We start from the raw sequence: 44193 nt of genomic DNA, 5'->3' as shown, positions 1-44193 counted from the left end.
GATATTGCTGTTTACGCTGCTTGATTGAATTAAAAATGGATAAAGTCGAGCTAAGTATCTGCGTTGTTTAACCGTCCAGAAATAAATTTCTAGACTGCATAGCTAAAACCCTTGCTCAAGTTACAACTGTAGGTTAGACACAGCCTACAATATAAGCACATGGGTTTGAGCGAATGAGAAGCTGTGCCCAGACAAATTACAAATATACTTATTCATCCACCTCAGAACTCCGTTCATCCACCTCGGAACTCCGTTCATCCACCTCAGAACTCCGTTAATCCACCTCAGAACTCCGTTAATCCACCTCAGAACTCCGTTAATCCACCTCAGAACTCCGTTCATCCACCTCAGAACTCCGTTCATCCACCTCAGAACTCCGTTCATCCACCTCAGATACTCGTTCATCCGCCTTAAAGACTGGTTTTGTTAAAGTAGGCCATCGGTGCTTTAGCCTCTGGCGTAACACACCCTACAAAAATTGTTAGCAATGATGCAGTTAAAGCTTTGCTGTCAGCTTAGTGCTGGAAAATGAAACTTGTACGATCGTTGTTAAAGTTCCTCTTTCGCAATATTATGAGCGAATTACAGACCCAATTAGCAACTGATACCTGGATAACAGCAACTTGGGATGAATATATCCAAATAATTGAAAATCCTGCCTACGAAAAAGCCAAGGGCTACTACCACAACGGACAGATGAGGATTGAAATCTACGCAATCGGGAATGACCATGCCAGCGACCATGCAATTATTCTCTTTACTGTTAACTTATTTGCGAGCATTAAAGGCATTGCTCTAAATGCCAAGGATAATTGTACATATCGGAAAACAGGCTTTAAGGAAGCTCAACCTGATGTGTCTTACTATATTGGTGAAAATGCCGATGTCATTCCCTACGGCACTTCTATCATCAATTTAGATATATATTCACCACCAGATTTAGTTATTGAAGTGGCTAATACCTCACTTGCTGACGATCGAGGTGAAAAACGACTTTTATACGAAGATTTAGGAGTGAAAGAATACTGGATTTTAAATGTCCAGAATGCCCAAGTTATGGCTTTTGCTATTGAAAACCAAGGTAGTAGGCGGATTACAGAATCTCAGGTATTACCAGGATTAGCAATTTCTTTATTAAACGATGCATTAGGGCGAACTCGTCAAATAAATCAAATTCAAGTTGGTGCTTGGTTATTAACCCAATTTCAGCAATAATTACAAACTGCTTTGCGGTAGGGAATGGGGAGTAGGGAAAAAACAAAGGATACAAAGCAATTAAAGCGCGATCGCACTATAGCAATCCTATCTAATTTGTGAGAATTGCCAGCCGTAGATTTCCACCTTCTCAAAAAAGTCGGGGATCTTGTTTCTCACGAATAGTTCAGAATTGCACTAATATGCTGTGGCTAAAGTCACCCTTTCAGGTGAAGACATACAGAAATACGAATGCCTAGTATGAAGTAAGATTAAGCAACTGTGAAGCTAATTATGCGTCTAGTTGTTAGTTAACTCATAAAAATTTAATTCTAAAGCTTTAACAACTCCGTACTCTCCACTTGTCCTCTAACTAAAAAATATTCTTATACAGCAAGATTTACAGGCTTCTATAATATGGCTACGCACATAGAAATTCCAGTTATTGGCAAAGTTAAGTATCCATCGCGCTGGCTGATTGGGCTGATAGCGGGGAGTGCTTTGGTTGTGGGTACTATAACAACTTACACTTTAGTAAACCAAGGGACAAACAAAGAAGATATTGCTCAACTAACTGTGCCAGTAGCAGCCCAAAACGTGACGTTGCGGATTACAGCTAGTGGCAAAGTCGTGCCAGTTCAGAGCGTAAATATTAGTCCGAAGAATCCGGGAGTGCTATCGCAATTATACGTGGAACAAGGCGATCGCATTCAACAAGGGCAAATTCTCGCCCGCATGGATAGCGCTGGTATTGAGGCTCAAAGGAGCCAGTACCGTGCTAACTTAGCCCAAAGCCAAGCACAGCTAGCCCAAGCCCTTGCTGGTAGTCGTCCTCAAGAAATCGCTCAAGCGAGGGCCCGATTAGCACAAGCTCAAGCCCAATTAGCTGCGGCTAAGGCTGGTAATCGTCCCCAAGAGATTGCTCAATCTCAATCCCAAGTTGATGCAGCTCAAGCAAGGGTGAATTACACCAGCGAACAGGTAAAGCGTTATCAATACCTATACGAACAGGGAGCAGAGAATAAACAATTACTCGATCAAGCCATCAGCGATGACAAAAGTGCTAGAGCCAATTTAGAAGAAGCTAAAAAACGATTCTCGTTAGTCCAAACTGGCACTCGCAGTGAAGAAATCGACCAACGCCAAGCCGCTGTTAACGAAGCACGGGCAGCATTGGTACTGTTAGAAGATGGAACTCGTTCTGAAGAAATTGTCCAGCGTCAAGCCGCTGTAGCATCTGCTGAGGCTCAGTTAAAGGGTGTACAAGTGCAGTTGGAAGATACTATTATTCGCGCTCCTCTGTCAGGAATTGTTACCCAAAAGTATGCCGAACCAGGTGCGTTTGTCACACCCACTACCTCTGCTTCTACTAGTGCATCGGCAACTTCTAGTTCAATTGTTGCTGTAGCACGCGGTTTAGAAATATTAGCTCAAGTTCCCGAAGCCGATCTTGGCAGAATCAAACAGGGACAGCAGGTGGAAATTGTCGCTGATGCCTATCCCGACCAAGTTTTTAAAGGTCATGTACGTCTGATTGCTCCCGAAGCAGTGGTGGAACAAGGTGTGACATCCTTCCAGGTGCGGGTTGCTATCGATACTGGCATAGATAAACTGCGTTCTGGCTTAAATGTGGATCTAACTTTTTTAGGCGATCGCGTTAATAATGCCTTGGTATTACCAACGGTGTCAATTGTCACCGAAAAGGGGAAAACTGGCGTACTCGTACCCGATGCAAAGAATAAACCCCAGTTCCGCGAAGTTACAGTCGGGGCACAAATTCAAGACCAAACTCAGATTTTAGGGGGAGTTAAAGCAGGCGATCGCATTTTTGTTAACCCACCCAAAGATTACAAAATTGAGAAGGCAAAAGAACAGAATAATTCGTAATTCGTAATTCGTAATTCGTAATTCGTAATTATATAAGATATGAATTTCCTTGAAAGCATGAATATGGCGGGGAAAACTCTGCTATCGAATAAACTGCGTAGCGCCCTGACTATGTTGGGTATAGTTATTGGCAACGCTTCGGTGATTGCGATGATTGGCATTGGTGAAGGTGGGCAAAAATACGTTAATAAACAGCTGGAGTCACTAGGGCCAAATGTGCTATTTGTACTGCCAGGTAATCGAGAAACTCAGCGAATCTCCTTTGAAGTGCCAAAAACTCTGGTGTTGCAAGATGCGGATGCGATCGCTTCTCAAGTACCAACAGTAGTAGGAGTTGCACCAGAGTTAAACAGAAGACAGGTAATTACATACCGCAACAGAAATACCGATGTCAACATCATTGGCACAACTCCCTCCTTTTTATCAGTGCGGGATTTTGAAACTGCTAAAGGCAGGTTTTTCTCTGAGATAGACATCAAGCGAAGTAACCAAGTCGTTGTGCTGGGTGGAGATTTGGCAGAAAAACTATTCGGTAATAGTAACGCTGTAGGACAGCAATTGCGAGTTGGAAATACCAGCTTTCAAGTGATTGGGACGTTAACAGCAAAAGGTTCCAGCGTGGGAGCAGATTATGATGATGCTGCCTTAATCCCAATCACCACATCAGCAAACCGACTTGTGGGCAAAAATTCTCCTTATGGTATTGCCTTAGATTATCTCGTTGCTGCCGCTCGTGATTCCGATAGCGTGGATGCAGCAGAATTTCAAATTACTAATTTGCTGCGTCTAAGACACAAAATTAATGGTGAAGATGACTTTACTCTTCGCACCCAGAAAGATGCTTTGCAAACTGTCGGTCAAATTACAGGTGCATTGACAATTATGCTAGCTGCGATCGCCGGCATATCCTTGTTTGTTGGTGGCATTGGCATTATGAATATTATGCTCGTCTCCGTCACCGAACGCACCCAAGAAATCGGATTGCGAAAAGCGATCGGGGCAACTGAGCAAGATATTTTGCTACAGTTCATCATTGAGGCAGTGATTGTTTCCGCGGCTGGGGGCTTAGTTGGGACTGCGGTTGGTATCAGTGGCATCCTATTAGTGGGAGCCTTGACTCCTTTGGAAGCGAGTCTTTCTCCTGTAGCGATTACTATGGCTGTTGGTGTCTCTGGAGGTATTGGTTTATTCTTTGGCGTTGTTCCTGCACGTCGCGCTGCTAAACTCGACCCAATTGTGGCTTTGAGAAGTGCCTAGTAGTCTGCCAACCCAAAAATGTGCTTGTGAGGACTACCTCACAAGATTGGATAATTTATTTGTTGGAGTTCCCTAACCAACTTTTCCTCCGACTTTTGCAACCCGATCGCATAAAATTGCCGACTTCAGCCGACTGACAAACGATAGTGCGATCGCTTAGGCTATTGGGCATAGAGATAAAAATTTAAGTATAAAAATATGCTTAATACCCTCAGCCCAATTGCAGAAGATTTAGCAGGTCAAAGCTATCTCAGTCCTCATTACTTGCGAACACAGCAGCGCATTCGTTCCCTCATAGACAAATATATTGCAGTCGAAAAACTACACGAGCGTCTGCAAGATTTACCGATACAGTTTGCCAATCCCCAACCGCGTCCCTGGAAACACATCGACTGGCAGACAATTAACCGCAATCAAATTATCGGCTTAGACGCAGAGGTATTTTTATCTATATTGATCGGTGCGATGGATACAGAAGCACCCATTCGCGGTTATACCCAAACCAGTCGGCAGTATTTGGAAAAATTGCATCCTCAGATGGCTCGGTTTGTTGGTGGAACTGTCGGTAAAGATGGCGAATTGCTAGAACTTGGTTTGTGGGAAAAGGAAGAACGTCAGCACACACCCGCATTAATCAAAGTCTACACCCAATTAACAGGCGAGAAAATTACCCCAAAACTTCGTACTGTTAGAAGCTATCTCCCTACAGATGATCCTCACGAAGACTTATATCGCCACGGTTTACACCGCATTGCCACAGAATACGGTGCAACTTGTCTTTATATTTGGTTGATGGCTCACACCACAGGCGCACTCCAAGATGTTCTAGAGGAACTAGCGCAGGATGAAATCAACCACATGACCAAATTCTGGGGGTTTGGAGTCTGGGCTTTCCCTGATACTGGGTTGATGCGAATTGGACGCACCCTGATTAAAACGCGATCGCTAAACTATCAGCGTAACAACCTCATGCGTACTCTTCGCCGGATGATGGGTACACTCAACTGGAATGCTTGGTCATTAACCAACAAAATAACTCTCCTATTTACCTTCACCTACACAATGCATCGCTTGTGGAGTTGGAACAACACCCTCACACCAGAGTACTTACAAAATTTATTTGAAACTACTCATTAGTAAAAACAAAAGACAAATGACAAAAGACAAAGGACAAGTGACAAATGACAAATAACAAATCAAAATTACCCATAGATTTAAATCCCCAAAAAATCCCCCAACATATCGCCGTCATCATGGATGGTAACGGCCGATGGGCAACCAGTCGAGGATTACCGCGCATTGCTGGACATCGCCAAGGAGCAAGAACGCTCAAAGAACTATTGCGTTGCTGCAAAGATTGGGGAATCAAAGCGTTGACAGCCTACGCTTTCTCCACAGAAAATTGGCAGCGTCCTGTTGAAGAAGTGGATTTTCTAATGCATTTGTTTGAGCGATTACTACGCCGCGAGTTGGCTCAGATGCATCAAGAAGGAGTACGTATCTCGTTTATTGGAGATTTATCGGCTTTACCCAAGTCTCTACAAATGGAAATGGAACGTTCAATGACAGAGACATTGAACAATCAAGCAATCCACTTTACTATTGCAGTCAATTACGGTAGCCGCAACGAAATTACCAGAGTTTGTCGTCAAGTAGCTCAACTCGTGCAACAGGGCGAACTTAGCGCCCAAGAAGTGAATGAAAGTCTTGTAGAACAACATCTCTACACAGCAGACACTCCAGAACCCGATTTGCTGATTCGTACCAGTGGTGAGATGCGATTGAGTAATTTCCTCTTGTGGCAAATGGCGTATACAGAGATGTATTTCACCGATATTCTTTGGCCAGATTTTAATCGAGAAGCATTTCATCAAGCTTTGTTGAGCTATCAAAATCGCGATCGCCGTTTTGGTCAAGTCAAAGCTTCATTATCAGCTTAGTGTACCAAACACCAGACATCACCAGAAGAAGGCAGGAGGCAGAGGGCAATATTCCTTCTGCCTTCTGCCTTTGTTGATAAAGTAAAAGCACCCACATTACCACGATGGTATATGAGCGCTCACAAATAAAACATTATCGAGGATAATCTATCTGCTATGACAGACCGAAGTAACTATAAGAATAGCAGGCACTGGGTAAATAAACTGCAAGGGTAGTTACAAATGTTTTGTTAAAAATATTACTTACCGTAAATGTGATGCTTGATTTAGGCAAAATCCAATCGATTGCGGAATCCTATTCTCCCCAAGAACTCTTCGCTGGCTTGGTTTGGCAGCGTCGGTTCAATGAGTTTGATGGCAAAGAAGTGATTACTGACCTTTCCAACCACAGAAATTTATGGTCAAGCTTTCTATTCACAAAACCAATCTTTGCACCAGATGAAAACGGTTTAAGCTTTGGTGGTATGGTCGATACCCTACTTGCAATGGCAAACTATCGTCCCATGCCTGAAACCAGCATCATTCATTTCGTTGCCTATCCTGCCGATACACTGTACATTCTGACAGAGAACCAAGATACAAAAGTGTCTGAGCTTCTAGACTTGGGCAAAAAATGGCGAGCTGATTCAGTAGAGGTAAGTGATGGCACGAATGAAGATTATGGTTTCCGCCTGAAGCGCCGACTGAGAACTAGATTGGAAGGGGCGTTATGGGGTGAGGATGTTCACCAAGATTGTGATGCGGTGGTTGTTGCCTATTGGTGGGATTGAATACTTGAAATATCTCAATCAGAGAAATCGTGAACTACAATATGCTGTTTTCTTGCTGAATCTTAGCCTACACCCAAATTTAGCAGCGATCGCAGCCTCTTGATTTTTTTGAGTCAATTATTCTTTATTAGGTATTGAGCCGAAATCCTCGGCTCAATACCTATATTCATATATCACAAAATCAGACTTATGGAAATTATTCTTTTGTCAATATAGCAATTATTTTTTATATTTGAACAGAGAAAATTTATAAGGCTTATGAATCAAGCATTTTACGCAATGCGTTGTTCAAAAATCATTTGGGATTGCTATCGTAATTATAGAAACTATCAATATGATGTTTTGTTAATTCTTTCCGAAAATAGTATTTACTAGAATTTAATACCTGCGATATAAGCTGACGTTTTGATAAGTTAATTCAGAAAAAATCCTGATATCCAAAATTTAAAGTTGACAAGACTCTCTTGCTAAATCTACTTTAAATTTACTTATCAATCCATTTTAAAATCGCAATGAATTTTTCCACTATTTTATAGGTGTTGGGAGTCATGATGGCAAAATATCTACTAGCTTTTGCTAGTGGGATGGGATTTTTATGTTTAATTGTCGGGTTATCACCTGTGCAAGCCCTTCCTAGTTTAAAAATTGCAGATAAAAACGTAGCTGTTAATCAAAATGACGGCAGCTATGAAAATAATTATTCTCATCAAAGCGATTTAGCAAATAATATCTCCAGTAAATTGCTGATAGCTAATGAGAGCCAAAAAAACTTACCCTCAGTCAATGAACAGCAAAAAATTCAAGATTTAGGAATAGATTCTGCTGTTAACTTATGGCAGCCAATCACACCACAACCTGCAAGTTCATCTCCAACCTCATACAAACTTGCACAAGTAACATCCGTATCACAATTGTCTGATGTACAGCCGAATGATTGGGCTTTTCAGGCACTCCAATCTTTAGTCGAGCGCTATGGTTGTATTGCAGGTTATCCCAATCAAACCTATCGCGGTAATCGGGCGATGACTCGCTATGAATTTGCTGCTGGCTTAAATGCTTGTTTAGAGCGAATAAATGAACTGATTGCGACTGCAACTGGTGATTTGGTCAAAAAAGAAGATTTAGCCACATTGCAGAAACTACAAGAACAATTTGCGGCGGAATTGGCAACATTGCGGGGTCGAGTAGATGCTGTAGAAGCTCGCACAGCAGAACTAGAAGCAAATCAGTTTTCTACTACGACCAAACTCAATGGTGAGGTAATTATTGCTGGTGTTGGTGCTAGCGGTGGCGCTCCTAATGATAGTGATCCGAACATCATCTTAGTCAATAGAGTACGGTTAAATCTCACCACTAGCTTTACTGGTAAAGATTCATTAATTACTGGATTGCAAGCCTATAATTTTTTGGGTGGAGCCACTGGAGAGGGTAGCCTGCAACAAGGTTTAGGATTAGCTTCGCCACTTTTGAGTGCAAGTAGCGCTCGTACCAGTTTTGAGCCGCAATTTCCGGGGATAAATGTCAATACTTTGTCGGGCGTTGGCGCAAACAGCGTTCAGGTTTACAAATTGCTGTATGTCTTTCCCGTGGCTAATAAATTAACCTTGTTTGCGGGAACTGCGGCAGAGACATCAGATGCTTTCCCAACAATTACGCCTTTTTATGGTGAAGGACAAGAGTCAATATCTCGTTTTGGCAACTTGAATCCTGTACTACGGGTTTCTGGTGGAACTTCGGGTACTGGTTTAGCATCGGCGGCGGGATTTATTTTTAACATTTCGCCAAATTTTGATTTAAGAGCTTTATACGGCAGTGTAAATGCCAATTTACCGGAAAAATCTGCGGCTGAAGCAGTACCAGGAGTTTCTACTACACCTTTGGGAGCAGGTTTATTTAGTGGTAGTAGTATTATTGCCACACAGTTAACCTTCAAGCCAAGTCCTGCTTTTGATATTGGTTTAAACTATGCCCACAGTTATCACGAAATCAATATTTTGGCTACAGGATTAGTTAGTAGTGATATCGGTGCTTTATCAGGAGTTGCAGTTGGAACACCGCTCACACTCAACTCTGTTGGCGGTACGGTAACATGGCGATTGTCTCCCAAGATAGCCTTATCTGGCTACGGTGCAGCAATATTTGTTGATGCTGCTTCAAATAGCGTGGATGCTTCCACCACCTTTACAAGTTGGATGGCGGGAATTCACTTTAAAGATTTATTCAAGTCAGGAAACACAGCCGGGATTCTTTTTGGTCAGCCGCTTTTCCGTAGCGATACTGGTGGTTCTGCTCAACTTACTCCCACAGGCGAGAATCGGGCGACTCCTTACCATTTGGAAGCCTATTACCGCCTTCAAGTTAGCGATAATATCAGCATTACCCCTGGTGCGTTTGTTCTATTTAACCCAGAAGGTAACAGCAATAATGAGACTACGACTGTAGGCGTACTTCGGACTACTTTTACATTTTAAGAGATTGAGATTAAGCAGTCAAAATCCCCTAAGAAATTGGGGGATTTTGAGATTGGATAACAAAATTCACAGTAGACCTCTTGCAGCATAAATCAACAATAAAGAACCTCACCCCGATGCTTTGGCTATCCATTAGTCACATCTTTAAAAAAAGTGTTGAAGATAAAATAATGACTAATAAATACGTAGAAATTCGGTGGATGTTTATTGAATAATATTGTTTGGTTTTTGACAAAAATATAGTCCCATTGCCCAAAATTTGTTGTGCAAAACTAATCTGATGTCTACGTTGGTGACTGACTTGTACTGAGCGCAGTCGAAGTAGCTTACCGAATGGGCGAAGTACAGGCTACATTAAAAATAAACTGTGTAGGTGTAACTCATCGTCGATATCGCCCCACAGATAACCTAATTATTTCTTTTACCTGATTTAGCAGTTTGATTTGAAAGGTGGTGCTTTTGTATAACCCGCTCAATCTGGCAAGTCACCCCATCTATTCTATTTTTAACCTTATCAAAATCAATATTCGCCCAAATATAGGCTTTGTCAGGTCTTTGTTGCTTTCTACTCATATATGGTCTTACTTGTCAATATACTTTGTTATATCTATACAATATAGTCTTCTCAATTTCTAAACTACTTTCTCTAGACATATAAGTAAATATGCTTAACATTTACTTAAGGTTTTATCGCAATCCGATTTTATTTTTGAAACCTACTTACGCGATCCTCAAAGTACAGCGTAAGCGCCAGAGGCAGAGAGTAGGGAATCAGCCTTAGTTATACAGAGTTTTTTCACGCAATCAAATAGGAATCTTATGGCTTTTAGAAGTTCAACCAAACAGTGATTTGATTAATATGGACGGAGATTATTCTCTATCTATTGAAAGAGACGCGATATTTCGCGCCTCTAAGAACTTAAATCAAAATTCTAAGTGTAAGCTTAAATCTTTGTTTGTAGATATTGCACCAATTGCGGTGCTTGCATCACTCCCTCTATCCGCTCCACAGGCTGACCCTGCTTAAACAGTACTAAGGTTGGAAGAGAAGCAATTTTATACTCAGTAGCCAAATCTGTGTATTTTTCCGTGTCGATTTTGACAATCCTTAAGCGATCCTTAAGTTGGGCATTGACTTGCTCTAAAATTGGCACCATCATCTGACAAGGGCCGCACCAGTCAGCATAAAAATCTACTAATACAGGTACATCAGAAGCAGACAGCATATCTTCAAAACTGTTAAATTGCTTTTTCGTTGCCATGTGACACACACCGATTTTCAATTGTTTGTTTCAATAGTAGTTCTTATAAAATAAAATCGGTATAGGTTCATGGGTTTTTGTTAGTAAAAGATTAGATTAGTTAATATTAGAATGATTCGCAGCCAAAAATCTTAAATAATTATAATAAAATCCGTATATTATGTTAGGTTGTGCATCTGTGTTAAATATGTATTTCAACCTATCACGATCGACCAAATCATTATAGAGCCTTTCACAAGAGTGATGTCTACGAAGGCTGTAGATGCAACACTTTCTAGTCTATCTAGTCAGGCAAATATATTAGTTATAGTTATTCATCTATTTACAGAGAAGTAACTATAGATATTTAATCAGAGTAAAACGTTAATTATTGTTATTCGAGTTATATAGGAATCTTATTTGATTTGTGAGAATTGCAAATCGCAGCTTCTCGATAACTTTTATGAAGGTGAGGATCTTGTTTTAGCGCGTCTGATTCAGCATAGCTATATCTAGCTAAATACGACGTATAGCAATCCTATTTGATTCCTGATTACTCGTAAAGATCGGGGACTGGGGACTGGGAAGATAGAAATAAAGGTGTACTGAGTTTTTTCAGAAATCAAATATGAGTCCTATATAACTTTATCTATTAGCTATCTAACTTGCAGCATGACAGCAAGATTATCACCCCGCAAGAGTTAGATATTATCCAGACAATATTCAGATGTTCCCGAAATCGCCATAAGATAATTAGCGCGGTATTTCTAAGATTGAGGAACATTAAATGACGCTATTACAAGATAAAGTCGCAATTGTCACAGGTGCATCAAGAGGAATTGGCCGAGCGATCGCAATTGAATTAGCTTCACAAGGAGCGATCGCAGTTGTTAATTATGCCAGTTCTAGTGCTGCGGCTGAAGCAGTTGTAACAGAAATTACAGCAGCAGGAGGTCAGGCGATCGCTATCCAAGCTGACGTTTCTAAAAGCGATCAAGTAGATACACTCGTTAACACCGTCATAGAAAAGTTTAAGCGTGTGGATATTTTGGTCAACAATGCAGGAATTACCCGCGACACACTGCTTTTGCGTTTGAAGCCAGAAGATTGGCAAGCTGTGATAGACCTAAATCTCACTGGTGTTTTCTTATGTACACGCGCCGCCAGTAAAATTATGCTGAAGCAGCGATCGGGGCGGATTATCAACATTACCTCTGTGGCTGGGCAAATGGGCAACCCAGGTCAGTCAAACTACAGCGCCGCCAAAGCAGGTGTAATCGGTTTCACCAAAAGCGTTGCCAAAGAACTCGCTACTCGTGGCATTACCGTTAACGCCGTCGCTCCTGGATTCATCACCACCGACATGACCAGCGATCTCAACAACCCCGAAGATATTCTGAAATACATTCCACTCGGTCGCTTCGGTCAACCCGAAGAAGTCGCAGGAATGGTGCGCTTCCTCGCCGCCGATCCCGCCGCCGCCTACATCACTGGACAAGTCTTTAACGTCGATGGCGGTATGGTAATGGCCTAAATAGTTGAAGGGTAGCGATTTTTCGTAGTTGGCGCTAAAGCGCCAACTACGAACTTATTAAATAAAATTTGACAGATTAGTTATGAAAACAGACTCTATTTTTTATCGTTTATTTCAAACTTTTCCCAGTGCTTTTTTTGAATTAATTAATCTGCAACCATCAGAAGCAAATGCATATAATTTCGCTTCAGTAGAATTAAAGCAAACAGCATTTCGCATTGATGGGGTCTTTCTTCCTGTTGCTGACACTAATCATCAGCCGATTTATTTTGTAGAGGTTCAATTTCAAAAAGATAATGAATTTTATGCTCGTTTATTTTCAGAAATATTTCTGTATTTACGACTTTACGCACCTACTTCAGATTGGCGATCGGTAGTTATATTCCCTCGCCGCAGCCTTGAACCAACACAAGTCCAACCGTATCGAGTCTTACTCGAAAGCCAACTTGTAACGAGGCTATATTTAAACGAGCTTGGAGAAGTAACTGAATATTCCTTAGGAGTTGGTATTATCAAATTAGTAGTTGTAAATAAAAAACAAACTCCCATATTAGTCAAAAGTTTGATTACAAAGACACGTTCGGAACTGAGCGATAAAGCACTTCAAAAAAAAGTGATAGATTTAATAGAAACAATTGTAGTTTACAAACTACCGCGTATCAGTCGTCAGGAGTTGGTAAAAATGTTTGGACTCGGTGATTTTGATATCAAAACGACTAGACTTTATGAGGAACTCAAGCAGGAAACAACTCTAGAGCTAGTCATGCGCCAGTTACGACGACGCATTGGTAATTTGAATCCGCAATTGTCAGAGCGCATCAGCCAGTTATCTATCGAACAGCTTGAAAATCTAGCCGAGGCACTGTTGGATTTTTCCACAGAAGGAGATTTAGTTGTTTGGCTGCAAGACAATTTAACTCAAGCTTGAATTTTTGGTGAATTGAATAAACATAGTAGGGCTAGCACTGCAATGCCGACCCTACAAGCAACTAAGGCTGTTGGCGTATCCTTTGCCAGACTGTAAAGCCCAAAAGTAGGATAATACTACTGGCGGTTGTCAGCATCACAGCCAAACTCATACCTTGTATTCTCATCGCTAGCAAGTTGAAAACTAAGGTAATTGACCAAAGGGTAAACGCAGCATGGCGCTGGGAGAGTCCCCAAGCAAGTAAGCGGTGGTGCAGGTGGTCTTTGCCAGGAGTACTCAGAGGGTTATTTCCTGCTAGTAGCCGCCGCACAAATACTTGAGTGGTATCTAGCACCGGTAATAATAGAAATAAAACCGTGGGAATTAGCGCATAAATTGTGTTTTGTTGCAGTTTCCCTAAAATACTAGTTGCTGCCAACACATAACCAAAAAAGTATGCTCCGGCATCACCCATAATAATTCGTGATGGATGGAAATTATGGCGCAAAAATCCTAGTGCAGCACCTCCCAAAGCTGCGAGGACTAAGATTGCCGCAGCACGATTGTTAAATTGAGCTGCAACGCCCAATAAACTCATAGCGGTTATAAAGCTAATTCCTCCTGCCAAGCCATCCATACCATCCATCAAATTGATGGCGTTGGTAATCCCTACTACCCATAGTACTGTTAGCAACATGGACAGAAGTGAATCGATGGGAGTGCCAAACAGGACTTTGACACTGATACCATTAGCTACCAGCAAAAGTGCCGTGACAATTTGCGCCCACAATCGCACAGAGGGCGGTAAGCCAAACTGATCGTCAATAAAGCCCACCAGGACTAATATCGAACCCCCCAACAGAATAGTGAGCACCTGAGCCAATACGTTTTGGAGTTCGATCGGTCGTAAAAGGCTAGCTAATACCAGCGCGGCAATCACGCCCGCGTAGATAGCCAGCCCCCCGGCATTGGGTAAAGGTTCTCGGTTGAGTCGCCGTGCGTTGGGTTGGTCAGCCCAACCTACCCGCAAGGCGAATTTGCGTACTGTCGGAATTAAACGCCAAGTTACAAGCCAAGCCAAGAGGAACGTAAATACTACTGCCAACCAGCCGGTGCCGCTAGGGTCGGCAATACCAAGGGACTTAAGGGAGTTGTCTAGATTCATCTCCCAATTCAAGCATTACTGCCAGTATCTAATATGAGCATCACCTGTATATTAATCAATTTTTTTATTTCCATTTGTAACTTGAGCCGCTTGAGAGATTAGCACTCTGGCGCTGTGAGTGCTAAATTGTCTAATGGAAGCGCTGGAGAAATCAAACATGGCGAAAATTATTGCATTTGACGAGGAATCGCGGCGATCTCTAGAAAGGGGTGTTAACGCCCTTGCCGATGCCGTAAAAATCACCTTGGGGCCCAAAGGTCGCAATGTCCTTTTAGAGAAAAAATTTGGCGCACCTCAAATTGTCAACGATGGTATCACTGTTGCCAAGGAAATTGAATTAGAAGATCCTTTGGAAAATACTGGTGCAAGACTCATCCAGGAAGTGGCCTCAAAAACTAAAGATGTCGCTGGAGATGGGACAACCACCGCCACAGTTTTAGCACAAGCCTTAATTAGAGAAGGTTTGAAGAACGTTGCGGCAGGTAGTAACCCTGTGAGCTTGAGACGCGGGATCGACAAAACTATTGAGGCATTGGTAGAAGAAATTGCCAAAATAGCCAAGCCAGTAGAAGGAAGTGCGATCGCTCAAGTTGCCACTGTTTCTGCTGGTAACGATGAAGAAGTTGGTCAAATGTTAGCTCAAGCAATGGAAAAAGTCACCAAAGATGGTGTAATTACCGTTGAAGAATCTAAATCCCTGACAACTGAACTAGAAGTAGTTGAGGGGATGCAGATTGACAGGGGTTATATTTCTCCCTACTTCGTCACCAACAACGAACGGCAAATCGTCGAATTTGAAAACGCCCGAATCTTGGTGACAGATAAAAAAATCAGCAGCATCCAAGATTTAGTGCCAATTTTAGAAAAAGTTGCCCGTTCTGGTCAGCCTTTGCTAATTATCGCTGAAGATGTCGAAGGTGATGCTTTGGCAACTTTGGTGGTGAACAAAGCGCGCGGTGTACTAGCCGTAGCTGGAATTAAAGCGCCTGGGTTTGGCGATCGCCGCAAAGCTTTGTTAGAAGATATTGCGATTCTCACCGATGGACAGTTGATTTCTGAAGAAATCGGTTTAAGCTTGGATACGGCTGCTTTAGAAGCGTTGGGAACTGCCCGCAAAATCACCATTGACAAAGAAAACACCACAATTGTTGCTGGTAGTGTCACCAAGCCAGAGGTACAAAAGCGGATTGGTCAAATTCGCAGACAGTTAGAAGAAACTGATTCTGAGTACGATCGCGAAAAACTGCAAGAACGCATCGCCAAGCTCGCTGGCGGCGTGGCAGTGATTAAAGTGGGTGCGGCAACCGAAACCGAACTCAAAGACCGTAAGCTGCGGATTGAGGATGCGCTCAACGCTACTAAAGCTGCTGTGGAAGAAGGTATTGTTCCTGGTGGTGGAACAACCTTAATTCACTTAGCTAAGGCAGTACAAGCGATTAAAAACACCCTAGAAAATGACGAAGAAAGAATTGGGGCTGATATTGTCGAACGAGCGCTAGAAGCCCCCTTGCGCCAAATAGCAGACAACGCTGGTGCTGAAGGTTCTGTAATTGTCTCGAAAGTCCGGGATAGCGACTTCAACATTGGTTACAACGCCGCTACTGGCGAATTTGAAGACTTGATTGCTGCTGGTATTATCGACCCTGCCAAAGTTGTGCGTTCAGCCTTGCAAAACGCTGGTTCCATTGCTGGTTTGGTCTTAACCACCGAAGCGATCGTTGTTGAAAAGCCAGAGAAGAAATCCGCTGCTCCTGCCCCTGATATGGGCGGTATGGGCGGTATGGGCGGTATGGGCGGTATGGGTGGCATGGGCGGCATGGGTATGTTCTAATTTCTGCTGACCCAGATAAATATTTTTTAAACAGTTTGTCTTGCCAAGGCAAACTGTTTTTTGTAGCATTGCTGATTCAAAGGCAATATGTTATACCAATTCGTAATTCGTCAGATAAAATCTGGGTGATGACCTCTTTATATTAATTTTTGCAAAATAACGTCTAAGTTATGTAAGTTATTTTTATGTCCTTTGTTATTTACTAATGAAAAATGACAAATGACCAATGAGCAATGACAAATGACTATTAGGTAATATTGCATGGCACGAAAATTACGTCGCCTTCCTAAAATACTCACCAAGCTATATGAAGACGAGTTCCATCACCAACCAGGGACTATACCTGGAACCATTTTTATTGATGCAGATGCTCCACCACCAATAATTTTTTTGATTGACTATAACCAAACCAATTTCATTCGCGAACAAATAGAAACTCCAGAGGAGTGTGTCTCTTATCTGGAATCGGAATCGGTTTCTTGGGTAGATGTACAAGGTTTAGGTAGTCAAGATATATTACAACGATTGGGTAACATTTTTAAGTTACATCCTCTAGTTTTAGAAGATGTAGTTAATGTACCGGAGCGTCCTAAAACAGAGGATTATGAAGATCAATTACTTTTCATTGCCCGGATGGTAGTACCAAAGGAAAGAACATGTGGTTTTTATAGCGAACAAGTGAGTTTGATATTAGGAAAAAATTATCTACTGACAGTACAAGAGGAACCAGAACATGATTGCTTTGAAGCGGTGCGATCGCGAATTGAAAAAAACAAAGGTATCATCCGTAAACAGGGAGCAGATTATTTAGCTTATGCTTTATTAGATGCAATTATTGATGGCTTTTTCCCAGTGCTAGAGCTTTATGGCGAACGAATCGAAGAATTAGAGGAGGAAGTAATAGTTAAACCTACTCCCCAAACACTGCAAAATATTTATCAAATTAGACGAGAATTACTGCAACTACGTCGTGCTATCTGGCCCCAGCGGGATGCAATTAATTCCTTAATTCGAGATGCTCCCGATTTGATTTCTGAAGAAGTGCGAATCTACCTGCGAGATTGTTATGACCATACAGTGCAAGTGATGGATATGGTAGAAACTTACCGAGAACTATCATCTGGATTAATGGATGTGTACCTTTCGGCAGTAAGTAATAAAATGAATGAAATCATGAAGGTGCTAACGATAGTTTCAACGATCTTTATTCCCCTGACTTTTGTGGCCGGAATATATGGTATGAATTTCAATACTGAGAAATCACCATATAATATGCCTGAATTGAATTGGTATTGGGGCTATCCACTTTGCTGGGCATTGATGTTAGCGATCGCATTTAGTTTGCTATTCTTTTTTTGGCGAAGAGGGTGGCTGCAAAATTCTGTAGAAATCAAGCGCAATTAAAAATTGTAGATTAGCGATGAGTCAAATATATATTCATTAGCACCGGGAGTTAAGATTTTTGAGTTATGAGGAGTAGCGACCAAAATTTAGTAGTTTTGACGATTTATATTATCGGTGTCTCTTATGTTTTCAACCGCATGATTGAATCCATCGATGACCAAGTAAAATTTGAGTTTAAAAAAGGAACCGTTGACGAACAACTCAAAGAACAAAATCTCGACGATAAAATTGGAATTTCCTTTAAACTCAAATCTTCATACCCAATTGACGATTTGAAAGATTTAGGAATTAGCATTGAAAATAAATCAGATAATGTTGCCGTATACGTTGACTGGGACAATAGTTCTTTAGTTGTTGAACATAGTAAGCAATCGCGCCGCGTAATTCGGAAATCACCAGACTTAACCCGCGACTTAGCAGTACCCCAAAGTCCTAGCCTGATTGCTCCCAAGAAAACACTTTCTGAAACAGTGACAGCAGAAGATGTTTTCCAGCGCGATCAAGTAGCTGGAACCTATTTAGCAAAAAAACCATTAATTGATATCAATGGGCTACAAAAAGGGCAAAAAAAGTTGTACAACGATTTTATTAACAGAAAAAAAGAGTTGGATTTTTCTCTGCAATTAGTGTTGAGGATATCTGAAGTGCGTCTAGGTCTAGCTCCAGGTCGTGATTTTCCTCCCATTAGCATTATCAATTGTCCTTTCACAGTCAGGAAACTACCTTGGACTTACGCTCTACCCTGGAATAAAAAAAAGTAATAACCTGTCAACCCCTTGTGTTAACCGGGTACACTGGATTTAAGGAGAGAGTAGGCGCAGGCGGTTGCAGATCGGTCATAGTTACTGGTTTGAGGAAAGTCCGGACTCCCGAAAGACCAAACTTGCTGGATAACGTCCAGTGCGAGCGATCGTGAGGATAGTGCCACAGAAAGATACCGCCAAAAAAGTTAGGAATTAGAAGTTAGGAGTTAGGAGTTAGGAATTATTAATTATTAACTCTTAACTCTTAACTCATAACTCCTAACTAAATTTGGTAAGGGTGCAAAGGTGCGGTAAGAGCGCACCAGCAGTATCGAGAGGTGCTGGCTCGGTAAACCCCGGTTGGGAGCAAGGCGATAGGAACTACGGTTGGTCTTTTACCAGTTCCGCTCAATGAGAGCCGCTTGAGGCGTTTGGTAACAAACGTCCCAGATAGATAACTGCCCTCGCAAGAGAACAGAACCCGGCTTATGTCCTGCTCTCTCCCCTTTAATGGAGTATGAACCTTTCACGGTTTGTACTCTATTATTTTTTGTACGGGTTTTGTGCGTAAGCGTACCCTTTGGGATCTTGCTACGCGTAGCGTCTCGTAGAGAAGCTCGTCGTAGACATCGCTAATTCATCATCTAAAGCATTTAAAGCATTCCCAATATCTCTAATGCTGTATCCAAATGCCATTTAACCCGATAGAGTCCAAACAGTTTCTCTTGACTGTAACGTGCAGGGTACTCTAACTTCCTTCCCTCCATCGTCACCTTGAGCAATGCTGACTGCTCTGGTGTCGGTGTTCCCATAGCTTCTAGTGTCGCTTCTAGCGCTTCTACTTGAGAAAGCATAGGAGGCTTCAATCCTTTATTTTCTGACACTTGCTTGCAGGCTATAACAGGGAAGGTCAGGAGTGCATTAATGTAGGATGCCTTATCGGCAGGGTTTCCTATTGCTTGGATGCCGTACTGTATCAGACATAAATCGCGTAACGCTCTCAAGCTTTTAACTTCTAATTCTGTGCGCGTAAACATAAAATAGAGTTACCTCTTGTAAAAGTGGAAATCGGTGGTGAACTAGTTTGCAAGACACGAACACCACCGAATTAAACTCTATTCCGTTGTTAACATCGACTTCAAGCTATATTTACGTTTCTATATAAATGGCTAAAGCTAAGGGTAAACCTGAAAATTTTGGAAACCAACCAAGCAAGGAATTAACAGAACAATTGAATTTTCGTGTCACCAAGGAAATGAAGCAAGAAGTCAAAGCTAAAGACGATCCTCCTGAATTTTGCCGTCAAGCTATCCAAGAGAAGCTAGATAGAGAGAAGTAACAAAAAGTTGTTAGAGTAATAGTCCAAGAACTTTAGGAATATAAATTAAATATAGATAGCTAGTTACCTTCCCCTGCTCCCCCTGCCCCCTTCCCCTTATCATGTAATGCCCCTTGCCTATCCACGCCGTCAACGGCAACTTGAAAGTTTAGTCCAAAAATTTGGTTTATCGCTAGAAGCACCTATAAAGTGGGAACTGCTGGATTTAGCGCTAACTCATCCCACTGTCTCTGATTCGGCAAATTATGAACAGCTAGAGTTTGTTGGCGATGCAGTGGTGCGGCTGGTGTCGGCTGTTGTGTTATGGGAAAATTATCCTGATTGTCCAGTAGGGGATTTTGCAGCAATTCGTTCGGTATTGGTAAGCGATCGCATTCTCGCCCAATTGGCCAGAGTTTATGGTTTGGAGTTATACTTACTAGTCGCTGGCAGTGCTACCGCCGATAAAGTTGGTCTAGAGTCACGACTGGCAGATGCTTTTGAAGCAGTTTTGGGTGCGCTTTACTTAAGTACTCAAAATCTGGAATTGATTCGCTCTTGGCTAGATCCTCACTTCCACCAACTAGCCACAGAGATTCGCCTCGATCCTGCCAGACTTAATTACAAAGCTGCTCTCCAAGAATGGACTCAGGCGCAATTTAAAGTTTTACCAGAGTATCGGGTTGTGGAAATCACTCAACCGCATCGCAATCAAGAACGTTTCCTGGCTGAAGTGTGGCTGCACGGAAACAAACTAGGAGTTGGTAAGGGGCGATCGATCAAAACCGCCGAACAAGCCGCAGCTAAAGTAGCTTTTTTAGCAATACCTAAACCGCAAATACCCTGAGCTAAAAAGAAGGGTGATTAGTCGATAATCAGTTGATTGTCAGTGGTAATTTGTCCCTCGTCCTTTGTATACAAATAACTAATGACAAATGACAAATGACAAATGACTAATAACTAATGACAAATAAAATTAATATTGCTGTTATCGGAGTTGGGCGTTGGGGAGTGCATCTGCTACGGAATTTCTTAGCACATCCTCAAGTAAATGTAGTTGCTGTAGTAGACCCTCATCCAGAACGATTAGCGGCGGTTAAACAGCAGTTTAATTTAGAAAAAAATGTATTATTAACAACCCAATGGCAGGATTTAAAGACAGTGCCAGGGTTGACAGGAGTGGCGATCGCCACTCCAGCTACTACCCACTATGCTTTAATTAAAGACGCTCTCCAACAGGGATACCATGTTTTGGCAGAAAAACCCCTAACTCTCAACCTAGCAGAATGTCGGGAACTTTGCCAGTTGGCAGAGCAGCATCATTTAATACTAACGGTTGACCATACTTATTTATTTCACCCAGCAGTTGAGCGAGGAAAAACTGTAGTACAAGCGGGTAAATTAGGTGATTTACGCTATGGCTACGCCACCCGCACGCATTTAGGGCCTGTCCGGCAAGATGTTGATGCACTGTGGGACTTAGCTATTCACGATATTGCTATCTTTAACGCTTGGCTGGGTCAAATTCCTGTGCAAGTACAAGCAACGGGTACAGTGTGGCTACAGGGAGCAGGGGAGCCGGAAAGCAGGGAAGCAGAGGGAAAGAAAGATACAAATTCTCCTCTGCCTCAAGGTTTGGCTGATTTAGTATGGGTAACACTGACATACCCAGATGGCTTTCAAGCTTATATTCATTTGTGCTGGCTGAATCCTGATAAACAGCGACGGCTGGGGATTGTAGGTAGCCTTGGTAGCTTGATTTTTGATGAAATGTCAATATCATCACCCCTAACCCTGCTACATGGTGAGTTTGAACAGCAAGGCAATCAATTTATTCCAGTAAATCAAAGGCAGGTGGTGCTGGAATTAGAAACAGGCGAACCATTGGGGCGGGTTTGCTCCTCCTTTGTTGTCTCTATTCTCAACAATACTCCCTCAGAGATTTCGTCTGGCTGGGTAGGCACACAGTTAGTAGAAATTCTTGCTGCACTAACAGTATCTCTTGAGCAAGGCGGCAAACCTGTTTTTCTTAACAACTGCTCTCAACTGTAATTTTCCGTTAAATAAAACTTATCCAAAGTTTTCCAAATTAGACCTTTATACTACAATCCACGAAGCTCTGAGATTCATCAACGGAGTTCAAAGACTCATTCACGAGTATCAAAGACTCATTCACGAGTATCAAAGACTCGTCCACGAGTATTAAAGACTCGTCCACGAGTATCAAAGACTCATTCACGAGTATTAAAGACTCGTCGGCGAGTATCAAAGACTCGTCGGCGAGTATTAAAGACTCGTCTGCGAGTATTAAAGACTCGTCCGCGAGTATCAAAGACTCATTAATGCAGTTCAAAGGCTCATTAATGGAATTCAAAAGCTCGTTCATGAGTATGTCTCAAAGATTCATCAGGTTTTTGGCGAGTTTTTCGTGAGTCTTGATAAAATCTGAGAACGTATTAGCATGATTATGCACAACCGTATATTTACTATTTTATTTTTAACTCTATCTCTGGCTATCACACCCCAGCTTGTAGTTGCTCAAAACAATATAGAACAGCTATTTCAACAAGGCGACGCTGCCGAAACAGTGGGTAATAATTCCCAAGCAGAGACAATTTGGCGTCAAGTTTTGCAACTTGAACCCAATAATGGCAAAGCTTATAACAATTTAGGAAATGCTTTACGGCGACAGGGGAAACTAGAGGAAGCATTAGCAGCTCACCAGAAAGCATTACAACTCAATCCTAATGACGCCGAAGCTTACGTTGGTATAGGGAATGTGCTAAATGCTCAAGGGAAATCAGAGGAGGCATTAGCATCTCATCATAAAGCCTTGCAACTTAACCCTAACTTAGCAACTGCCTACAATGGTCTCGGCAATGCCCTGAGTGAGCAGAAGAAATTAGATGCAGCAGTTGCCGCCTACGAAAAAGCAATTCAACTCAACCCTAACTTTGCTTATGCTTACATCAATCTCGGCATTGCCCTGAGTGAGCAGAAGAAATTAGATGCAGCAGTTGCCGCCTACCAAAAAGCAATTCAACTCAACCCTAACTATGCTTATGCTTACATCAATCTCGGCATTGCCCTGTATTATCAGAAGAAATTAGATGCAGCAGTTGCCGCCTACCAAAAAGCAATTCAACTCAACCCTAACTATGCTTATGCTTACATCAATCTCGGCAATGCCTTTTATTATCAGAAGAAATTAGATGCAGCAGTTGCCGCCTACCAAAAAGCAATTAAACTCGACCCTAACTATGCTTATGCTTACTACAATCTCGGCATTGCCCTGTATTATCAGAAGAAATTAGATGCAGCAGTTGCCGCCTACCAAAAAGCAATTCAACTCAACCCTAACTATGCTTATGCTTACATCAATCTCGGCAATGCCTTTTATTATCAGAAGAAATTAGATGCAGCAGTTGCCGCTTACCAAAAAGCAATTCAACTCAACCCTAACTATGCTTATGCTTACATCAATCTCGGCAATGCCTTTTATTATCAGAAGAAATTAGATGCAGCAGTTGCCGCCTACCAAAAAGCAATTAAACTCGACCCTAACTATGCTTATGCTTACTACAATCTCGGCATTGCCCTGTATTATCAGAAGAAATTAGATGCAGCAGTTGCCGCCTACCAAAAAGCAATTCAACTCAACCCTAACTATGCTTATGCTTACTACAATCTCGGCATTGCCCTGTATTATCAGAAGAAATTAGATGCAGCAGTTGCCGTCTACCAAAAAGCCCTAACATTACCAGACGATAATTTTGGAATCCTAACCAGCGCTCATACTGTTGCTCACAATGGCTTAGGTTTAATGTTCCTACTGCAAGGGAAACTAAAAGAAGCCATTGACCAGTTTGACAAAGCAGAAAAAATTGATCCCAAGTTTGTCTATACCAGTAATAACAATATAGAAGCAAGACGGTTATTGAGGGAGCAAGAGAATAAATTAGGTAGTGTAGAAGACGATCGCCAATGGTTGCCTAAAGATGATCCAACTGTACCTGTTAAGCGTTCTGTGGTACGCATTACTGCCGAGTTTTCTATCAGGGAACGCCAGGGAACAGAGATTGGCACTGGCGTAGTCATTCACCGAGAAGGCAACCGCACATTAATCCTCACTAATCGTCATGTTATTTTTGATGGCTATGAACAGGGTAAAAATATTCAGGTTGAATTTTTCAGTTCACCGCCGTCAAACCGAGTGCGAATGCGGCGAGATGCCAAGCTGTTCAAAATGACTACAGACGAACAAATCGATTTAGCTGTGTTGGAAGTTACCGATAATCTGCCAGAAGATATCCAACCCTTACCCATCTCCTCAACTGCCATCACCCCGAAAATGCCCATTCGGGTTATTGGTCATTCTGCTCAAAGAGGTGAAGATAAATCTTGGTCTATGGAATCAGGACAAATCAGCTATCAAAACCAGCAATTAGAAATATCTCAAGCTGTACTCAAACCCGGTTATTCTGGCAGTCCTGTAATTGATTTGCAAAATCAACTTTTAGGTATTGTCTTCGCCCAAAAAAAAGGTGAAGGCCGAGATTTGGCTTATCCGATGTCTGAAATTCAAAAACAACTGTCTACCTGGAAAATGAAATAGACGCGATTCATCGCGTCTCTACAAGTGATTCATCACTTTTCTGTTTCTTTAACTTTGAATAAACTATGAATTATAAAATTATTCTTGCCAGCCTATTAATCCTCAGCATCAGCCATCTTCCTGCTGCTGCTTCTTGCCCAGAAGGAAACCCCAAATCTACCGATTATATCCACCGTAAACCACCCAATCGCTGCGAAGGTATCAAAGAAGAAGAATTAAGCGGCAATAGCTTGAACCTGATTTCTATTGCTACCCGAAACTTAACCAGTTTTGACAAAACCCTTACGGTGCAAATTCCCCGCATCAATGGAGGTAAAAATCCTCAAGTAATAGTGAAATCTTTGGGAGATAATTATCATTATCAAATGGATGACTTGTTATTGTCTAATAATGGTTCACGTTTCAGCTTTAGCTGGGATACTTACGTTCTCAGGCAAGCAAAAATCCCAGTTAACAGCCTTCGCGCTGTGGCATTCTATAATCTTGGTTCCCAGCCTGTGTATGTTCCAGTTATTCTAGGGCAAACTTCGGGTAAGTATGAATTTGTCTTTTATTCCCAAGACAGAGTGAGATTTACCAACTTTGAAATCCTCTCCAAAGGTCAACCAGCAATCTATAGCACTTCCCGCCCCAACCCGAAAAAGGGTGAAACTATTTTTACCTGGGATGGTCGCAATGCCCTATCTGGGCGCTATGAACTGCACTACGTTGCTTTTATTGATCGAAGAGATGAACCTAGCGATCGCATCGAAAGGCGAATTGTTTTTGAACATAACCCAAATTGGTTGAAATAAATTATGGCATCTCGGCAAAAAGCCAAACAAAATTTTTCCAACTTCATCAATATTCACCAATGGTTGAATTTTCTGAAAAGAAATTTAACTGCTTTATTTGTAGTCAGTGCTTCCGGGCTAAAGCGCTTACTACGAACAATTTCAAATCATCAAAATTCATTTTTGGTGCTGCTGGTACTTTTATTTTTTACTTTCCTCACCTTTGCCGCTATTGTACCAGGCACTCATATATTTGAAGGTAATATCATTGCTCAAGAAATGAGTTTTGTCTATAACGGAGAAGAATCAAAACTCTTTCTTCAAGATATTTGCGGCATCAATAAACTAGAAAATCAAGGCAGACAAACCCTAACTTTCACAGGAAATTTTCAAAGTGAAACTTGGCCAGAAATTAATAAATTAAACTCTTTAAAAATCCAACTTAAAGACGGCGAGAGTAGATGGATTATGGCGTCGGCTAATCCTCAAGATACCAGTGAAATCAGCCTTGATGAACTACGGTTACAACCAAATACAAAAGTAACTGGATTAAGCTATGACTTTTATCGTAATCAACTGGCTTTTTCTCTGCAACCTAACTCTAATTTTAACCAAAAAATCAACCCAAATATGTTAGACCTAGATTTAGGTGAACAACCAATCAAAGTTATACTAGAAGGTTACGAATTACTAGATTTTAAATTACCAAATCAGCCAGACATCCAAGTACCATTAGAGTTTATTGTCAACCCAAATAATAAAAAAATTAACTTAGAGATAATGCAAAAAACTAGTATTGATATTACTGTAGCTAAAACTCCCAAATATGAATCAGAACAATGGTTTAGAGGAAAGATAAAAACCGAAAATCTACAATTTATAGATGTAGATAGAACTGGTAAAGATGTCAGAGATGATTTAAAAGTTTCTACTATTGTGGAAGGTAAAATCCGCATGGCAGAACAGGAACGAGATATTAAACAAAATCAGTTTCTCATGGGAGAAAACCCTAAGATTCCTCTAAATATTCAAGAAATACGCCATCTGCAAATTGTCCCCAAAAAAGGCATAGAAGCCCGGTTTTATGGAGAAACTAAAGAGATTCAAATCGGTTTAGATCCAGATTTTCCAGTTTCGAGAATACAGGGTAGCTGGTTAGATGGTGTTTTACCTCGTGATGCAATTATTGCGCTGTTCTCTTTTGGCGCTGCTACGGTTGCTAATCTTTTATCTTGGTTATTTAGTAACGCTTCTAAATCAGCGTCAAAACCATAGCGATCGAGTTGATGAATAATTCAAGGTGAAGCGATCGCCAAAAATAGAATTTTGCGGTAATTCATTAGGTGTGTGCTACATCTGAATAAATCGACTTTTGACTAAATTACGTCTTGAAAGTCCCATTTGCACAAACTCCTCCTTTTGGAAGACTTACCAAGATAGTTTGTAAGGGCGAAAGACGAATCTCGCAAGTCTCATTTCCAAATAGCAACTGAGACTTTGGAAGCTTTTCTTTGTCTAGCTCTACTTTTACAGATTTGTTGATCCCCAAAGAGGAACTTCCCCCAGACTCCTGTAGACTGGGATAGCGGCTTGCTTTTACTGGCTCATTCCCAGAGGAGAATCCAAGATCCCCGACATTTGCTTCTTTATTTGGAATAGCTAACAGCGAGATATCAATCAAAGGTAAGGTAATTTTCAATGTCGTACCTTGATGAAGTCCCGCACTCTCAAGAGTAATGCTACCTCCCATGAGTTCGATTAAGTTTCGTGAAATCGCTAGTCCCAGTCCAGTACCTTCAAACTGGCGTGTTGTAGTGCCATTCACCATTACAAAGGGGCGAAATAATTTGTGCTGTTGAGTCGGATCGATACCTATACCTGTATCTTTCACAGCTACTATCACCTGAGATTTACCATTAATAGATTGGATTTCTGTTGCAATGGTGATGCTCCCGGTGTCGGTGAACTTGGTGGCGTTGCCGATAACATTAATCAGCACTTGCTTCAGTTTTCCCGCGTCTGCCTTAATTGGGATCGCTTTGGAAGTTAACTCACATTTCAATTGCAAGCCCTTTTGCTGGACATTAACTGATTGTAAATTAATTACCTCTAACAATAGTTGTCGGAGGTCAATTGGTGTGGAAACAACTGAAAGCTTACCTGCTTCAATTTTAGAAATGTCAAGTAAATCATTAATAATACCTAACAAGTGAATCGTTGTTTCATCGGCACGTTTGAGAAACTCCATTTCTTCTTCCCGGTCATCACATAAACCTTCTTCAACCAGGCGAATACAGTTAATAATAATATTTAATGGGTTTCTCAATTCATGGGAAGTCGTAGCCAAAAACTGGCTTTTAATTTGGTTAGCGCTTTTTGCTTCTTTCCAAGCTATTTCTAATTCTTCCGATCCCGCTTTCAACCGTTCTACCATTTGGTCTAATGCTTGAGCCAGTTGATTGAATTCCCGAATTTGAAAATTGTGCGGAACTGGTTGTGCGGCATGGTGGGAGTGAATATTGAGAGCATAGTCTCGTAATTCTTCTACCGGACGTGCCAAGTAAGGAGCTAAATATAAGGATGCTAACAAACTTGCGCCAATCAAACCAACTGTCAAAACGATCAGAATTAATTTGATTTCCTCTAAACCAAAAAGCGCATTATCGACGCTAGTAACAGCTAAAACTATCCATTTTTGCTGCTGCTGTTGAGTGAGTGGATTTGGAATTGCTGTATAACCAGCGACTAATTCTTTTCCTTCGGTAAAAGATAAATTTATCGAATCGTTTTGTCCCGTAATTGCATTTTTAATTATGCTTTTGATTTGGGAAGCATGAGGGTGCTGATTGATGTTAGTTCCCACCCAATCTGTCAATGGGTGTGCCAAAATTGTGCCATCTTCAGCAATCACTACCATAGCGCCCGTGAGCGATCCCGGCGGATTTTTGGTTTGTTGGGATAATGCAGATTGAATACTTAAGCTGTAAACTGAATTTTTTCGGCTATCAAAGACTGGTGCAGATAAAACTAGTTGCAGTTGCTGATTTTGTGTGTTTCTTTTTCCAGTCATTCCTGCTTTTGGCGGTAAGATTGCTTTGACATCAATTCCCTCACTAGGGAAAGGTAATCTCAATTCGCCAATTTCTCGATCCTCACAGCTACTGGCAATTATTTTGTGGCTTTGGAGATTTGTTAATTGGATGCACTCAATACTAGCTGGAAGTTGTTGCCTTAACTGTGTGAGAATTTCTTGCTCTTGTATAGGCGAATCCGATGGAATCACCGTTGTTTTGCTTACACTCTGCAAATTAGCTTTTAAGATTGCGATCGCATCACCAATTCTCTCCCCTTTACTGATGGCGCTTTCTGTTAAATTTTGCCGTGCAGTTCTCAATATACTAGTACGTGCCTTATTCAAGGCAACAATTTCCCCTACTAGTAAAACTGGGACAAACAGCAACAATATTCTCGTTACTAAAATTCGACGGAAGGAAGATTGGCGGGAATTAGTCATCAAGTGTCTCACTTTGCACCTGCAATCTACAACACCAAAGATATGCAATTAAACTAGCTAGATGAGACATTTTATTAAATTATCAGAATTTTATTTTCAATGTTTAAAAATAACAAATTGCTATAATTCAAAAAGAAACGTGGTATACCAAAACTCGTATATGCTAGATGTAGAAGCGATTTGTGTTGCATATCAATACAGTGGTGAAATATCAAACAGTAGCTTGCAGGTATGGTTTTTTGAAAATCTACATACGACTAAAGTAAATATTAAAACTATCAAATCAATTTAATGTTGCAACATCGTCCTCATACTACAGTTGTTTTAGCAATGAGTGCAGATGGCAAGATAGCAGATTTTAAGCGATCGCCTGCTCGGTTTGGCTCAAGGGTTGATAAAGTGCACTTAGAAAAACAAATTGCTGCCTCTGATGCCGTTTTGTTCGGTGCTAGGACTCTGGATGCTTATGGAACAACACTTACTGTAACCGATCCAACTCTAGTGCAACTCCGGGCGCAAGGAGGGAAGCCTCAGCAACCAGTTCATATAGTGATTACAAACTCTGCAAAGCTTAATCCGGAAATTCACTTTTTTAAGCAACCAGTTAGACGCTGGCTACTCACCACAACAGCAGGGGAATTTTCGTGGAAAGAACGCTTACAGACGCTTCACTCAACTCTGGGAATCAAAGTACAGGAGTACCCTCCAGAATTTGAGAAAATTCTGGTTTTTGAAACACCAACGCGAGAAATTGACATTATCGCAGCTTTGAAGTATCTAGCCACTCTACATATAACACGCTTGGCGATCTTGGGTGGAGGTGAATTAGTCGCTTCTTTGGTGGAATTAGACTTAATTGATGAATTATGGCTAACTGTCTGTCCGCTGATTTTAGGTGGTAATACTGCACCCACACCCGTTGAAGGGAAAGGATTTTTACCTGATTTGGCTCCTAAGTTACAACTCATAGAAGTTCATACAGTTGAGCAAGAGGTGTTTTTGCACTATCGCCTGCAACGACCAGCAGATTAGATTACGCTAAGTTAAGTTATTTATTGGGCATTGGGCAATTCAATTTTGGATTTTGGATTTTAGATTTTGGATTAAATTTCAATCTAAAATCCAAAATCTAAAATCTAAAATTCTTACTCCCCCGCTCCTTACTCCCTACTCCCTACTCCTCTAAGATGGTGGAACAACTTAAGCCTCGCTATTCTGTCGTTTGGACGAACAAAATTGCTGAAGTACCTCAAAATGCCTGGAATGCTTTGGCAATGCCACTCAAAACGCCATTTTTAGAATGGGAGTGGCTGAACAATCTCGAAACTTCCCAAAGTGTTACGGCTAAAACTGGTTGGTTGCCAAATCACCTGACACTGTGGCGAGATAGAACACTGATTGCTGCTGCGCCACTTTATCTTAAAGGACATAGCTCTGGTGAATTTATTTTCGATCACCAATGGGCAGAGTTAGCCGATCGCATCGGAGTCCAATATTACCCAAAATTGCTGGGAATGACACCATTTACCCCAGCAGAAGGTTATCGCTTCTTAATCGCCCCAGGAGAAGATGAAGATGAAATCACAGCGCTGATGGTGCATGAAATTGACACTTTTTGCTCCAAAAATCGGATTTCTGGGTGTCATTTTCTCTACGTCGATCCCCAATGGCGTCCGATGTTAGAACGGCATGGCTTTACAACTTGGCTGCACCACAGCTATATCTGGGAAAATACTGGTTTTAAAACTTTTGATGATTACTTGAAGGTGTTTAACGCCAATCAGCGCCGCAATATCAAGCGGGAACGCAAAGCTGTGGAGAAAGCAGGTTTACGATTGCAACCGTTGAGTGGCGATGAAATTCCTCAGTCTTTGTTTCCTTTGATGCACCAATTCTATGCTGATACGTGTGATAAGTTTGGCTGGTGGGGTAGCAAGTATCTCACACGGAGGTTTTTTGAGCAGCTACACACCGATTATCGTCATCGAGTCTTGTTTGTTGCCGCATATAGCGAAGAAGATAATTCTCATCCTTTAGGAATGTCTTTTTGTTTATTTAAAGATGACAAACTCTATGGACGCTATTGGGGGAGTTTTCAAGAAATAGATTGCTTACATTTTGATGCTTGCTATTATGCGCCGATTGAGTGGGCGATCGCTAACAATATCCAAATTTTTGACCCTGGCGCGGGTGGGCGTCACAAAAAACGGCGCGGTTTCCCCGCTATGCCCAATCACAGTCTGCATCGCTTTTACAATAATCGTTTAGGAAAAATTTTACTTCCCTATATTAAGGAAGTGAATCAACTCGAACAGCAGCAGATTGAGGCAATTAATGCAGAGTTGCCATTTAGTGAGAAAAATACTTGAGAAAAAGGAATCAAAAATATCTGAAAGATATCAAGAAGACTAAGGAAGATAGGAATTACACTTGATATAGAGTGTAAAAACCCTGAAAAAAGAAAATTTCTTTTTATAATGCTTATGGATTTAATAGTTGAAGATTTAGCCGCAATTGATGATAAACTTTCCCAGCGTCATATTGACCTCGATCCTGGTGGATATTTCATTATTTACTTAGATCGAGACGCAGGGTTAATTTATGGCAAGCATTTTACAAATGTGATTGACGATCGCGGTTTAGCAGTCGATCCCGAAACGGGAAAGGTAATTCCAGCGCGAGAAAAGGTAGAACGAACTCATACAACAGTTTTTAGCGCCAGAACGGCGAAAGAACTTTGCGTGAAGATTTTTGAAGAAACTCAGCCCCCTCCTGTAACTCAATTAGATCATGCAGCTTATCTAGGTAGAGAATTTGTCCGGGCTGAGGTAGCTTTAGTTACAGGGCGAGAGTATGTTCAAGATTAAAGTTAGGAGTGAGGAGTTAAAAGTTAAAAGTTAGAAACTCCTAACTCCTAACTCCTAACTCCCCACTCTACAATTACCCATTAGAAGAGGGCTGATTTATCTGATAGATATAGTAAGTTGCCATTGGGATAACGGTGGCAGCAATTAACAATCCTACTACCCAAGCAGTAGCGTTACCTTGATTGGTTTCTTCTGCTTTCTTGTAAGTGCCTTCAACCTGCACATTGTCAGTTATTTGGGGTGGGCCTGGATCGGTTTTACCAGAGAGAACGGCGACAAGGCGATCGCTGGCATCGAGAAATGCCTGGTTGTATTTGTCACCATTGCGTAACGGCACACTTACTGTTTCAGTAGCTACACTCTCGGCAATAGAGTCAGTAAGCAAAGGCTTGACTTGATCCCCAGTAATGATAGCAGTACCATTGGTAACTGTATCAATAACCAATAAAGTTTGATTGGCTTGGGCTGCTTTTGTTGGAAACCATTTTTCAAACAGTTCTTTAGTAAAGCTTTCTGGTGTTTCGCCATAGTCGAGTCGGCGAACAGTAACAATTCTGACTTCCTTATCTGTTTGCTTTGCCAAATCTTTAAAAGCGCTGCTAATCTTGCCTTCATTCAGACGGCTGATGACTTCACCTTGATCCAAAACCCAAGTGTCATTCCCTGCTGTCAGGCTGGGTATTTGATACACACCTGTGGCTAAAGCAGGTGTGGTAAACAGCGAGGCTGCGAAAATAACCGTCACCAAAGGTAGAATTAGCCGGATGAGGTGTTTTTGACTGCTAAAAACTTGTTTGAGGAGCTGTTTCATCGTGTGATCCCTAAGACAGACTTGCACCAAAAATACTACAGAACCACTGCAAAAATCACCTCGTTCCCGATTTTCTTCAGTGTAAAATTTCTGATATTCTCAGCAAATATGTATATTGTACGGGATTTTTGATTACACAAACTTCTGAGGGCGGTTGCAAGCATTCACCTGACGCTAAACCTCTTACTAGTCACAAGAAATACCGCCCATTTTGGGAATTAACCCAAATACTGAGGGCGGAATTTGCAAACCATCTAGAAATCATATCGCATGATTTATATTTTGGTTCAGCAACGCCATATTTTTTCATATCTGCGAGTAGCTTTAGATATCTGAGTGAAAAAGAATGTCAACACGTTATCCTGCTAGCTCTCTACAAGAGTTGTAGACAATGCATATTTAGTTTCTAGAGATGTCTATGTGATAGTTTATATCTGCATTTTTCTGATATTTTAGCTAAATCAATATCATATATACATGACTATACTTTTAACTAACGACGATGGCATTGATGCCCCTGGTATCCAAGCGCTGCTCAAAGCTGTAAACGGCAAAAATTCTATTATCGCCGCTCCTGCCGATCATCAGTCTGGCTGTGGACATCAAGTTACTACTACTCGTGCTATCAACCTCCAGCGACGTTCTGAGACTGAGTATGCGATCGCAGGGACTCCCGCTGATTGTGTGAGAATTGCATTAACACAAATTTACGCAGATGTCAACTTTGTACTTTCAGGTATCAACGCTGGGGGAAACTTGGGAGTCGATGCCTATATTTCTGGCACAGTGGCCGCCGTGCGAGAAGCCGCGATGCACGGTATTCCCGGAGTTGCCATTTCCCACTATCGCAAAGCCAAGCAGAATTTTGATTGGGATTTAGCTGCCAAATTCACAGCTGAAGTTTTAGCGGATTTACTCAAGCGTCCCCTAGAACCAGGAAGCTTCTGGAATGTGAATCTGCCGCATCTGCAACCAGGAGAACCACATCCTGAGATGGTATTTTGCCAAGCCTGTACCAAACCTTTGCCCGTGAACTATCGAATTGAAGGCGATAATTTTTATTATGTAGGAGAATATAGCAAACGCGATCGCACTCCTGGCAGCGATGTAGATGTATGTTTTTCCGGTAATATCGCCGTCACTCAGTTAAGAGTTTGATATCAGCCATCAGTTAATAGTTAACTGTTACCAACTTTTAGTGGGTATTGAGGAGAGCTTGTATAGGGCTATTAATTAATCTTATGGGTATGTGGTGCGATCGCGATCGAAATTTTCAAGGATTTGAAATCTGGTAAAGTTTCAGTGGTACTAAACACTAATTTCAAAAAAAGGAGAAATTTATGCAGTTTCTCAAACTTGTTCTTGTCGCTCTCGTATTGATGGTGAATCTGTTAATTGCTCAACCCTCTTGGGCAGGTAAGGATTTCACTAAGGGGGCTGACTATGCTGAGGTAACTCAGGCACTCAATCAACTTCTAACTCTCAAGAATACACCTGAGCAAGCTGGCTATACACCAGAGCAATTCCAGCAGCGACTAGCACAATTGCAATCTCAGAAAAATGTCATAGAAACAGCTAGAAAGCGGGCGCAGTGCCGCAATGAAACTGGAAAGACTTTGGCAGTCTATGCCAATAAACCAAAAAAAATTCCAACCCAACTCTACTTCCTGGGCGCAGGAACAATCACCGATGATGATTGGGATTGCGATGGTATGTACTTACCCGCAGGTTCTCAAGTGGTTTTAGGCCCAAACGCTCAACCACAACAACTGACCCAACCTATCGCCGTTAAGTTTGTCGATGGCACACAGTCTCTTGCTAGAACCAATCCAGCTACTGGTGCAATTGAATTGAATGTTGAACCTGCCAAAGTATTCAAGGCGGGTGAGAGTAGCTGGTTGCTCCCCACTTTTTCCCAAGCGGATATCGATACGCAAATTCCCACCCCACAACTCATTGACTAAAGAAATGGCATAATTTTAACTGCGATCGCATTTCAGATATACTCTCGAATTTTTCCCTGATTACTTCCGAAGGTGAATACAAAGTATCCTTCAGCGCAGAAAACTTTCTTTGACGAAATTTCCCACCCCTACCATCTTCGATGGTGCCTCCATCCGTGGAACCCTCCTCCAAATCCGAAGTGGAACCCTCTTCCAAATCCGAAGTTGATGCCATAAGTAGGATAGGGCGACACATAGATGGGATAAGGGTTGTAGATGTAAACAGGAGAAGGCGCTACGGTGTAACCATCATCATCACAAATCTGAGTGGTATGTTGCACAATTGTTCTAGGTACAACATTCTCTTGCCCAGCATAAGGTAGATTCAAATAACCATCCTGAAAACCACGAGCGAATTCACCTCCCACAGTCCGAGGTTTATAAGCTTCTCTGTTCCGAGCGCTTTGTTGTCCTTCTCGAAAACCATTTGTATAAGCATTGGGGTGGTTAGCCGCCGAGTTGAGTACCCTATTATCAATAACAGGACGACAGTAAACAACCCTATCAGCTTTAGCGGCTTGGGGAAAAAATAAAGACGTTGAGCCAGCGATTAAGCTAAATATTGCAGCAACAACTATTTTCTTCACAGCTTTTAACCTCATTTATGCTTAATGCTTTAAGCCTGTTAACTTTAATTATAAAACCTGAATTATCAGGTGAGATGAGCCAAAAATCATAAATCCTTTGTCAACATCCTTGCCTTTAGATTAGGGGATTCTAGTCTAAAGTTTTAGGAATACCACGGCGCAATAGTTTATTTATTCTCCCGTGAGTTCCTGTACAATGACCACACCCCAATCGCAATAATATTTTCTGTGATTGTCGTGCTTGCGGTTATGAGTGGATGAATTCAGCATTTGATGTTACTTGTATTCAATGCAGTTGCAAAGATGTAGAGAGTATTTCATCTTAATGGTTTCCCGATGACTAAATCGAAATGCTGATTGAATAGTGCGATGGTGAGGCGAGTAGAGCTTGGATGTTGTTTTGGAAATATAAGCGATCGCCTGACTGCATATCTCCTTTAACAGCAGATTAGGTAGTTGATTATTGATATTAAAAATTCTTATTCTGGTTTACCGAACTAATAAATTAGAGTAAACCGTAATCTTTTTTTAGGTCTAATTAAGTGCGGTAATCATCATTTAATTAGGTGATGATAACCGAATTTACCGGAGTTGGAACCATACTTATTATGAATACATAAGCACAAAACCAAGTGCAAAAACGATTAAACAATAGCTGAAATTTTCTGAGAAAAAGTTATGGTACTAGTTCGTTACAACCCCTGGCAAGAATTGAACGCTTTAGAACGTCACATCAACGGCTTATTAGGAGATACCAAAGTCCCATCTGCACGGCTTGAAAAAGGCTTTGTCAGAGTTCCGGCTGCTGAGTTGCACGAAACTGATGATGCGATTCATCTCAAGCTAGAACTGCCAGGATTGGAAGCTAAAGATTTAGATATTCAAGTCACCCAAGACGCTGTTCACATTAGCGGTGAGCGCAAATCTGAAACTAAAACCCAAGACAAGGGTATTACCAAGAGTGAATTTTATTACGGCAAGTTCCAGCGTGTAATTCCTTTATCTGCTAGGGTTCAAAATACCAATGTCACCGCAGATTATAAAGACGGTATCTTGAATTTGACACTGCCTAAAACCGAGCAAGAAAAGAACAAAGTTGTCAAGGTTAATCTAGAACAACCTGCTGCATAGTGCGAAACTACTCACTTTCAATAATTGATTGAGATAGCTAAAAGCCCAGTTAGAAATGACTGGGCTATAGATATTACTATAATTTTCATAATATTTGCAATATTCTCCTGCATTGAGAGTTTCATCAAGACGAGCCTTGATTTTTGATTTGTTTAGATGTAGCTTCCATAAAATCGATAAAAACTTTTATAAGCTTATGAATTCCCTCACTACCTCCGGCAATTAAACCTCCTGTCAGTAATGCATCTAAACAACGGAAAATAATTACCTGTATGGGATTATCTAAATCAATAACTACAAGTGGTTCGATTGAGCGAATACCTATTGCGCTCATTAAAAGACCGAATAAAAGAGATGTCCATAGAGCAATTGTTCGTGTATCAGATTTATAGGCTGTTTTTTGGCGCTCTTTTTCATTGATATCATCCATTTGTGGCTGGAAAATTTTTAATGGTTCTTGTTGGTTCTGTGTAAAATTTTGGATGATTTGCTGTTCTAAACTCATTCCTTCTGGCGGGAGTCCGCTGATTTGATTAGATTCTAATAATTGCTTCTGTTGAACTTCCATAAGTCTTATCTTTTCAGACAGTAGAGCCTTTTTTTGCTCAATATTAATATCTAATTGTTCGACGAATGGGCCACGCCAAGTAGTTATAAAAACTTCTAAAGAACGCTCTAATAACAAAGAAATAAATAATTGTAATGTGAGTAACTGGACAATATCATTAACTCCAAATGGTTTTAAAACAAAAGGTTTAGATGATAACCAAGTTGACAAAGTTACTACTAGAAAACTAATAATGATTAATACAATAAATAAAGGAGATTCGGGAGAAAGCTTTAGCAACGTATCTATACTCCGGTTTCGCGTCACAATATCTAACACAGCCTGGAGGTGAAAACTACACCTGCTGAGTAACTTAACAACGTTAATTTGATAGAACAGTAAATAATTTATGACTCGTCCCTTATTTCTAAAAGTGTGATGAGTCACGCCGTTGTGGGAGCAGAAAGCATTCTAGTGCTACTATGCATGGGACGACGCTAGAGCAAGTAGCAACCGTAGCACCAACTAAAAACCCCTCCAAGGTGTTGGAGGGGTCAAAGTAATTTTTGCAAATGAGATGGTGATTAGGGGGAGACAGTAGCTTTTCCTGCTCGGTTAGGCATTTTCTTGTCAAAACAACCAAATGATAGTACAGCATTTTATAAATCCATTACGAACCTCTGTAAGTCTGTACTTAGTAAGATAAATCATTAGTGCTGTTGTCTGATGTCAACTGCAACTTGACAGCGTTTAGATAACCTTTATCATTCAAAGCTTGTGCTGGTAACTTTTTAGGGTTAACAGCAGTCTTAACCACATTTAATCCAGTCAGGTTTCCTGTTTGGTATTGAGATACCAAAGCGCTACCGCTAAGACTACCCTGTGCAGCATCAAAAGGTTTGAGGTAGCTGACGTTAGATGAATTGTTAGAATTGATAGCTATAGGTTCGCCACTATTGTTAGTAGCTATTTGAGTACCACCGATTCTAGGCAATAAAGCAATAGAAGTAACAATGAGTACAGAATCAATCAAGATAGAGAGTTTCATAGGATTATCCTTATTTATAGTAAAGTGCAATTAGTGTTCTTGAGTAATAGAGTCTTATTTTTTATCTGTCTTAACTTCCTGCACCCAGTTCACCTGAACGGTTGATTTGCTCCTCACCCATTCGGGTGATTGCATCCTACGGTTCATTCAAAGTTGCTAAGACCCATCATCTGATAAGCAAGAACAGCACTATCAAAGGTTTTGAGGCAATTGATATCTGTGGAATCGTTGCGTAAAGTATTAGATTTGATAGCTGTGTCGATTAATGTGCCACTCTTGCCATGAGTAGCTATTTGAGTCCTAGCGATTCTAGGTAGGACACTAGAATCAACAATGTGTGCAAAATTAAGCCAAGGAAAGAGTTTCATCATTGATGTTGTGTTGGTTAATAAATCGAGAGCTAAGTTCAGGACAAACTTGAACAGATATATATTTAACTGAGGTTATCTAAAAATTTATGCAACGCTGTTACTCAGTTGTAGACATAGCCCAACTGAGGCATCGTATTTCTAGGTTATCCCTTCAACAGCAGATTTATTGATTTAGTATGATTGAATCTAATTTGTCTATTCGGGTTTACCGAACAGACAAATTAGAGTAAACCGTAAAAATTTTTCTATCTAATTTGGTGCGGCAATCATCAATTAGTTGGTGTCAAAAACCGAATTTACAGCAGCTTTAACTCTACATAATATGAATATGTAAGCACAAGGTGAAGTGCAAAATTTATTAAACAATCCTAACTAAGACGAGGAAAAGTTATGACACTAGTTCGTTGGAATCCTTGGAGAGAAATTGACACTCTACAACACCAAATAAATAGTTTATTTGAAGATACCAGACTACCATCTGCATTGTTTGACAAAAGCTTAAGTAAAGTTCCTGCTGCTGAAATTCAAGAAACTGAAGATGCGATTCATCTGAAGATAGAACTGCCAGGAATAGAAGCTAAAGACCTGGATGTGCAAGTCACAGAAAATGCTGTTTACGTTAGCGGTGAGCGGAAATCCGAAACGAAAACAGAGGAAAAAGGTGTTACCAGAAGTGAGTTTCATTACGGTAAATTTCAACGCGTAATTCCTCTATCGGCTCGGATTAAAAATACTGACGTTACGGCAGATTATAAAGATGGCATCTTGAATCTGATACTGCCTAAAACTGAGCAAGAAAAGAACAAAGTCGTCAAGGTGAATTTGGAACAATCTGCTAACTAATGGTTTGCTTGCGATGTTTACGACGGGCTACGCCTACGCACTACTTTACCTGCAATGATTGATTGAAATAGTTAAGAGCTTGGTCATGTAAATGACCGAGCTTTTTTATTAGCATTTTAGTATTCAAAAAAAGTACTAAAGACTTTCGAGATTTTTAAGCACCTCTGTGGCTGACTGATATCGTTGAGTGAAGTCGAAATGTACCATTTTATTTAAAATCATCACTAACTCGTCTGTAGCGTCAGTTAATTCGCGCCAATGTTGCCAAATTTGTTGATTAGCATCAGCTTGGCTTTGGATAATTATTTCACCAGTATTTGTATCTCTACGAAATTCTCTAGGTTCTACCCCAGTTAAACCTTGTATTCCCATAATTCCCAAGGCATAAATATCGCTGTTGAGTTTTGGCAACCCGCTCATTTGTTCAGAAGGTGCATAATTAGGAGTGCCAATTGAAATTGTCTGAGCTTCTTGCTGCTGGGGTTGAATCTGCTTAACAGCGCCAAAGTCAATTAAAACAATGTGCCGGTCTGATTCTCGCTTAATTAAGTTACTAGGTTTGATATCTCGATGGATTACACCATAGCTATGAACAAAAACCAGCACGTTTAAAACTTCTTTGAGTATCTCCACAACCTCAGCTTGTTTTAGTCGCTTTCCAGTAGCTAACTCTTTATCCATAGCGTGACCTCGAACAAATTCTTGCACTAAAGAAAATTGCCGATTTTCTTCAAAAAAAGCTAGCAGTTGAGGAATTTGTGGGTGCTTACCCAAAGTTTCTAAAATTTCTGCTTCAGCGTCGAATAGTCGTCTGACAACATTTAAATATTCTGCATCTTGGCGAGGAGGTCGCAACTGTTTAACCACACACTGTGGATTACCAGGACGCTGGATATCATCAGCTAAATAAGTATTGCTAAATCCTCCAGAACCCAAGGGTTGAGTAATTTTGTAGCGGTTGTTTAGTATCGTTCCTATTGCAATTTCTTGCCCAATAGAATCAACAATTACGGTTGGCGCTTCATTTGAGGCGTTGCCGCGCTGCCGTAAAAGACCTTGCAATTCTAGAATTAATTGTTGGTGTTCTTGAACCCTTTGGGTAATTTCTTTTTGCTCTTGCTTGGTTTGATAAGCACTATAGGCAAGGACACTGGCGGCGGTAAATACTAACCCCAACGCCGGAGGTATGACTGGGAACCATGCAGCTTGGTTAAAAATGACAAAATTGGCTCCAAATAATACTGCCAGAGCTGTTACTGCTGCCAATCCTAAGCCTAGCGGATGTTGAATCCGCCATACCAGCAACCCACCAACTACAGTCCATCCCCATATCCAAAGGACTTTACTCCACTCAGGTAAAAACCAAAATAGAGGTTGTTTGTTCAGAACAGCACTGAGAATTTGACTAACGCTGTGGGCATGAATTTCAATTCCAGCCATTTTGCCAGAATTATCTGACTTACCGCTAGCAAAGGGCGTATTAAAAATATCATTTAAACTATTGGCTGTTGAACCAATCAAAACGATGCGGTCTTTAACTAAATCTGGTTTAACTTGATTTGCAAGTACTTCTGTAATAGTTACCTGCTGGGCAACCTGATGACCAGAACGGTAATTAAGCAGGATTTGGTAGCCATTGGTATCTGCTTTTTCATAGCCGCCAGCGTTACTTTGCAGGGGTTTAAATACAGTATTACGTAGTTGTAGTTCCTTTTTGGGGGTAAATTCTAGTTGGATGCCTCCAACTTCTAAATATTTGAGCGCTAGTTGTAAGCTAAAAGAATAGGTACTTTGACAAGAATCGGACTCCTCTGCACCTACCAATAAAAGGTTGCGGCGAATTGTGGCATCAGTATCTTCTACGACATCATTAAATCCTACTCGCTCTGCTTCAACGCCTTTTGGGGGTGCTATCCCCGGATTGTTAGAACCCGCATGTTTGCAAATGGGAATGATGATATCGCTCTGTTGTAGGCGTTGCAGTAGCTTGTCATGACCAGGCGGTACTGGTAAGTCACGAAAAATATCTAGACCAATGACTCGCGGTTGATATTCTTCAAGTTTGCCTAATAGTCGGTCTAGAAGTTCGCTAGACAGGGGCCAATTCCATTTTTGGATATCTTTTTCAGTTAAAGCAACAATCAACAAACGAGTGTCTGGGCCTGAGTCGGCACGTAATTGCATCATTTGGTCGTAGACTTTCATTTCTAGAGGCTCGAAAACCCCCAGTTTTTGAATTCCTACTAACAGAAGTGTTGCGATCGCACTTGAAACAATAACTGGCTGTCTAAATAAACTTTTAAAACTTACAACCATTTTTGCAATCGATTTTACTTTAAAATATACGTATATTTTGAGATTATTTTTTAATATCGAAATTATTCTACGCAATTTGCAACTTTTCAAAAAATATAGTCATCATATTTTACTTGTAAACCTCAACAGACTCAAATCCCCGACAACTTTTACGAAGTCGGGGATATTTTTGTTCATAACTCATTTATAATTGTTATATATGTTTCAGATAATGCACAATCGCCTCTGCCGTTGCCAAATTAGTAGCCAATAAAACTTGATTAATAGTGCATAATCTTAACAGCGCTTCTTCATTTGCTTGACCAGGCTGAGGTTGCAGCAAATCTCGCAAGAAAATAACTGCTACAATTTCTCCGGCTCCAACCAATGAAGCAATTGTTTGATATCCTCCAGAAGTTGGTGCGGGGGTTTGTTGACTAATAGTTATCCCTGCCTGCTGATGTAAAAGTTCACTAACAGATGGCCAGGTAATTGTAAAACTCTGCGAGAAAAATTCCTGATGTTCCAAAACCAACTCAGCAAGTTCTGATTTCTTGCTTTCATGAGCAATCAGTACTATATTTCTTTCAATGATTGCTTGAGGAGGCTCACTAACATTTGTTTCTTCTGGAGTTTCATCAAAACGATCTTCTTTTACTTCAGGAATTGCTTCAATAGTTTGACTGATGCTCTCAGTAGCTCCACTTTCTGTTGTTTCCAAAGACGGAATATCAGTTGAGTCAGAAATGTTACTTATTTGTGCAGCAACACCATCAACATATAGACTAACTTCTTCAGTACTTGCATTATTCAAATCAATGTATTGATTGCTTAAAACTTCCGCAACGGCATCATCAGGTGCAGTTGATGCTTCAGAAACTTCGCTTATTGTTTCATCCACCGCAGAAGTAGGTTCTAATTCGTCAACATCTGCGCTGTCTGCTGCTGTAACTGACCTATCCCAATCTATTGCTTCATCAATGATATCCCGTGTAACTTGGCTCTGTTCCTCTGCTGCTTGTGGCTGAATCTCTTCGTTTTCAACAACTTCACTGGTTTCTTCTACTACTGGCGTCTCCAAATTCACTACTTCATCGTGAGTAGTTTCATCAATGATATCCCGTGTAACTTGGCTCTGCTCCTCTGCTGCTTGTGGCTGAATCTCTTCGTTTTCAACAACTTCACTGGTTTCTTCTACTACTGGCGTATCCAAATTCACTACTTCATCGTGAGTAGTTTCGGGAATGTCGCTTTCCTCCTCAGATACATGGTGGAAAATATCGCGCGGCTGGACGGAGGTAACTTCTGCTGCTAGTGCTGCCTCCAACTCTGCATTTTCATTGTAGGTAGTTTCTGGAGTGGCGCTTTGTACAGGAACTTCGTTGAAAATATCACGTGGCTGTACGAAGGTAACTTCTGCTGCTAGTGCTGCCTCTAACTCTGCATCCTCGTCATAGGTAGTGTCTGGAGTAGCACTTATATCACGCTGTTGTACGAAAGTAGATTCTGTCGCCAGTGCTGCTTCAAAATCTACAGCCTCATCGTGGCTAGCTTCTGGAAGAATACTTTCCTCTTCAGGAGTTTCAATGATGTTTTCAGGTGCAGCTATGGCGTTATCAGGTTCAGTCAAAGAAACTTCTGAGGCTTCGCTGACTTCTGGAACTTCGACTTCCTCACTATCGGCGCTGACTTCTGGTGTAACTAATGTCCGCAAATCCACAATATCATCACGAACATTGTGTGGAACTTCGCTAACTGCTTCTGGTGGCTGAATGATGTTTTCAGGGGCGATTCTCTCAACAACCGGAATGACATCATCAGGTTGAGTAGCAACGACTTCCTTAATTTCGCTGATTTCTGGGGAAGGAGGTGCTTCTACTCCGGAACTAATTGGCGGTGGAACTTCGCTAACTACCTCTGCGGCTGGATTAACAACATTGGCAGCGCTGACATTTTCAGGCGATCGCGATCGAGAAAACAGTGAAGGATCTATAATCCTAAAGACTGTCTCTGGTTGCTCATAAACGGGAGCAACTGCCTCCAAAATCAAAACATAATCTGCAATCCGAATAATATCTCCATCACTCAAAGAATATGGTCGATCTTTTTCAGCCTGTTTCCCATTAACTATTGAGCCATTTCTACTACCAAGGTCAGAGAAGTAGTAATTTCCACTTTTAACAAAAAACTTAGCATGTACCCGACTGATATCAGGGCTGTCTAGGATTAAATCAGAATCAGGAGAACGGCCTATTATCCATTCTCCTCTCGTTGGAGTTTCTGTGGTAAGGTCTACTTCATTGACTTCACTTAAATTTGGTGAGTAGCTAACTTTTACTTTCATATTAATTTTTGGTTAATTTTATTGATTTCTGCCACCCAGCGCTGACGGGTAGTATGTTCTAAATTTAAAATATCATCTTGTGACCAGTGGAAATGATAAGCAATATAAGCTACCTCCTCATATAAAGTATCAGAGGGGTAGCTTACGACTCCCCCGCTAGTTCTAGCTCCACTGAAAATTGAGTATTGCAATGGGGACATTGTGTCGGAATGTGTACATTGCCTTGTTGATTGATTCGATTGTAAAATTCTCGAAGATAGGCAATGTCATGTAGGAGAAGTCCTTCGAGTAAATCAGGACTAACAGAATTGAAACTGCCCAAGCGAGTAATAACCCGTGCCAGCATTACCAAAACACCGTAAGCCGGATTTTCTTGAACTTTGCGCTCTTGTTGCACCAAAATTTCATCTTTAGCGGTGGCTAAACGCATCACCCCATGACGATGTACTCGTTGTTCGCCATCACTCAATCCTCTAGGAAGAGTGAAAGCAAATTCTGTGCAGAGAGTATCCTTTTTACGGCGCATAGGTTATTGAATTTGGGCATTGGGTATGAGTCTCTGACTGGTTCCTAGCCTGAAGGCTGGGAATCTATTCTGGGAGGCTCCGCCTCCTCTTTGTTGATAAGAGGTAGAACCTCTGGGAATACATTCCCAGCCTTCAGGCTGGGAACGAGGCTAATGAGTCTTTGAATTCCATTAATGAGCCTTTGATACTCATTAATGAGGCTTTGAACTCCTTTAATGAGCCTTTGATACTCATTAATGAGTCTTTGAACTCCTT

Annotated in this window: 40 protein-coding genes, 1 other RNA gene and 1 pseudogene; 27 read left to right on the top strand and 15 right to left on the bottom strand. The window is 41.1% G+C overall.

All coding sequences use genetic code 11. From position 1 onward, the window contains the following. Window positions 1-183: 183 nt before the first annotated feature. The 8 genes from RMZ42_RS05075 to RMZ42_RS05040 all read left to right on the top strand — a co-directional run bounded on the left by RMZ42_RS05075 (window position 184) and on the right by RMZ42_RS05040 (window position 9519). Window positions 184-414 (top strand): hypothetical protein, encoded by a 231-nt coding sequence (locus RMZ42_RS05075; protein ID WP_322670364.1) that lies wholly within the window; start codon window positions 184-186, stop codon window positions 412-414. Between the two features lie 159 nt (window positions 415-573). After that, window positions 574-1215, top strand: a complete 642-nt coding sequence (locus tag RMZ42_RS05070; protein WP_322670363.1) for a Uma2 family endonuclease — start codon at window positions 574-576, stop codon at window positions 1213-1215. 396 nt (window positions 1216-1611) lie between these two features. After that, the gene (locus RMZ42_RS05065) at window positions 1612-3081 is read left to right on the top strand and encodes an efflux RND transporter periplasmic adaptor subunit (protein ID WP_322670362.1); all 1470 of its coding nucleotides are present in this window, start codon (window positions 1612-1614) and stop codon (window positions 3079-3081) included. 39 nt (window positions 3082-3120) lie between these two features. Further along, complete coding sequence (locus tag RMZ42_RS05060; RefSeq protein ID WP_322670361.1) at window positions 3121-4338, top strand: ABC transporter permease; 1218 nt, start codon at window positions 3121-3123, stop codon at window positions 4336-4338. Window positions 4339-4536: 198 nt separating this feature from the next. After that, complete coding sequence (locus RMZ42_RS05055) at window positions 4537-5475, top strand: ferritin-like domain-containing protein (RefSeq protein WP_322670360.1); 939 nt, start codon at window positions 4537-4539, stop codon at window positions 5473-5475. A 44-nt stretch (window positions 5476-5519) separates the two neighbouring features. Next, complete coding sequence (locus tag RMZ42_RS05050) at window positions 5520-6278, top strand: isoprenyl transferase (protein ID WP_322670359.1); 759 nt, start codon at window positions 5520-5522, stop codon at window positions 6276-6278. A 257-nt stretch (window positions 6279-6535) separates the two neighbouring features. Beyond that, window positions 6536-7048 (top strand): hypothetical protein, encoded by a 513-nt coding sequence (locus tag RMZ42_RS05045; protein WP_322670371.1) that lies wholly within the window; start codon window positions 6536-6538, stop codon window positions 7046-7048. A 551-nt stretch (window positions 7049-7599) separates the two neighbouring features. Then, window positions 7600-9519, top strand: coding sequence for an iron uptake porin (locus RMZ42_RS05040; protein ID WP_322670370.1), 1920 nt, complete (start codon window positions 7600-7602; stop codon window positions 9517-9519). 408 nt (window positions 9520-9927) lie between these two features. Here RMZ42_RS05040 and RMZ42_RS05035 read toward each other — a convergent pair whose 3' ends face one another. After that, window positions 9928-10092 (bottom strand): hypothetical protein, encoded by a 165-nt coding sequence (locus RMZ42_RS05035; protein ID WP_322670358.1) that lies wholly within the window; start codon window positions 10090-10092, stop codon window positions 9928-9930. A 371-nt stretch (window positions 10093-10463) separates the two neighbouring features. Next, on the bottom strand, window positions 10464-10781 hold the full coding sequence (gene trxA / locus RMZ42_RS05030; RefSeq protein ID WP_322670357.1) for a thioredoxin: 318 nt from the start codon (window positions 10779-10781) through the stop codon (window positions 10464-10466). 766 nt (window positions 10782-11547) lie between these two features. Here trxA and fabG point away from each other — a divergent pair. Together fabG and RMZ42_RS05020 are read left to right on the top strand one after the other, a co-directional pair. Then, window positions 11548-12294 (top strand): 3-oxoacyl-[acyl-carrier-protein] reductase, encoded by a 747-nt coding sequence (fabG, locus tag RMZ42_RS05025; protein ID WP_322670356.1) that lies wholly within the window; start codon window positions 11548-11550, stop codon window positions 12292-12294. An 82-nt stretch (window positions 12295-12376) separates the two neighbouring features. Continuing rightward, complete coding sequence (locus tag RMZ42_RS05020; protein ID WP_322670355.1) at window positions 12377-13222, top strand: Rpn family recombination-promoting nuclease/putative transposase; 846 nt, start codon at window positions 12377-12379, stop codon at window positions 13220-13222. A gap of 61 nt (window positions 13223-13283) precedes the next feature. Here the strand turns inward: RMZ42_RS05020 and RMZ42_RS05015 are convergent, their stop codons facing one another. After that, complete coding sequence (locus tag RMZ42_RS05015; RefSeq protein ID WP_322670354.1) at window positions 13284-14366, bottom strand: MraY family glycosyltransferase; 1083 nt, start codon at window positions 14364-14366, stop codon at window positions 13284-13286. A 157-nt stretch (window positions 14367-14523) separates the two neighbouring features. On the opposite strand from RMZ42_RS05015, the gene groL reads away from it, so the two are divergent. From groL to rnpB, 4 genes are all read left to right on the top strand, one after another. Next, window positions 14524-16197 carry a chaperonin GroEL gene (groL, locus tag RMZ42_RS05010; protein ID WP_322670353.1) on the top strand — a complete coding sequence of 558 codons (1674 nt, stop codon included), beginning with the start codon at window positions 14524-14526 and terminating at the stop codon, window positions 16195-16197. Between the two features lie 261 nt (window positions 16198-16458). Beyond that, complete coding sequence (corA, locus tag RMZ42_RS05005) at window positions 16459-17601, top strand: magnesium/cobalt transporter CorA (protein WP_322670352.1); 1143 nt, start codon at window positions 16459-16461, stop codon at window positions 17599-17601. A 65-nt stretch (window positions 17602-17666) separates the two neighbouring features. Continuing rightward, entirely contained in the window at window positions 17667-18362 is a 696-nt protein-coding gene (locus RMZ42_RS05000; protein ID WP_322670351.1) for a hypothetical protein, read from the top strand. A 46-nt stretch (window positions 18363-18408) separates the two neighbouring features. Then, window positions 18409-18849: RNase P RNA component class A (rnpB, locus tag RMZ42_RS04995), an RNA gene on the top strand. Window positions 18850-18997: 148 nt separating this feature from the next. On the opposite strand, the gene RMZ42_RS04990 is transcribed toward rnpB, so the two are convergent. Next, the gene (locus RMZ42_RS04990; RefSeq protein ID WP_322670350.1) at window positions 18998-19381 is read right to left on the bottom strand and encodes a hypothetical protein; all 384 of its coding nucleotides are present in this window, start codon (window positions 19379-19381) and stop codon (window positions 18998-19000) included. Window positions 19382-19509: 128 nt separating this feature from the next. On the opposite strand from RMZ42_RS04990, the gene RMZ42_RS04985 reads away from it, so the two are divergent. From RMZ42_RS04985 to RMZ42_RS04960, 6 genes are all read left to right on the top strand, one after another. Next, window positions 19510-19683: a hypothetical protein gene (locus tag RMZ42_RS04985; RefSeq protein ID WP_289798473.1), complete on the top strand. Its 174-nt coding sequence runs from the start codon at window positions 19510-19512 to the stop codon at window positions 19681-19683. A 106-nt stretch (window positions 19684-19789) separates the two neighbouring features. After that, the gene (gene rnc / locus RMZ42_RS04980; protein ID WP_322670349.1) at window positions 19790-20509 is read left to right on the top strand and encodes a ribonuclease III; all 720 of its coding nucleotides are present in this window, start codon (window positions 19790-19792) and stop codon (window positions 20507-20509) included. A gap of 116 nt (window positions 20510-20625) precedes the next feature. Next, a complete protein-coding gene (locus tag RMZ42_RS04975; RefSeq protein ID WP_322670348.1) occupies window positions 20626-21714 on the top strand; it encodes a Gfo/Idh/MocA family oxidoreductase in 1089 nt (362 codons plus the stop codon). Window positions 21715-22129: 415 nt separating this feature from the next. Next, window positions 22130-24277 (top strand): tetratricopeptide repeat protein, encoded by a 2148-nt coding sequence (locus tag RMZ42_RS04970; protein ID WP_322670347.1) that lies wholly within the window; start codon window positions 22130-22132, stop codon window positions 24275-24277. A gap of 65 nt (window positions 24278-24342) precedes the next feature. Further along, a complete protein-coding gene (locus RMZ42_RS04965) occupies window positions 24343-25071 on the top strand; it encodes a hypothetical protein (protein ID WP_322670346.1) in 729 nt (242 codons plus the stop codon). A gap of 3 nt (window positions 25072-25074) precedes the next feature. Beyond that, window positions 25075-26325, top strand: a complete 1251-nt coding sequence (locus tag RMZ42_RS04960; protein ID WP_322670345.1) for a hypothetical protein — start codon at window positions 25075-25077, stop codon at window positions 26323-26325. 106 nt (window positions 26326-26431) lie between these two features. Here the strand turns inward: RMZ42_RS04960 and RMZ42_RS04955 are convergent, their stop codons facing one another. After that, on the bottom strand, window positions 26432-28564 hold the full coding sequence (locus RMZ42_RS04955; RefSeq protein WP_322670344.1) for an ATP-binding protein: 2133 nt from the start codon (window positions 28562-28564) through the stop codon (window positions 26432-26434). A 291-nt stretch (window positions 28565-28855) separates the two neighbouring features. Between RMZ42_RS04955 and RMZ42_RS04950 the strand changes: the two genes are divergently transcribed. From RMZ42_RS04950 to RMZ42_RS04940, 3 genes are all read left to right on the top strand, one after another. Next, on the top strand, window positions 28856-29596 hold the full coding sequence (locus RMZ42_RS04950; RefSeq protein ID WP_322670343.1) for a RibD family protein: 741 nt from the start codon (window positions 28856-28858) through the stop codon (window positions 29594-29596). A 155-nt stretch (window positions 29597-29751) separates the two neighbouring features. After that, complete coding sequence (locus RMZ42_RS04945) at window positions 29752-30933, top strand: GNAT family N-acetyltransferase (RefSeq protein WP_322670342.1); 1182 nt, start codon at window positions 29752-29754, stop codon at window positions 30931-30933. Window positions 30934-31047: 114 nt separating this feature from the next. Continuing rightward, window positions 31048-31431 carry a DUF4346 domain-containing protein gene (locus RMZ42_RS04940; RefSeq protein WP_322670341.1) on the top strand — a complete coding sequence of 128 codons (384 nt, stop codon included), beginning with the start codon at window positions 31048-31050 and terminating at the stop codon, window positions 31429-31431. Window positions 31432-31504: 73 nt separating this feature from the next. Here the strand turns inward: RMZ42_RS04940 and psb32 are convergent, their stop codons facing one another. Beyond that, on the bottom strand, window positions 31505-32242 hold the full coding sequence (gene psb32, locus RMZ42_RS04935; RefSeq protein WP_322670340.1) for a photosystem II repair protein Psb32: 738 nt from the start codon (window positions 32240-32242) through the stop codon (window positions 31505-31507). Between the two features lie 477 nt (window positions 32243-32719). On the opposite strand from psb32, the gene surE reads away from it, so the two are divergent. Continuing rightward, window positions 32720-33400, top strand: coding sequence for a 5'/3'-nucleotidase SurE (surE, locus tag RMZ42_RS04930; protein ID WP_322670339.1), 681 nt, complete (start codon window positions 32720-32722; stop codon window positions 33398-33400). Window positions 33401-33582: 182 nt separating this feature from the next. Then, window positions 33583-34206, top strand: a complete 624-nt coding sequence (locus RMZ42_RS04925) for a hypothetical protein (RefSeq protein WP_322670338.1) — start codon at window positions 33583-33585, stop codon at window positions 34204-34206. Between the two features lie 128 nt (window positions 34207-34334). Here RMZ42_RS04925 and RMZ42_RS04920 read toward each other — a convergent pair whose 3' ends face one another. Further along, window positions 34335-34832, bottom strand: a complete 498-nt coding sequence (locus RMZ42_RS04920) for a hypothetical protein (RefSeq protein WP_322670337.1) — start codon at window positions 34830-34832, stop codon at window positions 34335-34337. Window positions 34833-35510: 678 nt separating this feature from the next. Between RMZ42_RS04920 and RMZ42_RS04915 the strand changes: the two genes are divergently transcribed. Then, window positions 35511-35963, top strand: coding sequence for an Hsp20/alpha crystallin family protein (locus RMZ42_RS04915; RefSeq protein ID WP_322670336.1), 453 nt, complete (start codon window positions 35511-35513; stop codon window positions 35961-35963). 124 nt (window positions 35964-36087) lie between these two features. Here the strand turns inward: RMZ42_RS04915 and RMZ42_RS04910 are convergent, their stop codons facing one another. The 3 genes from RMZ42_RS04910 to RMZ42_RS04900 all read right to left on the bottom strand — a co-directional run bounded on the left by RMZ42_RS04910 (window position 36088) and on the right by RMZ42_RS04900 (window position 37929). Further along, window positions 36088-36741: a hypothetical protein gene (locus RMZ42_RS04910; RefSeq protein ID WP_322670335.1), complete on the bottom strand. Its 654-nt coding sequence runs from the start codon at window positions 36739-36741 to the stop codon at window positions 36088-36090. Window positions 36742-37204: 463 nt separating this feature from the next. Beyond that, window positions 37205-37558: a hypothetical protein gene (locus tag RMZ42_RS04905; RefSeq protein WP_322670334.1), complete on the bottom strand. Its 354-nt coding sequence runs from the start codon at window positions 37556-37558 to the stop codon at window positions 37205-37207. A 143-nt stretch (window positions 37559-37701) separates the two neighbouring features. Next, on the bottom strand, window positions 37702-37929 hold the full coding sequence (locus RMZ42_RS04900) for a hypothetical protein (RefSeq protein WP_322670333.1): 228 nt from the start codon (window positions 37927-37929) through the stop codon (window positions 37702-37704). Between the two features lie 390 nt (window positions 37930-38319). Here RMZ42_RS04900 and RMZ42_RS04895 point away from each other — a divergent pair, with 390 nt between their 5' ends. After that, window positions 38320-38772, top strand: coding sequence for an Hsp20/alpha crystallin family protein (locus RMZ42_RS04895; protein ID WP_322670332.1), 453 nt, complete (start codon window positions 38320-38322; stop codon window positions 38770-38772). Between the two features lie 135 nt (window positions 38773-38907). On the opposite strand, the gene RMZ42_RS04890 is transcribed toward RMZ42_RS04895, so the two are convergent. From RMZ42_RS04890 to RMZ42_RS04870, 5 genes and pseudogenes are all read right to left on the bottom strand, one after another. Next, window positions 38908-41088, bottom strand: a complete 2181-nt coding sequence (locus tag RMZ42_RS04890; protein ID WP_322670331.1) for a CHASE2 domain-containing serine/threonine-protein kinase — start codon at window positions 41086-41088, stop codon at window positions 38908-38910. 193 nt (window positions 41089-41281) lie between these two features. After that, entirely contained in the window at window positions 41282-43411 is a 2130-nt protein-coding gene (locus tag RMZ42_RS04885) for an FHA domain-containing protein (RefSeq protein WP_322670330.1), read from the bottom strand. Further along, window positions 43408-43611 carry a DUF6760 family protein gene (locus RMZ42_RS04880; protein ID WP_322670329.1) on the bottom strand — a complete coding sequence of 68 codons (204 nt, stop codon included), beginning with the start codon at window positions 43609-43611 and terminating at the stop codon, window positions 43408-43410. Before RMZ42_RS04880 ends, RMZ42_RS04885 begins: the two co-directional genes overlap by 4 nt. Continuing rightward, window positions 43554-43937, bottom strand: a complete 384-nt coding sequence (locus tag RMZ42_RS04875; protein WP_094347971.1) for a hypothetical protein — start codon at window positions 43935-43937, stop codon at window positions 43554-43556. Before RMZ42_RS04875 ends, RMZ42_RS04880 begins: the two co-directional genes overlap by 58 nt. Window positions 43938-43981: 44 nt before the next feature. Further along, window positions 43982-44193, bottom strand: a pseudogene (locus tag RMZ42_RS04870) (hypothetical protein); the annotation flags it as partial.

The organism is Nostoc sp. DedQUE05, assembly GCF_034530955.1.
Classification (GTDB): Bacteria; Cyanobacteriota; Cyanobacteriia; order Cyanobacteriales; family Nostocaceae; genus Nostoc.
The sequence above is the reverse complement of the archived record's forward strand: the minus strand, read 5'-3'. Positions and strand labels throughout refer to the sequence as shown.

What these genes read in the sequence shown, in the direction of transcription:
- RMZ42_RS05070 (WP_322670363.1), top strand. Translation starts at nt 574, where the DNA reads ATGAGCGAATTACAGACCCAATTAGCAACTGATACCTGGATAACAGCA.
- RMZ42_RS05065 (WP_322670362.1), top strand. Translation starts at nt 1,612, where the DNA reads ATGGCTACGCACATAGAAATTCCAGTTATTGGCAAAGTTAAGTATCCA.
- RMZ42_RS05060 (WP_322670361.1), top strand. Translation starts at nt 3,121, where the DNA reads ATGAATTTCCTTGAAAGCATGAATATGGCGGGGAAAACTCTGCTATCG.
- RMZ42_RS05055 (WP_322670360.1), top strand. Translation starts at nt 4,537, where the DNA reads ATGCTTAATACCCTCAGCCCAATTGCAGAAGATTTAGCAGGTCAAAGC.
- RMZ42_RS05050 (WP_322670359.1), top strand. Translation starts at nt 5,520, where the DNA reads ATGACAAATAACAAATCAAAATTACCCATAGATTTAAATCCCCAAAAA.
- RMZ42_RS05045 (WP_322670371.1), top strand. Translation starts at nt 6,536, where the DNA reads ATGCTTGATTTAGGCAAAATCCAATCGATTGCGGAATCCTATTCTCCC.
- RMZ42_RS05040 (WP_322670370.1), top strand. Translation starts at nt 7,600, where the DNA reads ATGGCAAAATATCTACTAGCTTTTGCTAGTGGGATGGGATTTTTATGT.
- RMZ42_RS05035 (WP_322670358.1), bottom strand. Translation starts at nt 10,092, where the DNA reads ATGAGTAGAAAGCAACAAAGACCTGACAAAGCCTATATTTGGGCGAAT.
- trxA (WP_322670357.1), bottom strand. Translation starts at nt 10,781, where the DNA reads ATGGCAACGAAAAAGCAATTTAACAGTTTTGAAGATATGCTGTCTGCT.
- fabG (WP_322670356.1), top strand. Translation starts at nt 11,548, where the DNA reads ATGACGCTATTACAAGATAAAGTCGCAATTGTCACAGGTGCATCAAGA.
- RMZ42_RS05020 (WP_322670355.1), top strand. Translation starts at nt 12,377, where the DNA reads ATGAAAACAGACTCTATTTTTTATCGTTTATTTCAAACTTTTCCCAGT.
- RMZ42_RS05015 (WP_322670354.1), bottom strand. Translation starts at nt 14,366, where the DNA reads ATGAATCTAGACAACTCCCTTAAGTCCCTTGGTATTGCCGACCCTAGC.
- groL (WP_322670353.1), top strand. Translation starts at nt 14,524, where the DNA reads ATGGCGAAAATTATTGCATTTGACGAGGAATCGCGGCGATCTCTAGAA.
- corA (WP_322670352.1), top strand. Translation starts at nt 16,459, where the DNA reads ATGGCACGAAAATTACGTCGCCTTCCTAAAATACTCACCAAGCTATAT.
- RMZ42_RS05000 (WP_322670351.1), top strand. Translation starts at nt 17,667, where the DNA reads ATGAGGAGTAGCGACCAAAATTTAGTAGTTTTGACGATTTATATTATC.
- RMZ42_RS04990 (WP_322670350.1), bottom strand. Translation starts at nt 19,381, where the DNA reads ATGTTTACGCGCACAGAATTAGAAGTTAAAAGCTTGAGAGCGTTACGC.
- RMZ42_RS04985 (WP_289798473.1), top strand. Translation starts at nt 19,510, where the DNA reads ATGGCTAAAGCTAAGGGTAAACCTGAAAATTTTGGAAACCAACCAAGC.
- rnc (WP_322670349.1), top strand. Translation starts at nt 19,790, where the DNA reads ATGCCCCTTGCCTATCCACGCCGTCAACGGCAACTTGAAAGTTTAGTC.
- RMZ42_RS04975 (WP_322670348.1), top strand. Translation starts at nt 20,626, where the DNA reads ATGACAAATAAAATTAATATTGCTGTTATCGGAGTTGGGCGTTGGGGA.
- RMZ42_RS04970 (WP_322670347.1), top strand. Translation starts at nt 22,130, where the DNA reads ATGCACAACCGTATATTTACTATTTTATTTTTAACTCTATCTCTGGCT.
- RMZ42_RS04965 (WP_322670346.1), top strand. Translation starts at nt 24,343, where the DNA reads ATGAATTATAAAATTATTCTTGCCAGCCTATTAATCCTCAGCATCAGC.
- RMZ42_RS04960 (WP_322670345.1), top strand. Translation starts at nt 25,075, where the DNA reads ATGGCATCTCGGCAAAAAGCCAAACAAAATTTTTCCAACTTCATCAAT.
- RMZ42_RS04955 (WP_322670344.1), bottom strand. Translation starts at nt 28,564, where the DNA reads ATGACTAATTCCCGCCAATCTTCCTTCCGTCGAATTTTAGTAACGAGA.
- RMZ42_RS04950 (WP_322670343.1), top strand. Translation starts at nt 28,856, where the DNA reads ATGTTGCAACATCGTCCTCATACTACAGTTGTTTTAGCAATGAGTGCA.
- RMZ42_RS04945 (WP_322670342.1), top strand. Translation starts at nt 29,752, where the DNA reads ATGGTGGAACAACTTAAGCCTCGCTATTCTGTCGTTTGGACGAACAAA.
- RMZ42_RS04940 (WP_322670341.1), top strand. Translation starts at nt 31,048, where the DNA reads ATGGATTTAATAGTTGAAGATTTAGCCGCAATTGATGATAAACTTTCC.
- psb32 (WP_322670340.1), bottom strand. Translation starts at nt 32,242, where the DNA reads ATGAAACAGCTCCTCAAACAAGTTTTTAGCAGTCAAAAACACCTCATC.
- surE (WP_322670339.1), top strand. Translation starts at nt 32,720, where the DNA reads ATGACTATACTTTTAACTAACGACGATGGCATTGATGCCCCTGGTATC.
- RMZ42_RS04925 (WP_322670338.1), top strand. Translation starts at nt 33,583, where the DNA reads ATGCAGTTTCTCAAACTTGTTCTTGTCGCTCTCGTATTGATGGTGAAT.
- RMZ42_RS04915 (WP_322670336.1), top strand. Translation starts at nt 35,511, where the DNA reads ATGGTACTAGTTCGTTACAACCCCTGGCAAGAATTGAACGCTTTAGAA.
- RMZ42_RS04905 (WP_322670334.1), bottom strand. Translation starts at nt 37,558, where the DNA reads ATGAAACTCTCTATCTTGATTGATTCTGTACTCATTGTTACTTCTATT.
- RMZ42_RS04900 (WP_322670333.1), bottom strand. Translation starts at nt 37,929, where the DNA reads ATGATGAAACTCTTTCCTTGGCTTAATTTTGCACACATTGTTGATTCT.
- RMZ42_RS04895 (WP_322670332.1), top strand. Translation starts at nt 38,320, where the DNA reads ATGACACTAGTTCGTTGGAATCCTTGGAGAGAAATTGACACTCTACAA.
- RMZ42_RS04890 (WP_322670331.1), bottom strand. Translation starts at nt 41,088, where the DNA reads ATGGTTGTAAGTTTTAAAAGTTTATTTAGACAGCCAGTTATTGTTTCA.
- RMZ42_RS04885 (WP_322670330.1), bottom strand. Translation starts at nt 43,411, where the DNA reads ATGAAAGTAAAAGTTAGCTACTCACCAAATTTAAGTGAAGTCAATGAA.
- RMZ42_RS04880 (WP_322670329.1), bottom strand. Translation starts at nt 43,611, where the DNA reads ATGTCCCCATTGCAATACTCAATTTTCAGTGGAGCTAGAACTAGCGGG.
- RMZ42_RS04875 (WP_094347971.1), bottom strand. Translation starts at nt 43,937, where the DNA reads ATGCGCCGTAAAAAGGATACTCTCTGCACAGAATTTGCTTTCACTCTT.